The sequence below is a fragment of the Streptomyces sp. ADI96-02 genome, assembly GCF_003846185.1.
Taxonomy (GTDB): Bacteria; Actinomycetota; Actinomycetes; order Streptomycetales; family Streptomycetaceae; genus Streptomyces.
This window is the reverse complement of sequence record NZ_ML123034.1, coordinates 5,625,401-5,678,909: the sequence shown is the minus strand read 5'-3', so window position 1 is coordinate 5,678,909 and position 53,509 is coordinate 5,625,401. Positions and strand designations below refer to the sequence as shown.

64 protein-coding genes and 2 pseudogenes (1 of these 66 only partly in view) are annotated in these 53,509 nt (G+C 71.6%); 22 read left to right on the top strand and 44 right to left on the bottom strand.

Translation table 11 applies throughout. The annotated features are described in order from the left end of the window. Both EES43_RS24770 and EES43_RS24765 read left to right on the top strand, forming a co-directional pair. Positions 1-574, top strand: partial view of an NUDIX domain-containing protein gene (locus EES43_RS24770; protein ID WP_124272142.1) — the 3' portion only. It extends 104 nt beyond the left edge of the window; only the last 574 of its 678 coding nucleotides appear in the window; the start codon falls outside the window, past its left edge; it ends in the stop codon at positions 572-574. After that, complete coding sequence (locus EES43_RS24765) at positions 571-978, top strand: NUDIX hydrolase (protein WP_124270775.1); 408 nt, start codon at positions 571-573, stop codon at positions 976-978. The genes EES43_RS24770 and EES43_RS24765 overlap by 4 nt, the downstream gene beginning before the upstream one ends. 62 nt (positions 979-1,040) lie before the next feature. Here the strand turns inward: EES43_RS24765 and EES43_RS24760 are convergent, their stop codons facing one another. Beyond that, a complete protein-coding gene (locus EES43_RS24760) occupies positions 1,041-1,442 on the bottom strand; it encodes a helix-turn-helix domain-containing protein (protein ID WP_124270774.1) in 402 nt (133 codons plus the stop codon). A gap of 196 nt (positions 1,443-1,638) precedes the next feature. On the opposite strand from EES43_RS24760, the gene EES43_RS24755 reads away from it, so the two are divergent. From EES43_RS24755 to EES43_RS24725, 7 genes are all read left to right on the top strand, one after another. Further along, positions 1,639-2,013 carry a DUF6907 domain-containing protein gene (locus EES43_RS24755; RefSeq protein WP_124270773.1) on the top strand — a complete coding sequence of 125 codons (375 nt, stop codon included), beginning with the start codon at positions 1,639-1,641 and terminating at the stop codon, positions 2,011-2,013. Further along, the gene (locus EES43_RS24750) at positions 2,013-2,780 is read left to right on the top strand and encodes a BRO-N domain-containing protein (protein WP_124270772.1); all 768 of its coding nucleotides are present in this window, start codon (positions 2,013-2,015) and stop codon (positions 2,778-2,780) included. Before EES43_RS24755 ends, EES43_RS24750 begins: the two co-directional genes overlap by 1 nt. Before the next feature lie 130 nt (positions 2,781-2,910). Beyond that, on the top strand, positions 2,911-4,056 hold the full coding sequence (locus EES43_RS24745; RefSeq protein ID WP_124270771.1) for a hypothetical protein: 1,146 nt from the start codon (positions 2,911-2,913) through the stop codon (positions 4,054-4,056). 125 nt (positions 4,057-4,181) lie between these two features. Beyond that, the gene (locus EES43_RS24740) at positions 4,182-4,517 is read left to right on the top strand and encodes a hypothetical protein (protein WP_124270770.1); all 336 of its coding nucleotides are present in this window, start codon (positions 4,182-4,184) and stop codon (positions 4,515-4,517) included. A gap of 55 nt (positions 4,518-4,572) precedes the next feature. After that, positions 4,573-4,992 carry a helix-turn-helix domain-containing protein gene (locus tag EES43_RS24735; protein ID WP_124270769.1) on the top strand — a complete coding sequence of 140 codons (420 nt, stop codon included), beginning with the start codon at positions 4,573-4,575 and terminating at the stop codon, positions 4,990-4,992. Positions 4,993-5,316: 324 nt separating this feature from the next. Then, positions 5,317-5,775, top strand: a complete 459-nt coding sequence (locus EES43_RS24730; protein ID WP_124270768.1) for a Panacea domain-containing protein — start codon at positions 5,317-5,319, stop codon at positions 5,773-5,775. A gap of 80 nt (positions 5,776-5,855) precedes the next feature. Beyond that, positions 5,856-6,236: a hypothetical protein gene (locus EES43_RS24725; RefSeq protein ID WP_124270767.1), complete on the top strand. Its 381-nt coding sequence runs from the start codon at positions 5,856-5,858 to the stop codon at positions 6,234-6,236. Positions 6,237-6,279: 43 nt separating this feature from the next. On the opposite strand, the gene EES43_RS24720 is transcribed toward EES43_RS24725, so the two are convergent. The 11 genes from EES43_RS24720 to EES43_RS24670 all read right to left on the bottom strand — a co-directional run bounded on the left by EES43_RS24720 (position 6,280) and on the right by EES43_RS24670 (position 14,242). Continuing rightward, positions 6,280-6,531 (bottom strand): hypothetical protein, encoded by a 252-nt coding sequence (locus EES43_RS24720; RefSeq protein WP_124270766.1) that lies wholly within the window; start codon positions 6,529-6,531, stop codon positions 6,280-6,282. Positions 6,532-6,817: 286 nt separating this feature from the next. Further along, a complete protein-coding gene (locus EES43_RS24715) occupies positions 6,818-7,105 on the bottom strand; it encodes a hypothetical protein (RefSeq protein ID WP_124270765.1) in 288 nt (95 codons plus the stop codon). Continuing rightward, positions 7,102-8,250, bottom strand: coding sequence for a hypothetical protein (locus tag EES43_RS24710; RefSeq protein WP_124270764.1), 1,149 nt, complete (start codon positions 8,248-8,250; stop codon positions 7,102-7,104). The genes EES43_RS24715 and EES43_RS24710 overlap by 4 nt, the downstream gene beginning before the upstream one ends. A gap of 80 nt (positions 8,251-8,330) precedes the next feature. After that, positions 8,331-9,161, bottom strand: coding sequence for a phosphoadenosine phosphosulfate reductase (locus EES43_RS24705; RefSeq protein ID WP_124270763.1), 831 nt, complete (start codon positions 9,159-9,161; stop codon positions 8,331-8,333). A gap of 112 nt (positions 9,162-9,273) precedes the next feature. Continuing rightward, the gene (locus EES43_RS24700; RefSeq protein WP_124270762.1) at positions 9,274-9,633 is read right to left on the bottom strand and encodes a hypothetical protein; all 360 of its coding nucleotides are present in this window, start codon (positions 9,631-9,633) and stop codon (positions 9,274-9,276) included. Between the two features lie 250 nt (positions 9,634-9,883). Then, positions 9,884-10,204 carry a hypothetical protein gene (locus EES43_RS24695; protein ID WP_124270761.1) on the bottom strand — a complete coding sequence of 107 codons (321 nt, stop codon included), beginning with the start codon at positions 10,202-10,204 and terminating at the stop codon, positions 9,884-9,886. After that, a complete protein-coding gene (locus EES43_RS24690; RefSeq protein ID WP_124270760.1) occupies positions 10,201-10,521 on the bottom strand; it encodes a zinc finger domain-containing protein in 321 nt (106 codons plus the stop codon). The genes EES43_RS24695 and EES43_RS24690 overlap by 4 nt, the downstream gene beginning before the upstream one ends. A 15-nt stretch (positions 10,522-10,536) precedes the next feature. Continuing rightward, positions 10,537-10,818 (bottom strand): hypothetical protein, encoded by a 282-nt coding sequence (locus EES43_RS24685; protein ID WP_124270759.1) that lies wholly within the window; start codon positions 10,816-10,818, stop codon positions 10,537-10,539. Next, a complete protein-coding gene (locus EES43_RS24680; RefSeq protein ID WP_124270758.1) occupies positions 10,815-11,498 on the bottom strand; it encodes a zinc finger domain-containing protein in 684 nt (227 codons plus the stop codon). Before EES43_RS24680 ends, EES43_RS24685 begins: the two co-directional genes overlap by 4 nt. Next, entirely contained in the window at positions 11,495-12,445 is a 951-nt protein-coding gene (locus EES43_RS24675; RefSeq protein ID WP_124270757.1) for a mucin-2, read from the bottom strand. The genes EES43_RS24680 and EES43_RS24675 overlap by 4 nt, the downstream gene beginning before the upstream one ends. 93 nt (positions 12,446-12,538) lie before the next feature. Next, the gene (locus EES43_RS24670; RefSeq protein ID WP_124270756.1) at positions 12,539-14,242 is read right to left on the bottom strand and encodes a DNA cytosine methyltransferase; all 1,704 of its coding nucleotides are present in this window, start codon (positions 14,240-14,242) and stop codon (positions 12,539-12,541) included. Positions 14,243-14,427: 185 nt separating this feature from the next. On the opposite strand from EES43_RS24670, the gene EES43_RS24665 reads away from it, so the two are divergent. After that, on the top strand, positions 14,428-14,694 hold the full coding sequence (locus EES43_RS24665) for a type II toxin-antitoxin system Phd/YefM family antitoxin (protein WP_124270755.1): 267 nt from the start codon (positions 14,428-14,430) through the stop codon (positions 14,692-14,694). An 82-nt stretch (positions 14,695-14,776) separates the two neighbouring features. Here EES43_RS24665 and EES43_RS31060 read toward each other — a convergent pair whose 3' ends face one another. The 20 genes from EES43_RS31060 to EES43_RS24570 form a co-directional block, all read right to left on the bottom strand. Continuing rightward, positions 14,777-15,025 (bottom strand): WhiB family transcriptional regulator, encoded by a 249-nt coding sequence (locus EES43_RS31060; protein ID WP_206430118.1) that lies wholly within the window; start codon positions 15,023-15,025, stop codon positions 14,777-14,779. Next, positions 15,022-15,429 (bottom strand): helix-turn-helix domain-containing protein, encoded by a 408-nt coding sequence (locus tag EES43_RS31055; protein ID WP_206430117.1) that lies wholly within the window; start codon positions 15,427-15,429, stop codon positions 15,022-15,024. Before EES43_RS31055 ends, EES43_RS31060 begins: the two co-directional genes overlap by 4 nt. Further along, on the bottom strand, positions 15,426-16,283 hold the full coding sequence (locus tag EES43_RS24655) for a hypothetical protein (RefSeq protein ID WP_124270753.1): 858 nt from the start codon (positions 16,281-16,283) through the stop codon (positions 15,426-15,428). The genes EES43_RS31055 and EES43_RS24655 overlap by 4 nt, the downstream gene beginning before the upstream one ends. Continuing rightward, a complete protein-coding gene (locus EES43_RS24650) occupies positions 16,280-16,618 on the bottom strand; it encodes a hypothetical protein (protein WP_124270752.1) in 339 nt (112 codons plus the stop codon). The genes EES43_RS24655 and EES43_RS24650 overlap by 4 nt, the downstream gene beginning before the upstream one ends. Next, positions 16,615-16,947 carry a hypothetical protein gene (locus EES43_RS24645; RefSeq protein WP_124270751.1) on the bottom strand — a complete coding sequence of 111 codons (333 nt, stop codon included), beginning with the start codon at positions 16,945-16,947 and terminating at the stop codon, positions 16,615-16,617. The genes EES43_RS24650 and EES43_RS24645 overlap by 4 nt, the downstream gene beginning before the upstream one ends. A 71-nt stretch (positions 16,948-17,018) precedes the next feature. Then, entirely contained in the window at positions 17,019-17,420 is a 402-nt protein-coding gene (locus EES43_RS24640) for a hypothetical protein (protein ID WP_124270750.1), read from the bottom strand. Then, the gene (locus tag EES43_RS24635) at positions 17,417-18,121 is read right to left on the bottom strand and encodes an exonuclease domain-containing protein (RefSeq protein ID WP_124270749.1); all 705 of its coding nucleotides are present in this window, start codon (positions 18,119-18,121) and stop codon (positions 17,417-17,419) included. Before EES43_RS24635 ends, EES43_RS24640 begins: the two co-directional genes overlap by 4 nt. 71 nt (positions 18,122-18,192) lie before the next feature. Continuing rightward, positions 18,193-19,227, bottom strand: coding sequence for a recombination directionality factor (locus EES43_RS24630; protein WP_241192526.1), 1,035 nt, complete (start codon positions 19,225-19,227; stop codon positions 18,193-18,195). A 1-nt stretch (position 19,228) separates the two neighbouring features. Beyond that, on the bottom strand, positions 19,229-20,071 hold the full coding sequence (locus EES43_RS24625) for a hypothetical protein (RefSeq protein WP_124270747.1): 843 nt from the start codon (positions 20,069-20,071) through the stop codon (positions 19,229-19,231). A 110-nt stretch (positions 20,072-20,181) separates the two neighbouring features. Beyond that, complete coding sequence (locus EES43_RS24620) at positions 20,182-20,580, bottom strand: hypothetical protein (RefSeq protein WP_124270746.1); 399 nt, start codon at positions 20,578-20,580, stop codon at positions 20,182-20,184. Between the two features lie 74 nt (positions 20,581-20,654). Beyond that, entirely contained in the window at positions 20,655-20,990 is a 336-nt protein-coding gene (locus EES43_RS24615; protein WP_124270745.1) for a hypothetical protein, read from the bottom strand. A 66-nt stretch (positions 20,991-21,056) separates the two neighbouring features. Then, positions 21,057-21,506 carry a hypothetical protein gene (locus EES43_RS24610; protein ID WP_124270744.1) on the bottom strand — a complete coding sequence of 150 codons (450 nt, stop codon included), beginning with the start codon at positions 21,504-21,506 and terminating at the stop codon, positions 21,057-21,059. A gap of 226 nt (positions 21,507-21,732) precedes the next feature. Beyond that, positions 21,733-21,927, bottom strand: a complete 195-nt coding sequence (locus tag EES43_RS24605) for a hypothetical protein (protein ID WP_124270743.1) — start codon at positions 21,925-21,927, stop codon at positions 21,733-21,735. Next, entirely contained in the window at positions 21,924-22,190 is a 267-nt protein-coding gene (locus EES43_RS24600; protein ID WP_124270742.1) for a hypothetical protein, read from the bottom strand. Before EES43_RS24600 ends, EES43_RS24605 begins: the two co-directional genes overlap by 4 nt. Next, positions 22,187-22,522, bottom strand: a complete 336-nt coding sequence (locus EES43_RS24595; RefSeq protein ID WP_124270741.1) for a hypothetical protein — start codon at positions 22,520-22,522, stop codon at positions 22,187-22,189. The genes EES43_RS24600 and EES43_RS24595 overlap by 4 nt, the downstream gene beginning before the upstream one ends. After that, on the bottom strand, positions 22,519-22,785 hold the full coding sequence (locus tag EES43_RS24590) for a hypothetical protein (RefSeq protein ID WP_124270740.1): 267 nt from the start codon (positions 22,783-22,785) through the stop codon (positions 22,519-22,521). Before EES43_RS24590 ends, EES43_RS24595 begins: the two co-directional genes overlap by 4 nt. After that, entirely contained in the window at positions 22,782-23,327 is a 546-nt protein-coding gene (locus tag EES43_RS24585; RefSeq protein ID WP_124270739.1) for a hypothetical protein, read from the bottom strand. Before EES43_RS24585 ends, EES43_RS24590 begins: the two co-directional genes overlap by 4 nt. Continuing rightward, complete coding sequence (locus tag EES43_RS24580; RefSeq protein ID WP_124270738.1) at positions 23,324-23,902, bottom strand: hypothetical protein; 579 nt, start codon at positions 23,900-23,902, stop codon at positions 23,324-23,326. The genes EES43_RS24585 and EES43_RS24580 overlap by 4 nt, the downstream gene beginning before the upstream one ends. A 159-nt stretch (positions 23,903-24,061) precedes the next feature. Next, positions 24,062-24,316 carry a MerR family transcriptional regulator gene (locus EES43_RS24575; protein WP_124270737.1) on the bottom strand — a complete coding sequence of 85 codons (255 nt, stop codon included), beginning with the start codon at positions 24,314-24,316 and terminating at the stop codon, positions 24,062-24,064. Further along, positions 24,313-24,567 (bottom strand): helix-turn-helix domain-containing protein, encoded by a 255-nt coding sequence (locus EES43_RS24570; RefSeq protein ID WP_124270736.1) that lies wholly within the window; start codon positions 24,565-24,567, stop codon positions 24,313-24,315. Before EES43_RS24570 ends, EES43_RS24575 begins: the two co-directional genes overlap by 4 nt. Before the next feature lie 176 nt (positions 24,568-24,743). Between EES43_RS24570 and EES43_RS24565 the strand changes: the two genes are divergently transcribed. Next, the gene (locus EES43_RS24565) at positions 24,744-25,160 is read left to right on the top strand and encodes a hypothetical protein (RefSeq protein ID WP_124270735.1); all 417 of its coding nucleotides are present in this window, start codon (positions 24,744-24,746) and stop codon (positions 25,158-25,160) included. A gap of 447 nt (positions 25,161-25,607) precedes the next feature. Continuing rightward, the gene (locus tag EES43_RS24560; protein WP_124270734.1) at positions 25,608-26,894 is read left to right on the top strand and encodes a site-specific integrase; all 1,287 of its coding nucleotides are present in this window, start codon (positions 25,608-25,610) and stop codon (positions 26,892-26,894) included. Positions 26,895-26,923: 29 nt separating this feature from the next. Here the strand turns inward: EES43_RS24560 and EES43_RS24555 are convergent, their stop codons facing one another. Then, on the bottom strand, positions 26,924-27,736 hold the full coding sequence (locus tag EES43_RS24555; protein WP_241192525.1) for a carbohydrate ABC transporter permease: 813 nt from the start codon (positions 27,734-27,736) through the stop codon (positions 26,924-26,926). A 126-nt stretch (positions 27,737-27,862) separates the two neighbouring features. Between EES43_RS24555 and EES43_RS24550 the strand changes: the two genes are divergently transcribed. Continuing rightward, on the top strand, positions 27,863-28,729 hold the full coding sequence (locus EES43_RS24550) for a phosphotransferase enzyme family protein (RefSeq protein ID WP_124270733.1): 867 nt from the start codon (positions 27,863-27,865) through the stop codon (positions 28,727-28,729). A gap of 55 nt (positions 28,730-28,784) precedes the next feature. On the opposite strand, the gene EES43_RS24545 is transcribed toward EES43_RS24550, so the two are convergent. Together EES43_RS24545 and EES43_RS24540 are read right to left on the bottom strand one after the other, a co-directional pair. Further along, a complete protein-coding gene (locus EES43_RS24545) occupies positions 28,785-29,498 on the bottom strand; it encodes an exonuclease domain-containing protein (protein ID WP_124270732.1) in 714 nt (237 codons plus the stop codon). A gap of 169 nt (positions 29,499-29,667) precedes the next feature. Further along, positions 29,668-30,903, bottom strand: a complete 1,236-nt coding sequence (locus tag EES43_RS24540; RefSeq protein ID WP_124270731.1) for an SAV2148 family HEPN domain-containing protein — start codon at positions 30,901-30,903, stop codon at positions 29,668-29,670. Positions 30,904-31,287: 384 nt separating this feature from the next. On the opposite strand from EES43_RS24540, the gene glgX reads away from it, so the two are divergent. Beyond that, the gene (gene glgX, locus EES43_RS24535) at positions 31,288-33,417 is read left to right on the top strand and encodes a glycogen debranching protein GlgX (RefSeq protein ID WP_124270730.1); all 2,130 of its coding nucleotides are present in this window, start codon (positions 31,288-31,290) and stop codon (positions 33,415-33,417) included. A 91-nt stretch (positions 33,418-33,508) separates the two neighbouring features. Next, complete coding sequence (treY, locus tag EES43_RS24530) at positions 33,509-35,905, top strand: malto-oligosyltrehalose synthase (RefSeq protein WP_124270729.1); 2,397 nt, start codon at positions 33,509-33,511, stop codon at positions 35,903-35,905. Here treY and EES43_RS24525 read toward each other — a convergent pair. The 4 genes and pseudogenes from EES43_RS24525 to EES43_RS24505 all read right to left on the bottom strand — a co-directional run bounded on the left by EES43_RS24525 (position 35,865) and on the right by EES43_RS24505 (position 41,368). Further along, a pseudogene (locus EES43_RS24525) lies at positions 35,865-36,948 on the bottom strand (cytochrome P450). The gene treY and the pseudogene EES43_RS24525 overlap by 41 nt on opposite strands. 134 nt (positions 36,949-37,082) lie before the next feature. Continuing rightward, positions 37,083-37,940 carry a hypothetical protein gene (locus EES43_RS30785; protein ID WP_164493252.1) on the bottom strand — a complete coding sequence of 286 codons (858 nt, stop codon included), beginning with the start codon at positions 37,938-37,940 and terminating at the stop codon, positions 37,083-37,085. 164 nt (positions 37,941-38,104) lie between these two features. Further along, on the bottom strand, positions 38,105-40,030 hold the full coding sequence (locus EES43_RS24510) for a LamG domain-containing protein (protein WP_124270726.1): 1,926 nt from the start codon (positions 40,028-40,030) through the stop codon (positions 38,105-38,107). 771 nt (positions 40,031-40,801) lie between these two features. Continuing rightward, entirely contained in the window at positions 40,802-41,368 is a 567-nt protein-coding gene (locus EES43_RS24505; protein WP_124270725.1) for a DUF1707 and FHA domain-containing protein, read from the bottom strand. 348 nt (positions 41,369-41,716) lie between these two features. On the opposite strand from EES43_RS24505, the gene EES43_RS24500 reads away from it, so the two are divergent. Then, positions 41,717-42,628 (top strand): GNAT family N-acetyltransferase, encoded by a 912-nt coding sequence (locus EES43_RS24500; protein ID WP_124270724.1) that lies wholly within the window; start codon positions 41,717-41,719, stop codon positions 42,626-42,628. Here the strand turns inward: EES43_RS24500 and EES43_RS24495 are convergent. Both EES43_RS24495 and EES43_RS24490 read right to left on the bottom strand, forming a co-directional pair. Further along, a complete protein-coding gene (locus EES43_RS24495; RefSeq protein ID WP_124270723.1) occupies positions 42,600-43,730 on the bottom strand; it encodes an alpha-L-fucosidase in 1,131 nt (376 codons plus the stop codon). The genes EES43_RS24500 and EES43_RS24495 overlap by 29 nt on opposite strands. A gap of 104 nt (positions 43,731-43,834) precedes the next feature. Next, a pseudogene (locus tag EES43_RS24490) lies at positions 43,835-43,966 on the bottom strand (family 1 glycosylhydrolase); the annotation flags it as partial. Positions 43,967-44,136: 170 nt separating this feature from the next. Here EES43_RS24490 and treZ point away from each other — a divergent pair. Beyond that, positions 44,137-45,888, top strand: coding sequence for a malto-oligosyltrehalose trehalohydrolase (treZ, locus tag EES43_RS24485; protein WP_124270722.1), 1,752 nt, complete (start codon positions 44,137-44,139; stop codon positions 45,886-45,888). Between the two features lie 163 nt (positions 45,889-46,051). Here the strand turns inward: treZ and EES43_RS24480 are convergent, their stop codons facing one another. After that, a complete protein-coding gene (locus EES43_RS24480; RefSeq protein ID WP_124270721.1) occupies positions 46,052-47,203 on the bottom strand; it encodes an aminopeptidase P family protein in 1,152 nt (383 codons plus the stop codon). Positions 47,204-47,392: 189 nt separating this feature from the next. Beyond that, complete coding sequence (locus EES43_RS24475) at positions 47,393-48,088, bottom strand: nucleoside/nucleotide kinase family protein (protein WP_206430116.1); 696 nt, start codon at positions 48,086-48,088, stop codon at positions 47,393-47,395. Between the two features lie 117 nt (positions 48,089-48,205). On the opposite strand from EES43_RS24475, the gene EES43_RS24470 reads away from it, so the two are divergent. The 5 genes from EES43_RS24470 (at position 48,206) to EES43_RS24450 (ending at position 52,875) form a co-directional block, all read left to right on the top strand. Next, positions 48,206-48,595, top strand: a complete 390-nt coding sequence (locus EES43_RS24470; RefSeq protein WP_124270719.1) for a VOC family protein — start codon at positions 48,206-48,208, stop codon at positions 48,593-48,595. A 288-nt stretch (positions 48,596-48,883) separates the two neighbouring features. Then, on the top strand, positions 48,884-49,636 hold the full coding sequence (locus EES43_RS24465) for a (5-formylfuran-3-yl)methyl phosphate synthase (protein WP_124270718.1): 753 nt from the start codon (positions 48,884-48,886) through the stop codon (positions 49,634-49,636). 8 nt (positions 49,637-49,644) lie between these two features. Continuing rightward, positions 49,645-51,060, top strand: coding sequence for an aldehyde dehydrogenase family protein (locus tag EES43_RS24460; RefSeq protein WP_124270717.1), 1,416 nt, complete (start codon positions 49,645-49,647; stop codon positions 51,058-51,060). Beyond that, positions 51,057-52,145 (top strand): NAD(P)-dependent alcohol dehydrogenase, encoded by a 1,089-nt coding sequence (locus EES43_RS24455; protein ID WP_124270716.1) that lies wholly within the window; start codon positions 51,057-51,059, stop codon positions 52,143-52,145. Before EES43_RS24460 ends, EES43_RS24455 begins: the two co-directional genes overlap by 4 nt. A 103-nt stretch (positions 52,146-52,248) precedes the next feature. Beyond that, on the top strand, positions 52,249-52,875 hold the full coding sequence (locus EES43_RS24450; protein WP_124270715.1) for a TetR/AcrR family transcriptional regulator: 627 nt from the start codon (positions 52,249-52,251) through the stop codon (positions 52,873-52,875). A gap of 94 nt (positions 52,876-52,969) precedes the next feature. Here EES43_RS24450 and EES43_RS30780 read toward each other — a convergent pair. Continuing rightward, the coding region (locus EES43_RS30780) for a hypothetical protein (protein WP_164493250.1) at positions 52,970-53,509 on the bottom strand (540 nt) is incomplete at its 5' end.

The following is a 53,509-nucleotide window of genomic DNA, read 5'->3' as shown; positions in this document are numbered from 1 at the left end:
CGAGAGCTTCGCCGCGAAGCTCGGGGTTGCGGTTCGCACGGTCGCCGGCTGGCACAAAAACCCGGAGATCGTGCCGCGCACCGAGATGCAGCAGGCCCTCGACACCACCTACGAGAGGGCTACCGAGCACGTGAGACGCCGCTTCACCCTTCTGTCCCGCCCGCCCGAGGAGCCCGCCCAGGCTGAGGCGCAGGTGCTCCGGGTCGCTATCGCCGTGGTGCTGCGCGGGGCCGAGGTGCTCCTCGTGTGCCGCCGCGGCGATGACGCGCTCAGTTGGCAGTTCCCGGCCGGGATGTGCAAGCCGGGCGCCGCCGTGGCGTCGGTGGCGGTGCAGGAGACCCACGCGGAGACCGGGGTCCACGTTGCGGTCCGCGAGGAGCTCGGCACCCGGGTTCACCCGAAAACCGGGGTGCTGGCCAGCTACGTCCTCTGCGACTATCTCGCCGGCGAGGCCAGCAACCTGGACGCGGTCGAGAACATGGACGTCGCTTGGGTGCCCCTCGCCGCCCTGACCCGTTTCATCCCTGCCGAGAACATCTACCCGCCGATCTTGAGTGCCTTGGAGGCAGCGTGACCGAGCAGAGTGTCCAGCCCCCCGTCTCCACGGCGATCATCGTCGACAGAGGGAAGGTGCTGATGATCCGGCGGCAGCAGCGGGAGGGGAAGCTGCTGTGGGCGTTCCCCGGCGGCGGCATCGAGGCCGGCGAGTCCCCGGAGCAGGCCGCGGTGCGGGAGACCGCGGAGGAGGTCGGCCTGGAGGTCAAGGCCGTCCGAGTCCTCGGTGACCGGGTCCACCCGCAGACAGGGGTGCCAATGACGTATGTGGCGTGCGAGCTGATCTCCGGAGACGCCATCGTCGGGGACGCCGAAGAGATCGCCGCAGTGGAATGGATCAGGCACGAGGAGATCGCGAAGTACGTGCCGTGGGGGCTGTTTGGGCCCGTGCAGGAGTACCTGGATGAGGCGCTCCGCCGCTAGACCAGGACAATCGAAAGGCCCCGCCACTGGCGGGGCCTTCTTGCGCCCAGGATGCGGAGGACTCAGAGGATTCCGCGTTGCTTAAGATCCTCAACCATCCTCCGCGCGACCTCGCGGATTTCTGCGGCGGTTACAGTGTCGACCGTGGCGACCATGGCGCTGGTGACTGCCTGCGCAAGCTCCTCTTCGGAGAGGGTGACCGAGGAGGCCCCGACCGCTTCCGGCATCTCCTCTATCGGGCTGGGGGCGCCCCCTTCGAGGAGAGCTTGGACGGATCCTGGGGCCCACCCCAGCACCGACTCGATCTTCACTAGGTTGAGGCTCCGCAGCCTTCCGCCGCGCTCCAAATTTTGAAGCGTGGCTCGCGACACTCCAGCCACCTCGGCCAACTGGGTCTGCGTCATGCCTTGGCGGATCCGGGCCTCCCTTACGGCCCTCCCTAGCGCCTCGTAGTCCTCACTCATAGGCACATCATGCACAGGTAGAGCCGTGGGCGCCACCCCCGACGCACACCGAATGCCTAACTAGGCTTGCCTTCGGCTCAGAATGGGCTTAGCTTGAGACGAGAACGGCCGAGGCGCTCAAACGCCTCGGCCGGTTCGCACAGCGAGTTGCACCTCGCTGATCGGAGACCCTTCCCTGCGAAGAGAGGAAGTCCACGTGACTACTCTACTGCCCGGATCCGTAGATGCGCCTGAGGGTGACACCCACGCCGCGCACCCCACCCTCTGCCCGGCCTGGTGCCGCGAAAGCCACCAGGCGGCGGCATGCGCCACCATGCGCATGACCGTCCACCTCTCGGCAGAGCACAGCGTGGCAAACCCCGATCCGCTCGACGGCGATGTGGCTGACGCTCTCATCAAGGCTCAGCTCCTCAAGATCGACCGCACGCCGGACGATGACACGCTCGTCATGTACCTGAGCGGCGAGACCGACGCCGAGGTCGACAAGAATGGCGCCGACATCCTCATCGCACAGATGCAGGCGTTCGTCGACACCCTGCGCGTGCTTCGCCGGCAGATGGACGCCATCTGATGAGCGCAGTGCAGTTGTTCAACGTCTCGGGGTCGGACATCCGTTTCGGTGTCACCGAGCACGGCACCCCCTACGCCGTGGCATCGGACTACGCGAAGGCCATGGGGTACGGGCAGGCGAGCGACGCAACGCGCCTCCTGGGTGATGACGAAAAGGGTCAGCAAATCGTGCTGACCCCCGGCGGTCCGCAGCGCTTGAACGTCATCTACGAGGACGGCATGTGGGAGCTGATCTTCCGCAGCACCCTCCCTGGCGCGAAAGAGATCAAGAAGCGCGTCAAGGCAATCCTGCGCGAGATCCGGGAGACCGGGCGGTTCGAGGCGGAGCCGGTGCGGGAGGTCACTACGGCGGCTGGGCCCCTTCCGTACCGGGAGCAGGCCGAGGTGCTCGCGATCCTGCGGCACGTCCTGCCGGAGTCCTACGCGGCGGCGACCGGCAAGGTCATCATGGCGCGGGCGATGGGCGAGCGGCCCGAGCTCGACTCCGCGGAGACGCCTCTGTACGCGTCGACGTTCCTCGCGGAGAAGGGGCACAAGCCGGCGACCGTGGCGAAGTTCCAGTCGGGGTTCGGGGTCCGGGTTTCAAACCGGTACCTGAAGGTGCATGGGAAGCGCCCGGAGAAGATCCCGGGGCCTGCCGGTTCGCGGATCGACAAGGTCGTCGCATACGTCGAGGACGACCGCCCGCTGCTGGAGCAGGTGTACGCGGAGATCGCCGACGAGATCGGCATGTTCGAGTCGGGCGGCCAGGTCGCCCTTAGCGCCTGACCCCTGCGGTTCCTTACGGCCGGGCAGCACCAGCTGCCCGGCCGTTTCCAGATCGGCGGGCGGGTCCCGCGTTCCCTCAGGAGTGCTGTGTTTGTGCTGCTCGGCGTTGGTCGGTGCGGTGGAGGTTGTGATGAGTAGCGAGTTGCGCCGTGAGTTGCGTGAGGCGTTGGGGCCGGAGATCAAGGGTTTGCAGCGGGCGGTGGCGTTGGAGATCGCGGATGACGCCCGGTATGACGACGAGTGGCGGTTCGACGCGGCCCGGGGCAGGCGCAGCAAGGTGCGCTTGGCGGACTTGGTGCGGTGGACGGGTGCGAAGGATGAGCTGAGCGTCCGGGAGATGCTGCGTCGGCTTGCGGTGGCGGGCTGGGAGTTCCGGTTGCCGATCGGTACGGGCCGGGATGGCCGTCCGTTGTATGCGGTGCCGGGTGTGGCGATGCAGTTCCGGGTGCCGGATTTCGAAGCCCCAACCAGCGTTGGACCTTGTGAGCCGGAAGGGCCAACCACGGTTGGGCCTTTGACGCCTGAAGGCCCAACCGTGGTTGCGGAAGGCCCAACCACAGTGGGCGAAGGCCCAACCGTGGTGGGTGAAGGGCCAACCACCGTTGGGCCCCCTTCTCCTGTTCTTCTCCTTGCTTCTCCTCAAGACTCTCCCTCCTCCTCCGGCCCGCTGCCGTCTGCAGGTGATGAGCCGGCTGGGCAGGGAGGAGGCGGTGGCGATTTCCTTCATCAAGACGAAGACCGAGGTACCGCCACTGGTACGCCGGAACTGCACCCGCAGGCCGAGCCCTTCGTGTCCGCGCTGGACTTCCGTGGTCGCCCGCCGGGGTCGAAGCAGCGCGGACGGTTGGTCGGCCTTGTCGCTGCCGCCCTGGACGCCGGTTGGGTCGAGCAGGACTTGAAGACGTACCTCGACCTCGGTGGTGCCGCGGTGAACTCTGCTGCGGCAGTGTACGTGCACCGGCTGGCTGCGGATGAGCTGCCGGACCCGGTGGCGTTCCGTGAGGCTGCGAGACGGCCCCTGGAGGGCACGGATGCGGTCGTGGATGGGTGGATGCAGCTTGCCGGGCGTTCGGGCCCGCACAGGCCGTACCAGGACTCGTGGGGGCGCCTGGAGGAGGAAGGCCGGAACGGGTCGCGGCCTCAAGGGTGGGAGACGGTACCGCACTGCGGGGACCCGGACTGCGGCGAGGTGACCCGCCGGCGGGATGCGACCGGCCATGACGGGTTGCCGACGACCACCCTGTGCCAGCGGTGCCATCCGGCGATGCGTTTCTGAGCTGGGGTTTCTGATGGGTTCTCACTCTTCTGCGCGACACCCCTTGCGCTTCCTAAAACAGGAAGCTAATGTTGTCGTCATGAGGTCAGGGGAACAGCCCCAGACTCCACCGGAAGGACCCGGCCATGAACGTCACCACCAGCTACGGCACCTGGAACAACCACGGCGACAGCGGCAACCTGTCCGTCGAGGCCAGCATCGTGGACGCCATCAACGGCGGCCCCAGCGACTGGCAGGAGCGCATGGAGAGCAGCGGCGCCCTCGACCTCATCGCCTCCGACTACCGCGACGCCATCGAAGACGCCCTCCCCGCCGGCATCTCCATCGCGGGCAACGAGTTCATCGGCCTGCACCACACCGACCCCGACTACACCGACGAGATCGGCGACTTCGACATCCGCGAAGCGATCCAGGACGTCGACCTGTGGACGATCATCCAGAAGCACGACGTCGACAACTGACGGCCACCCCAGCCCCGGCGGATACCGCCGGGGCTTACGGCCTGGAGGCCCCAGCATGACTGAGCACACCGACCCTCCCGGGATGTCCGACGATGAGCGGATGACGGACGCCGAGTTCCGTGTGGTCCGGGACTGGCTCGGCCTGACCGGGGACTGGCTCGCCGCCCACCTCGGGGTGTCCCCCCGCACGGTGCGGCACTGGGAGCAGGGCAAGTACGCCGTCCCTGACGGGGTGCGTTTGGAGATGGAGAGCCTGGAGGCCCGTACCGGTGAGTTCGTGGCTGGCGCCGTCAGCAAGCTTCTTGACCTCCCAGGGCCTGGGGTGTTCACGTACCGGACGGATGCCGAGTACCACGCAGCGCACCCCGAGGTTCCGTTCCCGGCTTCCTGGCACCGGGCGGTTGTTGCCCGGATTGCGCAGGAGGTGCCGGGGCTCGCCATCGCCTACCCGCCGCAGGAGGGTGAGGCGTCGTGACCCTGTGCCCTCGTGGTCCCCGAAGGCGCACGTGCGCCGTGACCTCCACCGATTGATGGGGGTCGCGGCGTGTTCGGGCCCGTTCGTCACGCGGTTCCGTGGGGCTGGACGATTGGGCCTCTGGGTGGACTCCTCCCACCAGTTATTCGAACGTGCGATCGACACGTCATGGGTTGTCCAGACCTTCACCCTGCCTCTTACCGGTGCCAGCTCCAGTCGCTACGGTGGGCTGTCTGGGGGATGTGCCGTCCTGCCCGTAGACCCGCCGAGTCGCACCCGGAGAGGACTCATCTACGGTGAGGAACAGGCACCAGAGGGGACACCATGACAGCGAGCGTTCAGGACGTGGCCGCGTACATACTGCGCAAGGACAGTCCGATGTCCGCGATGAAGTTGCAGAAGCTCTGCTATTTCGCCTACGGGTACCACCTGGCCTGGGAGGACCGGCAGCTGTTCCCGGAGCGTTTCGAGGCGTGGGCGAACGGGCCGGTGGTGTACGAGTTGTACGCCGAGCACCGCGGCCAGTTCCGACTTGAGAGCGGCGATATTCACGGCGACCCGTCGAAGCTGGATGTGGGCGAGCGTGAGTCGATCGACGCCGTGCTGGAGAGTTTCAAGGCGTTTTCTGCCCATGAGCTGTCCGCGATGACGCATCGGCCCGGCCCTTGGCTGGATGCCCGGCGGCGGGCGGGCCTGGAGGACGACCTCCAGCGCAGCAACGAAGAGCTGCGGGATGAGGAGATCGCCGACTTCTTCGGTGCGTTGGCGGGCCGCGAAGACTGATGGGCAAAGGGGGGAAGGGGAAGAAGGTCAGCGTCCCGCCCGGGTCTATCTCGGACGAGAAGCGCACTGGGGATCCGGCCTTGCTCCTGCCGAGCAGCAGGACGTCTGAGGAGCGGGTGTGCTGGCGGTTCAGCCATTTGGACTTGGATGGCCCGTGGGGGCTCGTGTCGCTGGATCATGAGCGTTTGATGGCGTTGCTTCAGGATATGGCGAAGTTCGAGAGCCAGACGATGCACGAGCTGTTCCATCAGGGCGAATGGCCTGGGAAGCGTCACGATGTTCATACTTTGCCGAATAGGGTCGCGCTGGCCCGGCTTGACGCGTTGGGTTTATCCGACATGACGCAGATCTGGAAGTTGCGGATCGGGAGCGCTGGCCGGCTCTGGGGTTTTTTGGTCGGGAACGTCTTTCATGTGGTGTGGTGGGATGCTCGGCATGAAATCTGGCCCACGAAACGTTGAGATTGGCTGCGCCCCCCCCTTCCGGCGGGGGCCGCTGGTGTTGTTATAGCTGGGCGAGGATGCGGTCGGCCATTGCGAGGTAGTCGGCGCGGTGGCGTTTTCGGCTGGTGACCTTGTCCCATGCTGTGATCATTTGCAGGATGGGCCAGGTGTCGTCGAGGGTCGCCGGACTGTGACTGATGATCATCCCGGCGAGACCCAGGAAAGCGGCCTCGGTCCGTTCGTCTGCGCTGACGCGGGCGTCCCAGGCGCAGAGCGCGTACCCAACCAGTTCACGAGGCGGCAATGTCATCATTTCGACAGTGTTCCCCATGAATGTCGCACTAACGTCGCACCCGCCTCGGTACGCTCGCCCGGATCTGATCCGGGCGGGCGTACCGGGCTTTCATGCCTGGCGTGCGGCCTGACGGTCGCGGTGGGCTGCCGCACGTGCCTGGTGGACCCGGTTTTCCGTGAGCCGGCTGCCGCGGCTGTCGAGGCAGGGGGCACCGGGGACGCAGCGGCAGTGGGGGCAGGTGACGGTGAGGGCCGGGTTGTGGATGGTGGGTTCGCGTCGCATCGGGTTCTCCTCGTTGGTCGGGTCAGGTGGTGTGCTGCGTGGGGGGCTGCTGGTCGGTGGTGAGCCGGGCGACCTCGGTGGCGAGCCGGTCACGGTCGGCGGCCAGCTGTTCGATGGCGGGGACGAGTCGGGGCCAGTCGTCGCCGTGCGCACCTGGTGCTCCGGCGGACTCCAGGGCGTCGCGGGCCTCCTCCAGCAGCACGACCCGCTCGTCGCGGCCCGCTTCGAGGAGGTCAAGCCGCGCGTGCAGGGCGTCGAGGTGGTCGCTGGTGAGGTGATCGAGCGGGACACGCTCGGGCTGGGCGGTCACCGGGCCCCCTCGGTGGTGAGCGGCCCGAAGTGGGCTTCGACGTCGCGGCGGAGCATGGGGCCCATGTCTCCGGAGCAAGGCATCAGGACCGTGTCGCCGTCGTGGGTCTCGCTGGTGATGGCCCAGATGTCGCCGTCGCGGTCGGCCAGTTCGGGCCAGCCGGTGGGACGTCCGGTGTTGGTGGCCTCGCACAGTTCGATGACGAGGTCGTCGGGGAGCCAGGTGAACCCGGACGCCTCACAGATCGCCCGGCGGATGCGGTCCCGGGTGGCGGCCCGGTCGGAGGCGAGTTCCGTCGCACCCACCCAGGTGGTCTCCTCGGGCGCGGCAGGGACAGCGGGGGCCTCGGTGACGGTGGTCGTCGTCTCGATCAGCCGGTGCTCGAAGTCGGGCCACCGGTCTTGGGCTTCGGCCAGGCGCTGGTCGGCCTTCTCACGGGACCGCCAGGACCAGTTCGCGCCGATGCCGGGGGTGTTCGGTCGCCAGGTGGACTCTTCGGGGTGGCGGTGCTCCAGCCGGTACGAGCGGGTCGTGGTGGGGTGGTGTGCCCCGGCGGCAGCCTCACCGGCCAGACGGCGGAGCGAGGTCACGGCGGCCTGGTCCTCGTCGGTGAACCCGTCACGCGACCAGATGTGCTCCTGCGCCTCGTCGAGCGCGTAGGTGAGCATCGTCCGCTCGGCCTCGGTGAGCACGGCGGCCCGGTCGGCAGGCGCGGGCGGGGCGGCGGGCGGCTGGTGGGTCGAGCAGTGGTGCTTGCACCCGTAGCAGGGGCAGCGGCACAGGTTCGGCGACGCTTCATAGCCGGGGCAGGAGGCGTAGTCGTCGGCCAGATCGGTAGCACACTCGGCCCTGCAGAACGCGTGCTCGCCCTCGGCGTGGGCCTGCTCCCGCTCGTGGTTCGCGCACGGCTCGTCACCGCAGGAGTCCGGCACCGGGCCGCACGTCGTGGTGCCGAGGAGCTGCCGGGCCACCGCCAGGGCGGCCCCCGTCGGGCACTCCGGGACGCACCGGCAGCTGATGGCGTCCACCGCCACAGCCTCCAGCAGCGGGGCCAGGGCGGTGTGCAGCGGGTCGCCGGTCTCCCGGGCGCGGACGGCGGCGGCGCGCAGCTGGTCGGCGGGGCGGTCAGGGGTGGTGTCAGGCATCAGAGGCTCCTCGGTGGTCGGTACGGTGGTGGGGCGCCCGCCCCGGGTAACAGCCGGGGCGGGCGTCTGCTGGTTGGCGCTCACGTCATGCAGTAGCCGGAGTCACAGGCCCCGTCCCCGTCGTTGTCGAGGGGCAGGAGGTCGACCCCGTCTGGGATCGCCTGCCGCAGTGGCCGGCCGAGTGCGGTGAGATAGGCGGGGTCCTTGCCGAGGCGGGTCCGCCGATCGACGAGCTGGTCCTCCAGGCGGCACGCGTGGTCGAACAGGTCGGGCTGGGTGCGCCGGAGTTCGTGCCACTCGGAGGGGCGCTTCATGGGGCAGAACCAGCAGGCTGACTTCGGCGGAACGGGGAGTCCGGCGGTGCGGATGATGCGCTGGCAGTCCGTGCGGCGCAGGCCGAGGTCGAGCAGCGGGTAGACGACCTGCTCGTGAGGGATGCGGGTGCGGTTGTTCGCCCGGTGGATCTCGTCGAGGCTGATCCCGATCCCGACGATGGCCGGGTTCTCGGCGGTGGCGCCGCGGCGGGCGAGCTCGCCCGCGATGACCTTGATCTTGTGGCGGTCGGTGCACTGGCGGGTGCCGGGTCCGCCGCCATTCATGTGGACCGGGATGGGGATCGACTTGGAGTCGGGACGTTCGAGGTCGGCCAGCAGGGTGCGGGTCTCACCGCGGCGTGGGCCGGAGCGGCCGACGCGGTGTAGCTCGACGAGCTCCAGCCCGTGCCGTTCGGCGTAGGGGCGGGCGTGCTCCTCGATGTACCGGAGGGTTTCGGGCTGCTCGCTGTCGTCGCCGACGTTGGCGAAGAGGAATGTCTTCGCGGTGATGCGGCCGGTGGCGGCGAGGACGAGGAGGGCAGTGGACTGCTGACCACCACCGAAACTGATGTAGTCGACTGGGCGGGCCTGCTGCATCAGTAGCTCCCGGCGGGTGTGGGTGTGGTGTCGGGCATCAGGGGCTCCAGGTGATCGGTACGGTTGGTGGGCCGGCTGCCCCCGGTTGCGTCGGGGGCAGCCGGTACTGCGTTCACGGGGTGTCGAGGGCGAGTTGCCCGGCAGCCTCAACAGCGGCACGCCGGGTGGCTGCTGCGGTCTCGCGGTGGTGGTCGCGGTCGTAGTGCAGGTGGCAGCCCTGGCACATGGCCCGGAGGTTCGCGGGGTCGCAGTTCTCCGGGGTGTGGTCGAGGTGAGCGACGGTGAGGATCACGCGGCTGCCGGTCCCGTAGGCGAGGCCGCCGTGCTGGTTGGGGCAGCGGCCGGCGTGGGTGCCGCGCCCGCACTCCCCGGCGCACTCGCAGCGGCGGTCAGCGCGGCCGAAGCGGATGCTGGCGGAGATGTCCGGCCAGTCCTTCGGGTATCGGGCCCGGTTCTCGGGGCGGATCGGCATCACAAGCTCCAAAGGGTTACTTGCACGAATGTGAGCTCCAGGGCGGTTTGCCCGGGAATCTGTTCGCCTGCGGTCGCCGCGGCCCGCTGGGCGTCTCCCTGGCGTTCTCCGCCCCGCTGGGACTCCCGGGCGCCGGGAGCCTGTTCGGCCGCGAGAGGCCCCGTTCTGGCCCGCGACGAGGCCGCTGAGCCCTCGCGCCCGCGCTCCGCCCGACGACCGGTCCCCCTCACGTCGCGGTTCAACGTGCGCATCACGCCGCCCGCTTCTGCCGGTCGCGGGACCGCCACCGTTCGACGGTCCGCTTGTCGACGCCGACGATCCGGGCCACCTCCGCAGCCGGTACTTGGCGTTCGGTCAGTCCGCGTGCGACGAGCACTCGTTCGAGGCGGGTGAGCCCTTCGGCCGGCCGCTGCTCGGTGACGATGAGCTCGACGTCCATCTCGTCGGCGGTGCCCCACTGGGTGAAGTGCGGGTTGCCGTACCGGCTGACCCGGGCCCGGTGGCCGTGGCAGAGGCGCCTCTGGGGTCGGGCGTCCCGTGTGCAGCCGTCAACGCTGCACCGCCGACTCATGCCGCACTCCGGTCGGCCTCGGCGTGCCGGGCGGGGTGGACAGCCCCGCCGTCGAGGGCCCGCCCACCGGCGTGGCACGGAACGGTCGGGGTGACCTGGCACGCAGGGCAGCAGGCGACCATCTGGGCCCGTGCATCGATCCGCTGCTGGTGGACCTGGGCGAGCGGCACTCCGCGGGACGGGATCCGGCACGGCTTGTGGGCGGCAACCCCGCAGTGGAGGCACGGGAGGGCGCGGGCGGGGTGCTGGCCGGCGCGCATGAAGTGGCGGATGCTGTCGGGCATCGGGGCGGTCTGCCCGTAGCGGGTGGTGGTCATCGGGTGTCCTTTCGGCTAGCAGTTGCCGCAGTGGCAGGGGTCGTTGTCGTGGCCTTGGCCGGTCCGGTAGCGGTCGAGTTCTCGCTGCCAGTCGGCCGCGGTGTGCCGGATGGGCCTCGGGTCCGGGGGCCTTGATCCGGCCGGCCAGTGGCCGGGGCGGTGACCGGGTGGTTTCGGTGGCGGCGCGGGCGGGGTGGTCTTTTGGATGCGCCCGGCGCGGAGTTGGCCGCGGAGGAAGCCGCTGAGGTCGCCCTCCTTCCGCATCGCGGCGATGTCGGAGGCGTCGAAGTCCGTCACGACGCCTCCTCGCCCGGCGCCTCGTTGGCAGCAAGCCGCTCAAGGTGGGCCAGGGATGCCGCGCGGCGCTGCTCGATCAGCTGCGGGGACTCCAGCTCCGCCGGGCCACCCAGGGCGACGCGGGACCTCGCGGCGTGCGGGGTGCGGAGCTCGCGAGGCGGCCGGTTCCCTGGGACGCTCGCCCGGCATGGCCGCCCCATCGGGGCCTGGCAGGACGGGCATTCGACGCCAAGGGGTCCCGGCCGCCGCACTTCGGCGATCTCCTCGTCGGCGTCCTCGGCCGGGATGCGGCCGAAGCTGCCGGCGACTCCGGCGATGAGCTCTGCGACGGGGCGCCGCTTCATCTGCTCGCCATCGGCGGCCCGGGTCCTCTGGGTGCGGAGGGCGGCAAGGTAGGCCGGGATGTCGTCGGGGTCCGCGTCCGGGACTTCGGCGGGAAGGCCGGGCCCCTGGAAGCTGTCAGCCTTGGCGTCTCGCTGCTTGCGGATCTCGGCGATGATCTCGGCCGGACTGACGAACGGCTGCTGCTTGGCGACGGCTGCCGCGGCGGTTCGGGCTGTTGCGAGGGGCCAGTCACCAAGGACGTCGTGCCAGGCGTCGGGGGTGTACTCATCGAACTTCTGCTGGGGGCACAGGGCCCGCACATAGCGGGCAAGAATCACAGTCTCGTCGGGGGTCACTGGTCCTCCTGCATACGGGACTTGGCGCGGAGCATCGCGCGGTCGAAGAGGTCATTGGTCTCCTGCTGCTGACGGCTGGCGAGAGGTCCGCCGCCGACTACGGCGGGCAGGTAGCTGACACCGGGTTCATCTGGTGCAGCTTCGAGAGAGCGCCACCCCTGGACCCAGGCGGAGGCTCCTGCGGGAAGGCCTTTGAGTCGGGCCGAGTTGGCGGCGAAGGCGACCATCGCGGGAACGCCGACTCGGACCATCGCTTGCCGGGTGTACTCCCAGCCGGATTCGCGGAGGTCCCAGGCGACTCCGGTGAGGCCGGCTGCGGCGATGCCGCGCTTGAGTTCGGCGAGCTGGTCGGGGAGCCCGGAGCGCTCCTCGCCTGCAGCAGCACCAGTACTTCCGTAGGAAGTACTGGGGTTAGGAACAGGAGCGGCACCGGCATGGATACCCGTGACGTTTTCGTCACGGCGTGACAGGTGCCCCTGACCTGCGGTGGAGCCTGAGAACGGGGATTTTTCTGGGACACTTTCGCTTTTTTTCGCGGACGATTCGTCGGCGAATCGATTCGTTTTCGCAGAACTTTCGTCTCCGGAAGTACGCGATTCCCGGTGCTTGGCCTGCCGGTCGCGGGCCTTCTTCCGCTCGGATTCGTGCTTGGCCCGGGAGGTGTTGCGGCCGTCCTCAAGGAAGTCGTGGACGACGTAGTCGCCCTCCTGGGGCTGGGGGCAGCGGTCGCAGGAGTGGCCGTGCTCGTGCCACAGGCCGGCCTTGACGAGCTTGTTGGCCTGGGGGGTGGTGCCGTACAGCTGGGCTACGACTCCCGGCACGATGCCCTCGGTGAGGTGCTGTGCGGCGTAGGAGCCACAGCGCAGCCAAAGACCGAGCGCCGCGTTTCCTGCCCGCATGAACTTGGGGTGGGAATGCGCCTTGTCATCGATCTTGAACCAGGGCATCGGAACTTCCTTCTGGCGGTACGGATAGGTACGGGCTGTCAGCGGTGTGGGGCCCGCGGTTGGGTCAGGTGGGGGCGGGGTCCGGGCGGGGCGTCACGCGGCGGCTGCCAGCTGGGGTTCGGCGTACCGCTCCAGCTCTTCGCCGGTGACGGCTTCGACGAGGGCGCAGAGGATGATCTCGGCGGCGTTGGGGGTGACGGCGTTGCCGTACTGGCGGACCTTGTCGCGCTTGGAGCCGAGGACGATGTAGTCGTCGGCGAAGCTCATGGCCCGCCCGATCTCGTGGGGTTCGAGCATCCGGAAGCGGACGTCGTTGATGTCGACGTCGCCGCAGACGAGTGCGTACCGGTCGCGGGTGGAGAGAGCGCCGATGGGCTCGCGGACGGTGCGGGCGGTGCCGTTGGTGTAGTAGGGGACGAGGATGTCGTTCCAGGTGACGAGCGACTGGTGGCCAGCCGTGGTGAGCGCCCTCACGGGTTCGGTGACCGGGGTGCTCAGGTATCCGGCGTCACCGCGCACCGAGTTGTTCCGCATGACCATGGCGGGCAGTTCGGGCATGACGAGCCCGTGGTGGTTTCCGGAGGCGGTCACGGTGGCGAGGGCGTCGGTGACGGACCGGGCGACGGAGCCGCCGCCGCGGAGTTCGGCGATGAACGGGAGCCAGGCGAGCCCGGTCTCGTTGCGGGTGGTCATGGTGCGCAGCGGGTCGTTGACAGAACGGACTTCCTTGCCGTCTCGGCCTTCGACGGGAACGAGGAGTGGCGGCACCATGAGCCCGTCGTTCTCCCGGGTGGTGCGGGTGCCCATGGGTTCGCCGACGCTGACGGCCGTGTCTCTCCAGGTCCCGCCGGCCGGGACCATCATCGGGACGGGCTGGGAGAACTTCTTGAGCCCGGCCTGGATCCGGGCGAGCGTCTTGTCGGCGAGGGGCTTGGCCCGGTCGCCGATGCGCTGCCCCGGGATGGACCAGTCGATCGCCGCAGCGGCGGGGAGTGCTTCGGGTTCGACCATCTGGTTGCGGCAGGTGGTGGAGGGGCAGCGGTAGACGTACTGGGTGCGGTAGCGGCCCATGTCGCGGCCGGGGGTCTTGAAGACCTGCATGGCCTGCACCCAGGTGTCGCAGCCGGAGCACCAGGCGCGGGGGCGGAGCCACTTGTCCCAGTCGGGGGTGCGGCCCAGCGACTTGTGCCAGTAGCCGACGTAGAGCCGGTCGCGGGACTGGGGTGCGGCGTGCACGGACCGCGGGTTCGCGTGCATCGAGTTCAGGGCGATGATGCGGGTGAGGTAACCCATCTTGTGGAGTTCGCCGATCCACCGGTCCCACTGGTCCCAGGCCCGGACGTCGGTGACGTTCTCGACGACCCCGGCCTTGACGAGCCCGCCACGCTCCTGTACGCCGCGGAGGTACAGCGGCACCTCCTCCATCAGGGCCCGCGACTCCTCCTCTGCGTCGCCCTGCTCCTCCTCGTTCTGGTCGGCGAGGAGGTCGAGGAGGCTCCCCTGCATGGCGGTGTCGAAGTTGCGGCGCTTCCCCTTCGCCACGGACCAGTTGGTGCACTCCGGCGAAGCCCAGAAGATGTCGGTGACGGGCCAGTCCCAGACGGGGGCGGTGCGGATGTCGCCGCGGTAGTGGCTGGCTTCGGGGAAGTTCGCTTCGTGGGAGTCGATGGCCTTCGCCCAGTGGTTCGCGGCGCGGGTGACCTGGACGCCGGGGACGGAGTGTGCGCCTTGACTGCTGCCTCCGGCTCCGCAGAACCAGTCCATGACGGTGAGTGCGTTGCCGTCGCTTCGGTACATCAGAGCCCTCCCGTGGGCTGTATCTGCCGAATCCGGGCGCACGGAACCAGGCCCTGTCGGGCCGCGGTTTTCGTGATTCGCCGTCGGCAATGTCTGGCGTTCCTGGGGTCCACTCTGCCACACTTCTTTAAAGATTGGCCAGGATGAACAGGAAGGAAGTGTTGGTGATGGCTTACACTCTGGCCATGGCTACTGGAAAGGGCATCGAGATCGCGGAGGACGGCGTCGCGACCGTCGGCATGACCGAGGCGCGCGCGCTCCTGACGACGCTGATCCGCGACGTCCGCTACGGCGGGCAGGTTGGCGCATTCACCGAACGCGGGGCGCGTCAGGCCTACGTCGTGACGCCCGACTTCTACGAGCGGGCCGACCGCGAGCACGCCGCTGTCCAGCGCCTCCGTAAGCAGCAGCCGGAGCTCTACGCCGAGTTCTTCGGCGACCTCCCGGACTGACGTCACGTCCCCTCCTCCCTCCCCCGCCATGGCGGGGTTTTGTTGTGCGTGTGGGCGGGCCACGTGTGGTGGCCCGCCCTTGTCATGCGGCTGAGCGCGCGTTGATGAGCCGGCGGAGTTCTTTCTGGCCGAGGCCGCCCCAGATGCCCCACCGCTGCTGGCTGTCGACCGCGTAGTCGAGGCAGGCCCGGCGGACGGGGCAGGCCAGGCAGATGCGTTTCGCGGGGGCTGTGGTGCCGCCCTTCTCAGGCATGAACAGCTCCGGATCCGTCTGGCGGCAGAGGGCGTCGTCGCGCCAGGTGTCGTGGGCGATGCTGGTGGTGGGGTTCATGCCGCTGCCCTCTTCCTTGCCTTCGCGGCCTTGCTGGCGGCGTTCGCCCCGTCCCGACAGGTGCGGCACCGGCAGCCTTTGCTGTATCCGGACCGGCCGTGGGTGGCGTTGCCGATGTCGATGGGGTCGGGCTCTGCGGTTTCGACAGGGATTGCCCATCCGCTGTCCCGCCAGGCGGTAACGCTGTTCCTGGTGACTCCGACCCGACGTGCGATCTCGGCCGCATGAATGCCTCTGGCATCGAGTTGGCGTGCGGCTTCGATACGTTCGCTGCGGGTGAGCTGCACCGTCTCACCGTTCATGGCGTGCTCGATCGCGATGAGGTCGAGGTCACCATCGAACGTGGCGGTGGTGGACGCGTAGAAGCGGGCGGGGGTGGCGGCACCGGGCCGCGTGGCAATCACGCCGCAGCCTTGAGGTCGGCCTGGCTGAGAACCCGGTCGATGTACGACCGGTCCTTCCCGAGGCGCTCGGCGACCTCGCTGCGGGTGAGGCCGGCGGTGTGGATGAGCCACCGGGTTTCCTCGGCGAGGATGTCGGCCTTGGTGACCTTGTACTCGGGGGTGAAGTGAGGGTCGTCGATGGCGCCCGGGAACTGGTCCCAGTACTTCTGGGTGGGCCAACGGCGTTCCGCGGCCTGGGTGCGGGCGCGCCGGATGATGTGGGGCTTGATGCCGTGCCGGGATGGCTTCTGTCCGCGGAGGTTCTCGTACCCTTCGGCGACTCGGTCGGCAGTGTCGGCGCGGACCAGGAGGTCGTTTTCGGTGCGTCGGACGAGGTCGCCGATGTACTGGGCGGAGAGGCCGAGGTGGATGTCGAGGCGGCTGAAGGGCCATCCGGCTGCGGCGAGTGCCTGGATGCGGCGGCGGGTACCGGTGCCGTCGATGTCGTGGGCGCGGAGTGTCTCAGCGGTTACGGAGAGGATCTTCGCGGCGACGTCAGGGCGGGTCTGGTACCGGATGGGCCGCCGCTTGCCGGTTCCGGTGGGGGGCACGAACGCGCGCAGGGTGGCCTTGTCGAGGCCCGTTGCGGCGGCGACCCGGTTGGTGCTGATGCCGTGTTCGCGGAGGTTGAGTAGGTGGGCGCGGACGGGGGCGGCGTCGACGAAGGGCTGCCAGGCGCCTTCGCGCTGCTTCCTCCGGGACTCGGCCTGCCAGAGCCGCTTCCGTTCGACGCAGGCGGGGAGCCGGCAGCTGTACTCGGTGTAGCAGGTGAGGGTGTTGTGGTGCGGGGCTTCCCTGCGGATTGCGGTGGTCATCGGCCCTCCTCCGGGGCGAGGTCTGGGGTGGCGGCGAGCTTGTTGTCGAGGTAGCGGTTGAGGTCGTCGGCGGGGATGGCCGTGACGGCGTCGGTGTTGTCGGCGACGCGGCAGAGCCGGAACGCGCGGGCGGTGTACTCGCGTCGGTCGGCCTGGTGCTGGAGCCACTGGTCGTAGCGGCGGACCGCCCACTGCCCGGTGCGCCAGGCGGTGTACGCCGCGGCGGCGAGGAGAGCACCGGGCCCGTAGCAGAGGGCGGCGTTGATGGCCTGGTCGACGGCGCCGTGGACTGCGCCGAGGGCCTGGCCGGCGACGAGGATCGTGTCGAGACTCATGCGACTGCTTCCCGTCGTGCCGCCGCGGTGCCTTTCCAGGTGCGGACCCCGCTGTGGTGGGTGGTGGGCCGGTCGGAGCACGCCCACCCGGCGGTGCGGATGTAGCCCTCGTCGCGGAGGAGGGTCATGAGGCGTCCCCAGTGCGCCTGCGGGCTGGGCGGGTTGGGGAGCTTGGCGGCGTCGGCCACCGAGTAGCAGGTGAAGGTGCGGCCGGTTGCCGCGGCGGCTATGAAGGCGGGCCAGACTGCGGCCAGCCAGGTCTCGTAGTCGGCGGACTGGGTGGGGGCGGGGATGCTGCCATCAAGGGCGGGCTGGATCGGTGTCGTCATGCTCTTCATGCTCAGCACACCGCCGACAGTCGACGTCGCGTCAGATGTTTCACGCGGTTTCACGATCTTGTTCACGAGGCATTCCCTTCAGCGTCGGGAGGTGCTGCCTCGACGTGAAGGCCGGGCAGTTCGGGGTTGACAATGTGGCGTCGCCCGTCGGGGGTGGTGACCACGAAGTGGATGTGCTTGACCCCGTCCATGCCGGTGGAGAGCCAGGCTTCGGACACCTCGGCCTCGTAGGTCACGCGGACCCGCTGCTTCTTCCGGGCGAGGTTCCGGAGGCGAGCCTCTTCGTCGGAGAGTGCGTGGAGGGGGCGCGGCTTCGGCTGGTGGACCTGCGTGACCCGGGTGGGCCGCATGCCGCGGACCGGGTTCGTGCACTTGCAGGCGGTCTCGGAGCGGGGCTGGGTCTTGCAGGACTTCTTGCAGGACTGGCAGTACCAGACGAGGTACGTCGACTCGGCCGTGGTCACGAGGTCATCTCCTTCTGCCTGGGGATGAGCGGCCAGGCGCCTTCGACGACGGCGTCGGGCCGGGTCTTGCGGAAGTGCTCCTGGAGCGAAGCGACCTGTTCGGCGGCCCACCCGACCTGCGCGGTGTGCAGCTCGTCGAGGGTCATGGCGGCGAGCTGCGGGTACCGGGTTGCCTGCCGCCATGCGACCCGGCATGCGGCGACCGCGTCGGCGTCGGCACTGTGGGCGGCGTCGAGACGGACGTCGTAGTGCTCGCACAGGGCGGTCAGGGTCCGCTTCCCGGGCCGGTAGGTATCGACCTGCTTGTCGATGACGTAGGGGTCGATCACGACGGCTTCAGTGAGAGGCTGGAAGCCGTATCGCTGCGCTTCCCGGTCCAGGAGGGTCAGGTCGTAGCGGGCGTTCATCGCGACGACCGGGATCCCGGACAGGATCACCTGGGTAAGGGCGCCGAGGATCTCCTCCACGGCCAGTCGCAGATCGACACCCTCGGCGTGGGCCTTCTCGGTGCTGATCCCGTGGACCGCGGCGGCCCCGGCGGGGATCTCTTCGCCGTCAACGTCGGTCAGCCAGTTCGCCGTGGTGGTGGGCTGCTGGCCGCCGACCTGGACGATGCAGGCGGTAACGATGCGGGCGGTCTCGACGTCGATGCCCGTCGATTCGATATCGAAGCCGGCCATGCGGCTGAGGTGCCAGGTCATGTTCTGTGTTCTCCTGGGTTCGGCGGGGCTGTCCGCATTACGGGTGCGGACAGCCCCGCGAGTCGTTTGATCTAGGTGGCGGATCCGGCCTGTGCGACGGCCGGCCAGGTGCTGGATGGCGGCTCTTCGACGACTTCAGCGGGGTAGGCGCCGTCCTCGTCTGGCTCCGGGTCAGGCTTCGGGTTGGGCTTCGGGGCCGGGTTCTTCAGCTCCTCGGCCTTCCGCTTCAGCGCGGCCACGAGGTCGTCGTTCAGGTGGCCCGCAGCATTGGCGTTGCGGTACACGTCCTGCACGTCGTCGACCGTGAGCGCGCCCTCGGCCAGCGCCAGGTAGTCCGGGCGTGGCGCCTCGATCGCAGCGACCGCGCGGGCCCCGGTCGGGTCCAAAGCAACCGCGGTCGGCAGCGGACCGGTAAGGGCCTGCCGGGTAGTGACGCCGCGCACCTCCACGACGACCACGGGAAAGTGCTTCGTCTTCCCCCCAGCAACGCGCGTCCTTGGTTCGATGCGGAGGAGGACCGGGACCAAGCCCTTGCCGCCGGAGCCGGACAGCACCATGTCGACAGTGCCCGCGAGTTCGTTGGCTGCGTAGAACGAGTGCGTCTCGACTCGCCAGACACCGACGTCCGGCATGTCCGGCAGCACGACGTTGAGGCGGGAGGTAGGCGCGCAGACCTTGTCCTTGGTGCGCAGTTCCTGCCGCAGGAGGTGCCACTCGGGGCCGTGCTCGGCGAGGCAGAGGCAGGGGTGGCGGCTGATCTGTTCCGTCATCCCGTCGCAGCGGCGGGCGCAGCCGCCCTTGTTCCACATTTCGTTGGCCTGCGACAGCGGGTCACCCGGGGGAAGGATCGCGTCGAGCTGCTCGGCCTTGGTGATGACACGAAACTGGGGGGCGCCATTGCCCTGCGGCTGCCAGCGCTCCACCTCCCCGCCCCATGCCTCGGCGGCGGCGGCCACGTAGTGCTCGGCGTGGCTGCTGAGCACCCACGTCTTCGACTTCACGGGGCGGTCGCGCTTCTTCGGGTCGTCGCTCGGGACGCTGTAGCCGGTACGGAGACGGCCCAGTTCGCGGGCCTGCTTCTGCATGGTTCGGATGCGGCTACCCATGTCAGGTTGCCTTTCGGGTTGTGCGCCTACGAGCCGGGGCGGTCTGGCCCGGGGCGAGGAGTGCGGGGTAGGTGGACGGTGCGTCGTGCAGCCACCGGGCGCCCTGGAGGAGGCCACGGAACGCGGCGTGCGCGTCCCGGCCGGCGGGCATCTCGACGAGGGCGTGAGACTTGGCCCTGAGGTTGAGGACGCCGGTGCGCTGGATGGCAGGCATGGGGGCGTCGGTGTCGTCGGGGAGGAGAACGGTCTCCGCGTACCGAAGGGCGGCGAGCTGGAGAGTGTTCTCCGGGTAGACGCTCTTTGCGCTGCGGGTGGCGGACGTCTTGAAGTCGATGAGCCACAGCTCCATCGACCGGTCCGGCCCTGTGGGCAGCCAGATCAGAAGGTCAGCGGTTCCGGCATAGCCCAGCCGGCGGTGGAACACGGTGATCTCGGTGGCTTCGATGTGCTCGTTGAGGTCGACGCCCCACATGGCCAGCCAGAGGACGAGTTGGGCCAGGTACGGGGCGACCTCGGGGTCGTCCGCGACGGGCGAGCCGAGGAGGTGGTGTTCGGCCGCGGTGTGGATGCGGTCGCCGAGGTCGCCAGCGGTTTCCTTGACCTGGCGGTGGACGGCCTTGATCTCCCGGGTGAGGGCGGGCCGGTCGTCGTCGATGCGGTCGTTGACCTCGGTGAGGTTGTCGAGGATGTGTTCGGTGGTGAGCTTGACGGCCCACGGGATGAGGGCGTGTTTGGCGACGGCGGTGGCGAGGACGTTGGTGACGGAGATGAGTGCGGGGCCGCCGGCGGGGTCGGTGTAGTACCGGCCGTTGTCGGTGTCGGTGGCGAGGCGTGGGTTGGTCACGTGGTGTCCGTTCGTGGTGGTTCGGTTCGGGGTTGCTGCGGGCCGCCAGGAGGGTTGGCGGCCCGCAGCGGGCAGACGGAGCCGGGCTCAGACGCCTGCCGGTCGGTGGGTCAGGTGCGGCGGATTGCGTCAGCGACGAGGTCGATTACTTTGTTGCGGGTCGCCTTGTCCATGTCGGGGGCGAACGCGAAGTGGAGCCGGACGCGGTGCTCGCCGACGGAGTCGTTGATGTTGAGGATGAGGCCGACCGGCTCTAGCCCGTCCGCGCCGAGGTTGACCGCCCACTTGGATACGTCGGCTGCACCGCTGATCAGGCCGTGGATGCTGCGCTGCGCCGCTTCGTGGGTCTCGTCGCTGAAGTCGTTCCATGCGACCCCGCCGTCGGGAACGACATCTCGCCCCTCCATCTGCTCGCCGACGCCCATGAAGTCCGGGTCCTTGGTGAGGGCTGCGTGCTGGCGGGTGGCTTCGGCGCGGAGGTCTTCGTTGGTGTACGGCTTCTCGGTCATGGGGTCCTCCTGGGATGATGGGGTTGGGTGCCCCCGCCGAATTCGCCTCGGCGGGGGCGTTCGCATGAGGCGGACTAGCTGGCTTGGTCGGTAATGAACAGGCAGGGGAACTCGCCCAGCGCGTCGAAGACGTCCTCGGGGTCGACGTCGGACCGGATGCCGGCGGCCGGACGGGTCCAGTCGGCGACCCGGCCCAGGGCGCGGGCGGCGTCCTCCGCTTGGGTCCGCTGCTCGAACTTCGCGATGACGTGGCCAGAGTGGTGGCCGAGCCGCCAGACGTAGGTGTCGCCGGGGTCGGCGATCTCGTCGGGGGTCGGGTAGACGTGCAGGCCGGGGTGCGGCTCGGTGGCCTGTACGAGTACGGGCCGGGCGTAGGTGGGGACGTGCAGTTCGTGGGTGGACGCGTTCACGAGGGGGCTCCTCAAGGTGTTGGGCGCCGGGCCGGGGGCCGGTGTCATCCGCGCGGCCCGGCGGGTTCAGGCGGCGGGCAGGTGCGCCGGGTTGGTGCTGCCCTCGGTGCGGACCAACGGGCCGATCGCCTCCCACAGGGGGCGGACGTCGATCGGGGCGGTCGCCTGGTCCTCGAACTTCGCGGTGTCGCGAATGGAGGCCGGGACGGTGATTGCGTTGGCGTTCGCCTCCGCCGCCAGGAACGGGGCGAGGAGGGCCTGCAGCCGGTCGACCTCAGCGAGAGCCCGGTCGCGCTCCTCGGTCCGCTCCCCCAGATCGGCGTCGAGGCACACGACAACCTGCTCGGCCTCAGCCCGCATGGCCCGGACGTCGGCCAACTGGTGCTCCAGGGTGGCGATGGCGTCACCGGCACCCACGACCTGGGTGAGAAGCCGGCGGTTTTCGTCCCGCAGCTGGGCGACGGCGTCAGCAGCCCGGTGCTTGCGGGGGCGGCGTATGCCAAGGTGGAGACTCATCGGATTCCCTCAGGGGTGATGGTGGCGAGATACCTGGAGGCCGCTTCGGCGGCTCGTGCGCGACGCTCCGACACGATCCGGATGCGGCAGGGGCTGCACTTGCAGCCGGACGGGTGGCGGCGGGCCTGGTTCGCCCTGAACCGGCCGAGGTTCACGATCAGTCGGGCTTCCTCTGCGGCGGACAGGTATCGGCCGGCTGCCTCGTGGTCGTCCCAAGCAGTCCGCATCAGGCACCGCCCCTGCTGATGCGGATGGCGAACTCTTCGAGCGTTTCGACGTAGCCGGCGCCGACCGTGTCCTGGTAGTCGGGGTCGACGAGTCGCAGCGACCGAACAAGGGACTCCGCGACCGCGCCGGTGATGACGGGCGGGGTGTCGCACAGGTAGTGGGAGACGGTCACGGTCTCCGTGCGCGGCGTCACGCTGCTGCCTGCCGCTGGTAGGGGACACCGACGAACCGGTACCCGTCCTCGGCGGCGACCTCGTCGGCGACCTGGGTGGCCCGGATCCGGTCTCGCCTGACGTCCGCCAGGTCCGCTGCGACCTGGGCTAGCCGGTTGAGCTGGTCCAGGGAGGTGTCCGTCACGTCGACCCGCAGCTCAGCACCGAGACGGAGGAACGTGTGGCCGTTCTCGTTCTCCAGCTGGATCGGACGGTCGCCCCAGGAGAGGTTGAAGGTCTTCATGCCGTCGCCTCCGTCTCGCGCAGCTCCATGCCCTGCTCGTCGGCCCACTTGCGGGCCCTGCGCTCGTCCATCTCCGCCGTGTGCTGGGCGAAGTCGACGTAGCCGTAGGCGTAGTACGTGATCGGCCCGAACTGCATCTGAGCCGACTTGTTGCCCTCGTCGTCCATGACCACGGGCAGGCTGTGCTCCGCCGCGAACTCCTCGACCGCCGTGTTCGTGTGCAGAGGAACGAGGAACCGTTCGTCGCTGCTGACCCGGACGGACGGGTTCTCCTCCAGCCAGGTCGCGAGCTGCCGGAGTCCGGCGATGTACTCGGTGCGGTCGGCGTTCATCGGGTCCTCCGGGCTGCGGTGTTGAGGTTCTGCTGCTGGGTGATCCAGGCGTCGAAGCCCGGGTAGTCGGCTGCGGTGGAGCACGCCTCGGGGTGCGGGCACGGAAGCAGGGCGAAGCGGCTGTCGTCGGAGTCGCACTGGTGGCGTTCCTCGGCGGCCATGCCGACCGCGAACCGGGCCCGCTTCAGAGCGGTCAGCTCGTCGATACGGCGGATCCGCTCCTCGGTGGACACGTCCACACGGGACAGGTCGGCGGCGGTCACGACGTCACCTCGATCGGGTCCAGGTGCGTGAGCTTGATGTGGCCGGAGTAGTTCTCGACCAGCGCGACGGGGGTGTGGCCGTGGGCCGTCCACGCTCGGCTCGTCGTCCAGGTCACGAACCCGTCCTCGCCGTGCACCCCCGGGTACGCCTTCACCCGCGTACCGACCGGGTGCTTGGCGTTCCACTCGGCGGCCGTCAGCTCGCCGGTCGGCTCCTGCGTGGGGCGGACCGAGTGCTTGCCGCCGTAGTGGCGGACGATCGTGTTGCCGAACTTCGCGACGACCCGGCTCGCGCCGTGGCCGATCCGGAGGCCGGTGACGATGTTTTCGCCGTCGATGTACTCCCAGAACTGCTTGGCGAAGACGCCGGCGTTGTCGAGCCAGGTGTCGACGCTGTACAGGTTCGACGGGGTCAGCACCCAGCAGCGAACGCAGGTCTTGTCGTCGCAGCCGTCAGCGTGAAGCTCGGGGATGTACGGGGCGGCGGCCAGCGCTGCCAGGTGCTCGGTGGTCTCCCGGTCGATGCGGGCTGCGGCGCTCACAGCGCACCTGCCTCACGCTGCGACGGGGCGGAGGCCGCCTTGCGGGATGCGTCGTACTGCCGGATCCCCCAGATGACCGCGTGGCAGGCGAACAGGAACTCCCACGAGAAGTCCTGGAATGACAGCTCCCACTCCGCCGGAATCCGCAGGCGGAAGTCACCGAAGCTGAACGAGGCCACCGCGTACTTCGCCGTGCCCTGGTACTCCAGGTTGTGGTCGTCGCTGTTCAGGATCTGTGCTGCGACCGCCTCAACCGCCCCCGGGAAGCGGGCCTCGTGCGCAGCCGCCTCTCCTGCCAGCCAGGCGCGGAACAAGTCCTCGGACCAGGACTTCACGTCGCCCCGACCAGCAGTGACCTTCTCCTGCCAGTAGCCCGGGTTGATGCTGTTGTGGCTCGACCCCTTGAACAGGTCGAACATGTCCTCCGTCGGGTAGACGGAGAACGCGAAGCTGAACCCGTCGCCGCGCACCATCAGGTTGTGCGGCCAGGTGATCAGGTCGAAGCGGTAGAACCCGCCCTTCGGGTCCGCGAAGACGAGGTGCCGGTACAGGCCGTCCTCGTGCAGGACCGTCATGGTGTGGTTCGAAGTCTCGGAGGCGAAGCGGTCTGCCGCAGCAGCCTCAGGGGATGATTGGATGTCGGACACGGGGCCCGCCTTTCGTCATGAACGGTGAGGGTGGGTCTCAGAGGTCGTCCCCGGACTTGGTCGTTACGGGGGCGGCCTCACAGCTGCTCAGGCAGCGGCGGCGAGACGGTGACGCTTCTGCGGCGTCTCGCGGGAGGCGTTGTGGATGTCAAGCCGGTCCTGCTTGCTTGTCTTGATGCGACGGCCAACTGCCGCCTTGATGCCGAGGGCCTTCAGCCGGCGGCGCACGGTGGGGACGCTGCAACCGAGGACGTATGCCGTCTCCTGCACGGTCATGAACTCCTGGTTCACGTCGGCAGGCTTCTCCGGTCGGCCGTACAGCTCGTACTTGCTGCCGGTCATGTGCGTATCTCCTTCGGGGGTGGGACCTCCGGTGGGGTCAAGAGGTCGTCTTCGGCCACGCCCAGGGCTAGGCGGAGCCGTGTATACGGGCCGGGCTTCATGTGCTGGCGGGTGCCGTTTTCCAAGTGACTGAGGTAGCGCCGGCTGATCCCCGCGCGTTCTGCCAGCTCGGAGGTCTCCAGACCTGCGGCCTTCCGTCGTTCACGGATGGCCGACGCGTTCACCTGGAAGGTGGTAGGGGGTCGGTGCATAGGTTTAAGTTAGCTGTAGTTAGTGGCCGTGTCCAGTACTAGTTAGCCATGGAGTGTGTTCTAGTTACTCAACCAGTTAGCTACTGTTAGGTAGGTGGCATTGCTGCAGGTCACAGAACCGGCCTTAATGGGCTCTGGCCCTGGCTGGCCCTGGCGGGCCCTGCGAAGATGAGCGCATGGCCACTGACGACCACCCCCGCCTCGCGAAGTACGTGACCGCCCGACGCCTGCTACTCGGGCTGGCCGTGAAGCGAGCAGCCGAACTGGCTGGAGTAGCGAATGACACCTGGAAGCGCATCGAGAGCGGCGGCAAAGTCCGGCGCATGAACATCGCCAAGGTCGACGCCGTGCTGGGCTGGGCACCCGGCAGCGCGATCGGCGTCCTCGAAGGCCGCGAACCCATCCTCATTCGGGAGGCCAAAGAGGCCCCCGGGGCCGACATCTCACGGCGGCCGGTTGCAGACATTGACCGGGCGGTCCGCGATGTGATTCAGCTCGCCACCATCGCGACCGCGAGCGGCCTGACGGCAGACGAGATCCGCGAACTCAGCGACCGGGCAGTGCGGGACCTGAAGGACGCCGGACTGATCTAGTTGAAGTTCCACCCATCCGCCGTACAACCTTTTGCTTTTACCTACTTGTTACCGCGAAATCTTCCACCACTTTGGCCCCAGACGGTCCCAACTAGCCCTCAACATGGCAGAGTCGAAGCACGCCCTTGGAGGCTCCCGCAGTACCGGAAACAAGGGGGAGCCATGCAGTACAGCGAGCCGCTCATAGTCGACTACGGGCCGAAGTTCCTTGGCCATAGCTTTCTGGTCGACAACGGGATCGTGTGTGTGATCCCCCGCCAACTCACCGCCCAGAACTCAGGATCTGAAGCGATGAGGGCAGCAGTGAGGGACCTCGGAGGAGAATGTGGTGAATGCCGGAACTGCCCGCTAGGGGCAGCCGGCTGACACCGTGGAGCACGCGGGGTAGACCTGGCGGTAGGGGTACCTGCCAGGCACCCGCGTTCCACCTTGCACAGAGGGGATCCAATGGCGAAGGCTCATCAACACATCCACGTCGAGTGGCGCGGCGGCACCTGCCGGGTGAAGTGGTGGAGTGGCGAATACCTGGACAACGGCCGCAAGCGCTACGAGTCCAAAGGCGGCTTCACCGATGAGGAGTCAGCCTACGAACACGGTCGGGACAAGCTGTACGAGATCCGGCACGGCACCCATGTCAAGAACCGTGACGGCGCCACCCTCATGTCCGACTGGCTTGATGACTGGCTTGGCGCGATGGACCACAGGCACCTGACGGAGCGCGGATACCGATCAGTGATCGAGAACCACATTCGCCCCTACTTCAAAAAGCAGAACGCGTCCGTGGCCGACATCGACATCCTCGCCTACCGGGCCTTCAAAAAGCGCATGCACTCAAAGATGAAGGCCAGTTCGGCAAAGACCGTCATGATGGTCTTCGGCATGGTCCTCGACGACGCCGTGCCCCGGCTGATCAAGGTGTCGCCGGTGGAGCGGACGCGCAGACGCGGGAAGTTCGTGAAGAAGGCCAAAGAGCGCAAGCGGGACATGACGCCAGAGGCCGTCGAACAGCTGGCTCGGAACGCGCAGACCGTCTTCGGCGAGGCTGGCAACACGTTCATCTGGACGATGGCCATGACGGGGATGCGGCCGGCCGAACTGTTCGGGCTGACAAGGGAGTACTGCTATCCGAACTGGCCTGGTACCGACCCGCGGTCCGACCCGGAGGAATACGAACGGTACGAGGAAGACGCCCTTCGGTACGGACCAGGTGCGGATCTGATGCCTGCGATTCGAGTCGAGCGCCAAGTTCAGTACGCTGACAGCACGCTTCAGTTCTTCTCGCCGAAGTACGACAGTCATCGGACACTGGTAGTGCCGCCGTTCCTAGCGGAGATGCTGAAGTCACTCCTTGCCTCTCATGATCGCGACTGGGTTTTCCCTGCAATCCTGGGTGGGTCGCTAGGCGCCGTAAACTTCGATTACCGGTACTGGCGGGCCATCGCGGATGGTGCCGAGGAGCGCAGCGGACCCCGAACGCGGGGTGCCCGGCCTGCCATTCCGGCGGTCCCATCGTTCGTCGGCAAGCGCCTGTACTTGATGCGGCATGGACATAAGGCATGGCTGGACGAAGATGGGCACAGCAAGTTCGCCACCGAGTCTCGGATGGGGCACGAGGTGCCAGGCGTCGAGGGCGTATACAGCAGTGTGACGGTGCCGATGGAGCGTGCCATCATGAAGACGTTGCAGGAGCGCTGGGAAGGGTTGCAGGAGCGGTTGCCCAGCAAGGATCTCTAGATCATCTCCCAGTCGTTTCCCATCACTCGTCAGTGGATCAAGGGAACGGCAGGTGAGGGCCCTGCCAGGCTCCCATCGTTCGATTTCCAGATGAAGTTGAGCGCGGTGATGGAGAGGGCGACGGGCTTGAGCGCGGGCCAGGTGACCGTGCGGAAGCGGCGCCAGGCGCCCGCACCGTCGAGCGCCGCCGCCTCGTGGAGTTCGCCCGGGGTGTTCTGGAGTCCGGCGAGCAGGGCCACGGTCGTCTGCGGCATGCCCGCCCAGACGCCGACCAGGATCACGGCGGGCAGCGCGGTCGCCAGGCCGGTCAGCCAGTCGCGGCCGTCGCCGAGTCCGAGATCGCGGATCGTCTCGTTGAGGACGCCCGCGTCCGGGTGGTAGACCAGCCGCCACATGATGCCGACGACGACCTCGGGCATCGCCCACGGGATGATCGCCAGCGCTCGGGCCAGCGGGCGCAGCCGCAGCTTCTCGTTGAGCAGCAGGGCGAGGCCGAGCGCGAGGAGGAACTGCGGGACGGTGACGCCGACGGCCCAGAGCAGGCCGATCCGGAACGACTCCCAGAACAGGCCGTCGTGCAGCAGGTCCTGGAAGTTGAGGACGCCGATCCACTGGGTGGAGCGGGTGCGGCCGGACTGCGCGTCGGTGAAGGCGAGCGCGATGCCGTAGAGCAGCGGCCCCACGCTGAGGAGCAGGATCGGGATGAGGGCGGGCAGGACCAGGAACCAGGCCGCCCGGTCTCCGGCCGCCGCTCCGGTCCGCCGGGGCCGGCCGGCCGGTCCGCCGCGTGCGTCGGGTGCGCCGCCGGGCCTGGACCGCTTCGTCACGGTCACCGATGTCACGAAGTGAACCTCCGCATTCCTCGGGGGGCGCTTTATCCCGTTTCGACTGCGCGGGAGGCCCCCGTCATCGTGCTGAGGGGCCGTCCGTTCGTCAAGGTGGCCTGCGCGGATGCGAAAATCGCACCCATGGACGAGATGCGTGCGCGTGAGGTGCTGACCGCCGCCGGACTGCCCGGCACGGCGGAGCTGCTGGCGCTGGGCGAGAACGCGGTGTTCGCCGCCGACGGCCTGGTGGTCAAGGTCGGCCGGGACGCCACCGGCCACCCGGAGCTGCGGGAACGGGCGGAGCGGGAGGTGGCCGTCGCCGACTGGCTCGCCGCCGCGGGCGTGCCCGCCGTCCGGGCGGCGGAGGACCGGGTGCGGATGGCCGAGGGCCACCCGGTGACGCTGTGGCACCGGCTGCCCGCGGCCGTGCGCCCGGCGCGGCCGAGCGATCTCGCCCCCCTGCTCCGCCGGATCCACGCCCTGTCCGCCCCGGAGGGCTTCACGCTGCCGCGCCGTGAACTCCTCGGCGGGGTGGAGCGGTGGCTGACCCTGGCCGGCGACACGATCGACCCGGCCGACGCCGACTACCTCCGCCGACGCCGTGACGGCTTCGCGGCGGCGGCCTCCGCCCTGGTCCCGCACCTGCCTCCGGGGCCGATCCACGGCGACGCGCTGCCCCGCAACGTGCACGTCGGCCCCGACGGTCCGGTCGTGGTGGACCTGGAGACGTTCTCCGCCGACCTCAGGGAGCACGACCTGGTCGTCCTCGCCCTCTCCCGGGACCGCTACGGGCTGCCGGCCGCTGACTACGACGCCTTCACCGCGGCGTACGGCTGGGACGTACGGGAGTGGGACGGCTGCGCGGTCCTGCGCGGGGCCCGCGAGACGGCCAGCTGCGCCTGGGTCGCCCAGCACGCCCCCGGCAACCCGAAGGCGCTCGCCGAGTTCCGCCGCCGGGTGGCCTCGCTGCGCGACGGCGACCCGGAGGTGCGGTGGTACCCGTTCTGACGGGGCGGCGGATCGCCGCCCCGCGCGGCCGGCCCGGCGGTCCCGGCCCTGCCGCTCACCGGCTGCGCGGGATCACCGGCCAGGCGGCCTCCACCACCGCGGCGGGGTCGGCGGTGCGGCGGAGGTAGGACTGGAGCGAGGCGGACTGCTCGGCGGCGGCGCGGACCTGGAGGGCGTGCAGCTCGGCCGGCGGCAGCGCGCCGACGGGCCGGTGCCGCTCGCCCATCCGCCGCACCACCCGGACGGCGGCCACCGCGTCCGCCGACGCGTCGTGGGCGTCGTCGAGCGTGACGCCGTAGTGCTCGCAGAGCGCCTGGAGAGCCCGCTTGCCCTTGCGGTACTTGTCGACGTGCTTGTCGATGACCAGCGGATCGAGGACGGGCGCGGGCACGCCGCCGATCCGCTCGTCCACCGACGCCCGTCCGTACCTGCGGCATTCGCGGTCCAGGAGCGAGAGGTCGTAGCGCGCGTTCATCACGACCAGCGGCACGCCGGAGGCCAGCACCTCGGCGACCGCCGCGGCGATCTCCTCCACGGCCGAGGCGGCGCGGACGCCGTGCCGCCGGGCGTGGTCGGTGCCGATGCCGTGGATGGCGGCGGCCTGCTCGGGTATGGCCACGCCGGGGTCGAGCAGCCAGGTCCGCTGCTCGCGCACGGCCCCGTCCGGCTCCAGCCGGACCAGCGCGGCCGTGACGATCCGGTCGGTCTCGACGTCGGTGCCCGTCGTCTCCAGGTCGAAGCCGACCAGTGTTCCCCGGTGCCAGCTCATCCCGATGCCTCCTTCGTGGTGCTCTCCCCCAGATGGTGAACACCTTCCCACGGGCCACTGACAGAACCGTCCCGGTTCGGAGCGGACCACGGCCCGTCAGGAGGCGGGAGGGCGCGGTCGCTCAGGAGGCGGGACCGGCGCTGTCCGCTCCCGGGACCGGACCCGCCGCTCAGGAGACCGGGCGGGAGTCCGTCCAGACGGACTCGAACTCCTCGCGGTAGGTCTCGAACAGACCGTGCTCGCTGTCCTGGCCCGCCCGCACCACCGTGCGCCGCCCGCCGCCGCGCAGCACCAGCACCGGCGCCTCCATGCCCCGGGCGCGCCGCAGATAGGGCTGGACGACGCCCACCGCGTCCGGCCCGTCGCCGTCGACCAGGTAGGCGGTGAACCGCGGGGTCTCGTCGAAGACCTGGATCTCGAAGGCGCCCGGGTCGCGGAGCTTGGAGCGGACCCGGCGCATGTGGAGGATGTTCATCTCCACCGACCGGCTCAGCTCGCCCTTCTTCAGGCCCAGTTCGCGCTCCCGCCGCCGGACCGCGCTGCTGGCCGGGTTGATGAACAGCAGCCGGACCCGGCAGCCCGACTCGGCGAGCCGCACCAGCCGCCGGCCGGAGAAGTTCTGCACGAGCAGGTTGAGCCCTATGCCGATGGCGTCCAGTCGCCGGGCCCCGCCGAACAGGTCCTCGGCGGGCAGCTGGCGCTGGAGCCGGACCCGGTCGGGGTGGACGGAGACCACGTCGGCGTACCGGTCGCCGACCAGCTCCTCCACGGCGTCCACCGGCAGCCGGTCGGCGGAGGGCGCCGAGGCCCCGCTGCCGAGGATGTCCAGCAGGCGTGCCGAGGCGCGCTCGGCCTGGGCGAGGACCGCCTCGTTCAGCGCGCGGTTGCGGGAGACGACGTTGCGGGCGACCTCCAGCTCGTCGAGGGCCAGCTCGACGTCGCGGCGGTCGTCGAAGTAGGGCTCGAAGCAGGGCCAGTGCTGGACCATCAGCTCGCGCAGCTGCGGCAGCGTGAGGAAGCTGAGGACGTTGTCGTCCGCCGGGTCGAGCAGATAGCCCTTGCGGCGCGAGACCTCGCGCACGGCGACGGCGCGCTGCACCCATTCCTGTCCGGCGGGTCCGGCGGCGGCCACTACCCACTCCTCGCCGTGCACCGGCGCGTAGATGGGCCGGAGCACCGCGGCGACGACGGCGCGCAACCGCTGTTCGACGAGATTCAGCCAGATGTAGGCGCGTCCGGCCCGCTGGGCGCGGGTGCGCACCTCGTTCCAGGCGTCCGCTCCCCACTCCAGCTCGGCGCCGATCTCCAGGGGCTGCGCGAGGGAGACCGCCCCGGGCGGGGCATCGGTCGATTCCCCCTCGTGACCTGCGTCACCCGGAGGCAGCTCGAACCCTCCCGAGCTCACCTGCGTACCGCCTTCCACTCCCCCACCCAACGATCAAGGAAGGGTACTCCGCGAGCGCGACCCGGTGCAGCCGGATGCGCAGGCTGCTTTCTCAACTCCCGTTTTGCGTCGGCCTGTTCCCGGCGGCGAGATCGGGTGGAGTGAGCGGATTCATAGCGATTGGGGCCCTTGTTCCCGGTCGGGATCCGGACTGCGGGCGGGTGGCGGCCCCCGGATGCGCGTCCGGGGCGGAAGCGGGGTGTCCGAAGTTGACCGGTGGGCGGCGCGGCCGGGCGGCCGGACTCGACCGCACCGCCCGACGTCCTAGGTGCGCGCCCCACTTTCGGGGAGGATCGGGCCGAGGAAAGCCCCCGCACCCGGATCAGAAGTGGAAGAGTCTGAGCTATGCAGGTCTGGCCGGGACACGCGTATCCGCTCGGCGCCACCTACGACGGCGCCGGCACCAACTTTGCGGTCTTCTCCGAGGCCGCCCACCGAATCGAGTTGTGCCTGCTGCACGACGACGGTTCAGAGACGGCGGTGGAGCTCCGCGAATCCGACGCCTTCGTGCGCCACGCCTATCTGCCCGGGGTGATGCCGGGCCAGCGGTACGGCTTCCGGGTGCACGGCCCCTACGAGCCGCAGAACGGGCAGCGGTGCAACTCCGCGAAGCTGCTGCTCGACCCGTACGCCCGCGCGGTGGCCGGGCGGATCGCGTGGGGCGAGGCGGTGTACGGCTATCCGTTCGGCAGGCCGGACGCCCGCAACGACCTCGACTCCGCGCCGCACACGATGACCTCCGTCGTGGTCAACCCGTACTTCGACTGGGGCGACGACCGCCTGCCCCGTACGGACTACCACCGCACGGTGATCTACGAGGCCCATGTGAAGGGCCTGACGATGCTCCATCCGGGTCTGCCGCCCGAACTGCGCGGTACGTACGCGGGGCTGGCGCACCCGGAGGTGATCGCGCACCTGACGGAGCTGGGCGTGACCGCGATCGAGCTGATGCCCGTACACCAGTTCGTGCAGGACCACCGGCTGGCGGACATGGGGCTCGCCAACTACTGGGGCTACAACACCATCGGCTTCTTCGCCCCGCACAACGCGTACGCCTCCTGGGGCGACCGCGGCGAGCAGGTGCTGGAGTTCAAGCAGGCGGTGAAGGCGCTGCACCAGGCGGGCATCGAGGTCATCCTGGACGTGGTCTACAACCACACCGCCGAGGGCAACCATCTCGGGCCGACGCTCTCCTTCCGCGGGCTCGACAACGCCTCCTACTACCGTCTGACCGACGACCAGCGGTACTACATGGACACCACCGGCACCGGGAACTCCCTGCTGATGCGGTCCCCGCACGTCCTCCAGATGATCATGGACTCGCTGCGGTACTGGGTGACCGAGATGCACGTGGACGGCTTCCGCTTCGACCTGGCGGCGACGCTCGCCCGCCAGTTCCACGAGGTGGACCGGCTGTCGTCGTTCTTCGACCTGGTGCAGCAGGACCCGGTGGTCAGCCAGGTGAAGCTGATCGCCGAGCCGTGGGACGTCGGCGAGGGCGGCTACCAGGTGGGCAACTTCCCGCCGCTGTGGACCGAGTGGAACGGCATGTACCGCGACACGGTCCGCGATCTGTGGCGGGGCGAGCCGCGCACCCTGGCGGAGTTCGCCGGACGGCTCACCGGCTCCTCCGACCTCTACCAGGACGACGGGCGGCGACCGCTCGCCTCGATCAACTTCGCCACCTGCCACGACGGCTTCACGCTGCACGACCTCGTCTCGTACAACGACAAGCGCAACGAGGCCAACGGCGAGGGCAACCGGGACGGCGAGAGCCACAACCGGTCCTGGAACTGCGGCGCGGAGGGCGAGAGCGACGATCCGGAGGTCCTGGCGCTGCGGGGCCGGCAGATGCGCAACTTCATCGCCACGCTGATGCTGTCCCAGGGCGTGCCGATGCTCAGCCACGGCGACGAGTTCGCCCGCACCCAGCAGGGCAACAACAACGCCTACTGCCAGGACAACGAGCTGTCCTGGATCCACTGGCCCGACCCGGCCGACCCCGGCGACGACACCGCCCGGAGCCTGCTGGAGTTCACCCGGGCCATGGTGTGGCTGCGCCGCGACCATCCCGTCTTCCGCCGCCGCCGCTTCTTCCACGGGCGGCCGGTGGAGGGGACCCACGACGAGCTGTCCGACATCGCGTGGTTCACCCCGGAGGGCGAGGAGATGACCCAGCGGGACTGGCAGGCCGCGCACGCCAAGGCGCTGACGGTCTTCCTGAACGGCCAGGCGATCTCGGAGCCGGGGCCGCGCGGCGAGCGGATCGGCGACGACTCGTTCCTGCTGATGTTCAACGCGGGGGCCGAGACGCTGGAGTTCGCCGTGCCCGTCGCGCACGGCGAGCAGTGGCAGGTGGTGGTGGACACGGCACGGGCCGACGGGGTGCCGCCGGGGACCGGGCCGAAGGTGGCCGAGGGCGAACGGGTGACGCTGATCGGGCGCAGTCTGACCGTGCTGAAGCGGCCCGCCTGAGGCGGGACGGCGGCGCGGGGCGTGCGGGGCCCGGGGTGAGGGCGCGGCCCGGGGTGACACGGAGGGCCCCGGGCTGGGTACGTAGGTGGACATGACGCCCACCGCCACGTACCGGCTTCAGCTCCAGCCCGACTTCCCCTTCGCCGCCGCCGAGAAGGCCGTGCCGTACCTCGCCGCGCTCGGCGTCTCCCATCTGCACCTGTCCCCCGTCCTGGAGGCTGTGCCCGGTTCCCGGCACGGGTACGACGTGGTCGACCACGGCCGGGTGCGCGCCGAACTCGGCGGCGAGGAGGGGCTGCGGAGCCTGGCCGCCGCCGCCCGGGAACACGGGCTCGGCCTGGTCCTCGACATCGTGCCCAACCACATGGCCGCCGTGCCCCGGCACAACCGGGCGCTGTGGGAGGTGCTGCGCGAGGGCCCCGCCTCCGGCTACGCCCGCTGGTTCGACGTCGACTGGGCGGCGGGCGGCGGCAAGGTGCTGCTGCCGGTGCTCGCGGGGCCGCTCGGGGACGAGCTGGAGCGGCTGGCGGTCGACGGGGAGGTGCTGCGCTACGGCGAGCAGGAGTTCCCGCTGCGCGCCGGCACGGCCCGGCTGCCGCTGCCGGAGCTGCTGGAGGCCCAGCACTACCGGCTCGCCTGGTGGCGGCTCGCCCGGACCGAGCTGAACTACCGGCGGTTCTTCACGGTCTCCGAGCTGATCGCGGTCCGCGTCGAGCATCCCGAGGTCTTCGACGCCACCCACGCCAAGGTCCTCGAACTGCTGCGCGACGGCGTCCTGGACGGGCTGCGCGTCGACCATCCGGACGGCCTGGCGGACCCGGCGGCGTATCTGCGGCAGCTCGACGAGGCCACCGGCGGGCGGTGGACGGTGGTGGAGAAGATCCTCACCGGTGACGAGCGCCTGCCGGACGGCTGGGCGGTCGCCGGGACGACGGGGTACGACGCGCTGCACCGGATCGACGGCCTGTTCACCGACGCGTCGGGGGCCGCGGAGCTGCTGGGCCGCTACCGGACGTTCGCGGAGCCGCCCGAGGACGGCGGCGGCGACTGGGCGGCGACCGTCCGCCGGGCGGCGTACCGGGTGATCACCCACGAACTGGCCGCCGAGACGGCGTGGCTGACCCGGCAGGCCGCCGAGGTCTGCGCCGGGGAACCGGCGCTGCGCGACCACGCCCCCTGGGCCCTGCGGACGGCGATCCAGGAGCTGCTGGTGCGGATCCCCGTCTACCGGCCCTACGTCACGGCGGGCGGGCCGGTGACCCGGATCGCGCGGGAGGCGCTGCCGGAGGAGGCGGTACGGGACGCGCGGGCGGTGTTCGCGGTGCCGGAGGAGGCCGCGGCCGTCGACGTGGTGCGCGATCTCGCGCTCGGCCTGCTGGGCGGCGGGGAGGCGCGGGCCGCGTTCTGCGCCCGGTTCGCGCAGACGGCTTCGGCGCTGCACGCCAAGTCGGTGGAGGACACGGCCTTCTACCGGTACGTGCCGCTCGTCTCCGCCGCGGAGGTGGGCGGCGACCCGGGCCGTCCTGCGGTGGGTCCGGAGGAGTTCCACGCGTTCGCCGCCCGGATCGCCCGGGACTGGCCGGCCACCGGCACCGTGCTGACGACGCACGACACCAAGCGCAGCGGCGACGTGCGGGCCCGGGTCGCCGTGCTGTCCCAGTGCCCGGGGCGGTGGGCCGAGCTGGTGGAGCGGGCGACGGCGCTGGCCGGGGCCGCCGCCCCGGACCCGCAGCTGGCGTGGCACGCCTGGCAGACCTCGTACGGGTGCGCGGGGATGCCCGCCGGGGAGCTGGCGGCGCGGCTGGAGCCGGCCCTGCTGAAGGCGGTGCGCGAGGCGGGCCTGTTCACCGGCTGGACGGAGCCCGACCCGGTCTACGAGCGGGCCGTGACCGACTTCGTCGCGGCCGGTCCGGGCAGCGCGGAGGGCCCGGTGCGGGAGCTGGTGGCCGGGTTCGCGCGGGCCCTCGGACCGCACGCGCGGGCCAACGTGCTGGGGGCGGCCCTGGTGCAGCTGACCATGCCGGGCGTGCCGGATCTGTACCAGGGCACGGAGGGCGAGTACCTGGCGCTGGTCGACCCGGACAACCGGCGTCCGTTCCGGCGGCCCGAGGAGCGGGGCGGGCCCGGTGAGAAGGAGGCGCTGACGGCGGCGGCGCTGAGGCTGCGCCGGGAGCTGCCCGAGGTGTTCGGCCCGTCGGGGACGTACGCGCCGCTCGCGGCCCGCGGTCCGGCCGCCGACCGCCTGGTGGCGTTCGCCCGGTCGGGCGAGGTGGTCACGGCGGTGACCCGGCTGTCGCTGCGGCTGGCGGAGGACGGCGGGTGGCGGGACACGGTGCTGGAGCTGCCGGACGCCGGTCCGTGGCAGGACGTGCTCGCGCCGGACCGGGAGTTCGGCGGAGGCACGGTGGCGGCGGACGAGCTGTTCGCGTCGCGGCCGGTGGCGCTGCTCAGGCGGGCCGGACGAGCAGGCTACGCGGAGCGCGGGTGAGCACGCCGCTCGCCGACGGGCGGAAGCCGTCGGCCCAGCGGATGCCCGGCATCGCGTCCAGCAGGGCGCGCAGCCCGTGTTCGGCCTCCAGCCTGCCGAGCACGGCGGCCGGGCAGCCGGCGGGGCCGCACAGCAGAGGATCGGCGTCGGCGCGCAGCGGGTCGAAGCGGTCGGGCGCCGTGAACCGTGCCGGGTCGCGTCCGGCCGCGCCGAGCAGACAGGCGACCGGAGCCCCGGCGGGCAGCGCGCCGCCGCTGACGCGGACGGCGGTGCGGGTGCGGCGCAGGACGATCTGGACGGGCGGATCGCGGCGCAGCGTCTCCGTCCAGGCCCGCTCGAACAGCGACCGCGAGCCCGTTCCGGCGGGCGGGGCGGCGGGCGGCTCCCCTCCGCCGGGCGGGGGCCCGCTCCGTACGGCGGCGAGCAGGTCGGGGTGGTCCAGCATGTTCGCGAGGAACGCGGCGAGGGCGCGTTCGCGTACCGCGGTATGCGTGGCGCAGGCGGCGGGGCGGGCGGGCAGGTGGCGCGGGGCGGGGCGGGAGAGGGCCCTGAGGTCGGGGTAGGAGAGCCGGTCCGAGGCGGCGGCGGCTCCGGCGGGCAGCCAGTCGCAGAACTCGCTGACCAGGTCCGCCCGCTCGCGCCGGGAGATGCGGCGGGCCAGGACGTACGCGGTGCGTTCCACGGCGCGGCGGCGGGCGGCGGGCGCGGGCGGCGGGTCGCCCGGCAGCGGCGCGCAGACGACACTGCCCCGGCAGAGCCCGAGTGGGGCGGGGGCCGGGCCGGGCTGCGCGCCGTCGTGCGGGAAGCCGGTGAACCGGGGATCCGTCAGGGCCAGGGCGACGTCCGCGTACCGGCTCAGCAGATAGCCGCCGAGCGCCGGGTCGTAGCCGAGCGGGAAGTCGGTGCGCAGCACCCGGTAGAGGCGCAGCCGGTACGGGTCCGTCGAGGCGCCCGGTTCCAGCAGTCCCGGGAGCCCGCCGGCCAGCCGGTACGGGCGGCGGGCGGCGGGCGGCGGGCAGGGCGTCGGGGCGGTCGACCGGCATCCTCGCCCCTCGGGAGTCGTTGCGTCGCCCGCCGACGCGGCTGCCTCCAGCGGACCACCGCCCCGGCCGCACCGCAGGCGGCGCACAGCCGTTCGGGTGACGGGCGCGCGCCGACCGCCGTCCTCCGTACGGCGTCAGACGACGATGTCGACGTCCGCGCCCAGCTCCGCCACCGGGGAGAACGAGCCCAGGGGTGTGTCCTTGGCTCCGCGCAGCTCCACGCTGGTCAGCGTCCACGTCCTGCCGAGGTCGCCGTCCGACAGCCTGGTCGAGGCGCGCCAGACATCGCTGCCGTCCCTGGTCCCCGCCCGTTCCAGCTGCACCGACTTGGACGGCTCGCCCGGGGACTGGAGGTAGGCGTGGATCCGTGTCACCCCGAGGTGTGAGGGGACCGACAGTTCGGTGATGACGCCCACGATCTTTCCCGGCTCGGACTGGTAGCCGAGACTCGCGGAGGTGAGCTTGTTCCCGCCCCTGCCCGGGACTCCGCCGGTCAGTTCGGCGGTGGGCGTGTATCCCAGGGTGGTGCGGGGGTCGATGGCCTTGAACAGGTCGCCGCTCGTGTGGCTTGCCTGGAGCTGGTTCACTGCCCATGTCCCCGCGGGCGTGCTCCGGCCGGGTGTGATCTGGGCGGTGAAGGTGTCCTGGCCGTTCTGGGAGCTGGAGGACTTCTTCATGTCGAAGCCGAACCAGGCGCCGCGTTCGTCGCTCAGGTATCCATGGAGGGTGCCGACGCCCTGGCCGGCCGGGACGGTCGCGGTGACCGTGACGACCGCCTTGCCGTCGGACACGTCGGCCGAGGCCGGCGTCACGGAGAGGGAGCTGACCGGCGTCTCCCGCTCGATCGCCGCCGCCTCCGCGCCGGGTTCTGCCGAGGCGTGCACGGCGAGGGACGCGGACGCGGCGAGCGCGGAGGGTGCGGCCCCCGCCGTCACTCCGGCGACGGCGAGGCCGAGGGAGAGGGTGAGGCATCGGAGGGAACGCGTGCGCATAGGGGCTCCTTGACGGGAGGGCGGAGATCGCCTGCGGGTACGGAGTGCGGCCCGCCCGGCCGGGGACCCGTGGACGAAGCTGCCCTTCCACCCTCGGCCGACCGTGCGCCGGGGCGTACCGGGGAACCTCCCTAGCGTCCGGGCGACGCGGGTCGGAGGCCGGGTCAGGCGTTGGGGCCGGCGGCGGCCAGCGCCGCGATCTCCGACGGGCTCATGGCCCTCCGGTAGGCGCGGACGTCGTCCACGTATCCCCGGAAGCGGTCCGCCTGATCGCCCTCCCACAGGCCGCGGCCGATGGTGAAGGAGCCGTTGGCGTTCCAGGTGGAGGAGTGCGCGGCGGTGTCCTGGAGCCGCCCGTCGACGTACAGGCGCAGTTGCCGGCTCCCGGCGTCGAAAACGCCCGTGAGGTGCTGCCAGGTGTCCCGGGCGGGCGGGGCGGAGGACTCCGCCTCGTCCTCCTCGGCCTCCGGCGAGTCCGCGTGCCCCATGGCCAGGCGCCAGCGGTCGTCGTCCTCGGCGTACTGGAGGAAGAACCCGCTGATGTTGTTCCCGTCCTGGGCCGCGACCGTGTAGAACTCCGCGTCGGACGTCAGCCGGGCCCAGGCGGAGACGGTGAAGCTGCGGGAGGTGTCGACCACGGCGCTCTGCGTCTCGACGTAGCTCTCGCCGTTCAGCCACACCGAGCCCCGGCGCTGGTCGCTCCACTCCACGCGGCCTTGGTAGCTGCCGGGCAGCCCGGCCGCCGAGGTGTCCACCGGGCGCGCGCCGGGCTGCTCGAAGTCCCATCGCAGCCGGGAGCCGGTGAGCGGTCCGGGTTCGGCCGCCGGAGGCTTCTTCGACGGCGGGGGCGGATCGGCCCGCGGCTTCGGTGACGGGCTCGTGGCGGGCTTCGGGGACGCGGACCGCGAGGGCTTGGGCGACTTCTGGTCCCCTCCCTCGTGCGGCGTGGGCCGTCCGCTCCACCGGTCGACTCCGCCGTAGGAACCGCTGGGCGTGGTGGCGGACGCGGCGGGCGGCGGGGCGGGCGCCTGCGGGCGCAGCAGAACCACGCACAGGGCGACCCCGGCGACGGCCGAGGCGAGGAGGAACCGGCCGGAGGAGGTCCGCACGGCGCGCAGGAGCAGCGGCGTCGGCGGTGGGGCCGGGGCGGGCGGCTGCACGGCGGGCGGGCGCTTCCCGGCCCGTGCGACCGCGCGGGCCGCGCAGTAGCGCCGCCCGCCCCACGGCAGCAGGCTGTCGGCCAGCAGCGGGCCCCACTCCTCCTCCGGCCGGTGCAGCAGCGACAGCTCCCGGAAAGCCCGGCCGCACTCCCGGCACGCGGCGAGGTGTCCGCCGAGGCCGTCGGCGCCCTTCGTGGCGACCGTCCGGGCGAGTCCGGTTCCCGCCGTGGCGATGACCAGGCGGCTGAAGGGACGGCACTGCGGGGCCGCCGCCTCCTCGTAGAGGCGGCCGTACGACGTGCGGAACCTGTCCGCCGTCGTGGGCCAGGAGGGGAGGGAGTCGGGGCCGGCGCCGACGCAGCGCGCGATCCGTGCGGGGTCCTCGCCCTCCACGGTCCGGTGCCAGAGGACGATCTGGAGGCGTTCGGGGAGCTGGTGGAAGGCCCGCGCGAGCAGCGGGGCGTCGGCGGTGTCCTCGCCCGGGACCGGGGCCGCGATCTGGTGGCCGGTCTCGGCCAGCCGGACGAGCAGATCGGGGTCGAGGCAGCCGCGCCGCTCGCCGGCGGCCCAGGCGGCGGCGGTGCGCACGATCGTGTTCAGCAGGTGGAGCCGCCAGGCCGTCGCCCCGGCGTCGACGGGGAAGGACCGCGCCGCAGCCGTCCGCGCGGTGGCGAGCAGCAGGTCCGCGTCGGCCGGATCGGTGGTGCACTGCCCGGCGTAGGCGGAGGACGCCGCGGCGTGCCGGTCGGCCAGCTCCCGGGCGGCGTCGATCCCGTTCCCGTCCTCCTCCCCGGTGGGCGCGCCGAGCACTCTGCGTACCAGTTCGCGGTCGCTCAGCCCCTCGGCGTCCGGACCGGATGGTTCGGGTGTTTCGGACGGAGCGGTGGGCCGGCCGTGGGAGGGGGGCGGTGTGCGCCCGAACTGCGGCACGTCGGATCTCCTGGAGCTGTCGGCGTTCGTCGAGAAGCCCCCGCTGCCTTCGCGCGCCAGAACGACCGGCCGGGCGAACCGGGTCGGGGCCGTCCGGATCAGGAACCGGCAGCGTGTCGCGTGCACACGGGGCGCAGAACGGCGCGTTGCCGATCACTGGAGCCGACGGCGGACCGTGAACAGGGCTGCGCTCCGGCCGCCGCACCGGTCGTCCCGGGTCGGCCGCCGAGGGGCGCGGTCCTGCTCCCGTTACGCCGGGAGACGTTCGTGCGCCTCTCCCCCGCGGTACGTCGTGGGCCGGGAGCGTCGAGGCGACCCGGTCGTCAAGCCTGCTGTGGGGGAAGAGGCCTGGCCCGCCACGGGGATTGTGGACCAAGCACACGATCACCGTGCCACACGGGCGGTGGTTTCCCCAGGGTCCGGAAGGGGCGGGCGTCCCTTGCCTCTTCGGACATTGATCTTCCTCGGGTCCGTGCGGTAGGGCGCGCCGTCGCGGAGCCGGACACGGTGCGGGCCGCCGGTTCCCGACGCCGTGCGGGCGGCGCGGAGGCCGTGTGCGGGGCGCGTCCGGCGGCCTGTCGACGGAGCCGGGTCCGGTGCCGCCGGGCGGACGGGACCGGCGGCGCGGCCCGGCCGAAGCGGTCGGGAGGCGGTTCGAACGGGGCGATGGCAGCTGTCCCGCGCCCGCCGATTGCGCGCCCGGCGTGAGTACTTGCGGCGCCCACCCCCGTCGGGACCGCCGGGCGGGGAGGGTCGGTCGAGCGGAGAGGGTCAGGCGGACGGGCGGAGTCCGGGGGTGGTGAGGCGGAAGCTCATGCGGCCGAAGCTCACCTGGTCGCCGTCGCGCACCGGAATCGAGCCGACGAGCCGCTGGCCGTTGACGCACGTGCCGTTGGTCGAGCCGAGGTCGCGCAGCACCCACCGGCCGCTGCGCACGCTGAGTTCGGCGTGCAGCCGGGACACCGTCTCGTGGTTGAGGCGCAGTCCGTTCGCCGGATCGCGGCCTATCAGGAGCGGGTGCGACCCCGGCGCGGGGAGGAGCAGTCCGGGCAGCCGCTCGGTCTGCCAGGCCCGGCGCAGCCGGCCCGGGAAGGCGGAGAGCCCGCCCACCGCCCGGACCAGCCCCTGGGACCAGCGGCCACCGGTGTCGAGGTCCGAGGTGAGCGCCGCCAGCTCGTCGGGACGCCGGGCGACGAGGGCCAGCTCCATGCGGCGCAGGAAGGTGTCGTGCGACAGCCTGCCCTGTGCCGCGCCCTCTCTGAGCACGCCGAGGACACGGTCGCGCTGGGCGTCCGACAGCCGCGCGGGATACGTGTGGAACTCGGAGGAGGACGTCACACGCACGATTGTCGGTCCGAGGGGCCCGGGGTGTCCAGATGAGGCCCCCGCTCCTCTTCGCTGACCTGCGCCGCGGTCCGTCGCGGCCCCGGGCGCACGGAGGCTGACGGCCCGTCGGCCGCCGTCCCGTCACCCGCTGGACCCGTTATCCCGTGGACGCGCCGGCGCGCGCCCGGTTACGGTCTCCCCGGACGTCGGCCCGGTCGTGGAAGGAGGCGAGAGGCATGGTCACGCGCACCGCACGCAGCACCGCCGGTAATTCCCTCCCGCGCTCCCGCCCCGCCCGCCGGGCGGTGTCGGACCCCGTCTGACCGGGTGCGCGGCATTCCGTCCCCGGAGGACACCTTCATGACCGATCCGGTCTTCCGCGCGCTCACTCCCGGCGACGCGGCCCTTTTCGACACGCTTCAGGACCCGTCCCTCGTCGGCCGTGCCGCCTTCGGCCACCGCTACACCCCGGTGGCGGAGGGCGGCGACTACCACCCCGAGTGGACCTGGGTCGCCCTGCGCGGCGGCATCGTGGTGGCCAGGGCCGCCTGGTGGGGCGGCCCCCACGACACCGCGCCCGGCCTGCTCAACTGGTTCGACTTCGCGGACGGTGAGGCGGAGGCGGGCGCCGAACTCCTGCGCCGCGCGCCCTTCCGTACGGAGTACGAGCTGATCGTGCCCGCCGACTGGCGGGAGGTCCCTGCCGTGCGGGCCGCCGCCGAGGCGCGGATCGCGGCGGCGACGGCGGCCGGCCTGGAGCCGCTGGTCGAGCGCTACCGCTATCTGTGGACCCCGGACTGCCCGCTGCCCGCGCGGCCGGGGCGGCTGCTCTTCCGCCCGGAACCGGACGACGCCGTCATCCTCGACGTCCTGCGCCGGGTCCACTCCGACACGCTGGACGCCCACGCCCGCAGGGCGATCGAGGGGCCGGGCGGTCTGGAGGCGGCGGCCCGGGAGGAGTTGGACTTCTTCCACTGGTTCCTCTCGCCCCGCGCGTGGTGGCGGCTGGCGTACACGCCCGACGGCGAGGTGGCGGGCCTCCACGTGCCCGCGCGCAATCCGTCGGGGCCGTGCGTCGGGTTCATCGGCGTGGTGCCCGAGGCGCGCGGCCACGGGTACGGCTACGACCTGCTGGTGGAGTGCACGCGCTTCCTCGTCGAGCGGGGCGCGGAGTCCGTCGCGGGGGCCACGGACCGGGGGAACACGCCGATGGCCGCCGCGTTCGCCCGTGCCGGGCACCGCGTCACCCAGGAGCGCATCCATCTGCTGTGAGCGCGTCCGCCTCCTCGGCGAGCCAGTCCAGGCGGCGCTGCTGCTCGGCGGGGATCGTGGCGTCCTCGCCGCGCGGCCCGACGTTGAGCAGCAGGTTGCCGCCGTCGGCCGCCGTGTCGCGGACGAGTGAGGTCAGGTCGGCGCGGCCGATGAAGGCGTCCGGGCCGGAGTTGCGGTTGTAGCCGAAGCTGTGGTCGATGCCCCGGGTGATCTCGTACGGGTCGCTGCCCGTGTAGCGGGCGTACTCCGGGGTGCGGAAGTCGTAGACGGGCGGTGTGCGCGGGACGAAGCCTTCGCCCTGCGCCACCGTCCGGCGGTCCCACCAGTTGTACAGCGCCCCGGCGCCGGGCAGGGACAGGGCCCGCCAGTGGGGCGCGTACGGCAGCAGGCGGTCGTTGACGACGCCGTGCGGGACGGTGAAGCGGTAGAAGTCGACCAGGGAGCGGATCGCGGGCGCGGAGGCGGGCCACGCGATGTCGTTCCAGAGGATGTCGGGCCGGTAGCGGCGGATCAGCTCCCGCAGCTGCGCGTCGGCGTAGGCCGGGTAGCGTCCGCGCGGGACGGCCGAGAACATGTCGGCGGCGGTGCCGATCGGCCGGTCGTCGAAGGTCCAGTCGAGTCCGCCGGAGTAGTAGACGCCGAAGCGCAGGCCCTCCGCCCGTACCGCTTCGGCGAACTCGCCGACCACGTCGCGGGTGGTGTGCCAGCCCGTGCGGTGCGGGTTCTCGGTGGTGGAGGGCCAGAGGCAGAAGCCGTCGTGGTGCTTGGTGACCAGCACCGCGTATCCCGCGCCCGCCGCGCGGAAGGCGCGGGCCCAGGCGGCCGGGTCCCAGCCGGCGAGCCCGTCCTCGAAGTCCCGGCCGAAGGCGGTGTACGGGCGGTCGCCGTGGACGGCGCGGTGGTGGGCGGCGACCGGGCTGCCGGGGAAGCGCAGCGCGTTCTCGTACCACTCGGCGTACGAGGTCCAGGCGAGCGGCGCCCGGCGGCCGGCGGCCGGGAGGGCCTCCGGCGCGACGTAGGGCGGGGCCCAGCCGGGGACGGAGGCGGGCGTCCAGTGAACGAAGATCCCCAGTCGGGCCCGGGACCACCATGAAGCGACCATGGCGGGAAGTATCGATCACTCGGGCGGCGTCGCGTAAGCCCCTTCGGCCTGCCGGTCGCCCGCCGGCCGCTGTTTCCGCGCCCGGATCATGTCGCGGCACCGATGAAGGCGTCCCGGTCGGAGGGACCCTTGCCGTCGGCGTCCGCCGCGCCCTCGGTCCGGAAGGTGGAAGCGGAGGCGGAGGCGGAAGCGGAAGCTCCCCACAGGAAACCGGGCGGAAACGGCGGTACGGTCATTTCGGCCTCCAGCAGCCGTACGTATGAGCAGAACCCGGTAGGGAAATGATCAGGACCAGACCTTAATCGCCAGTAACGGGCCCGCTCCAGAGGTCCGGGCCCGTGAGCGCGACTTCCGCCGATCATGGAGCCCACGCGCGGGCGACCTGTTCACGGACGAGGAGTGGTGGATGCAGTTCGAGGTGTGGGCCCCCGAGGCGGACTCGGTCGCCCTGGAGGCGGCCGAGGTCCGGTGCCCGATGGAACGCGATCCGCTGCGGGAGGGCTGGTGGATCGCCGAGGCGGAGGCGGGGCACGGTGATCACTACGGGTTCCGCGTGGACGACGGGCCGCTGCTGCCCGACCCGCGCTCGCGGCGGCAGCCGAGCGGGCCGGACGGGCCGAGCGCCGTGGTCGACCAGGGCGCGTACGCCTGGCACAACGCCTGGACGGGACGCCCGCTGAACCGGGCGGTGCTCTACGAGCTGCACGTGGGGACGTACACGCGCGAGGGCACCTTCGACGCGGCGGCCGGGCGGTTGGGCCATCTGGCCGAGCTGGGCGTCACCCATGTGTCGCTGATGCCGGTCTGCCCGTTCCCGGGCGTCAACGGCTGGGGGTACGAGGGCGTCTCGCTCTGGGCCGTGCACGAGCCGTACGGCGGTCCGGAGGGGCTGAAGCGCTTCGTCGACGCGGCGCACGGGCTGGGGCTCGGAGTGGTCCTGGACGTCGTGCACAACCATCTGGGGCCCTCCGGCAACTACCTGCCCGCCTTCGGCCCGTACTTCACCGAGACCCACCACACCCCGTGGGGCGCGGCCGTCAATCTGGACGCCCCCGGGTCGGACGAGGTGCGGGCGTTCCTGCTGGGCAGCGCGCTGGCGTGGCTGCGGGACTACCGCCTGGACGGGCTGCGGCTGGACGCGGTGCACGCGCTCGCCGACAGCCGGGCGCTCACCTTCCTGGAGGAACTGGCCGCTGCGGTCGACGCGCTGGCGGCCGAGGTGGGCAGACCGCTGGGCCTGATCGCCGAGTCCGACCTGTGCGACCCGCGCACCACGACGCCGCGCGAGGCGGGCGGGCTCGGGCTGCACGCCCAGTGGAACGACGACTTCCACCACTGCCTGCACACCGCGCTCACCGGCGAGTCCCAGGGCTACTACGCCGATTTCGCCGGCGCGCCGCTGGCGGCCCTGGCCAAGACGCTCACGGCCGTGTTCTTCCACGACGGGACCTACTCCAGCTTCCGGGGCCGCACCCACGGCCGCCCGGTCGACGTCCACCGCAGCCCCGCGCACCGCTTCGTCGGCTACGCGCAGACCCACGACCAGATCGGCAACCGGGCCCTGGGCGAAAGGCTGGCCGCCTCCCTCCCGCTCGGCCTCCAGGCCTGCGCCGCGGCGCTCGTGCTGACCGGCCCCTTCACCCCGATGCTCTTCATGGGCGAGGAGTGGGGGGCGCGCACGCCGTGGCAGTTCTTCACCGACCACACCGATCCGGAGCTGGCCGAGGCGGTACGCACCGGCAGGCGGCGGGAGTTCGGCGCGCACGGCTGGGCGGAGGAGGAGATCCCCGATCCGCAGGACCCCGCCACCCGGGACCGCTCGTGCCTCGACTGGTCGGAACCGGAGCGCGAACCGCACGCGCGGCTGCTGGCCTGGTACCGCGAACTCATCGCCCTGCGCCGCGCCGTGCCCGACCTGCACGACCCGGACCTCGCCTCGGTGAGGACGGCGTTCGACGAGGAGGCCCGCTGGCTGGCGTACCGCAGGGGCGATGTGCGCGTGGCGGTCAACCTGGCCGACGTTCCGGCCGCGATCCCGCTCGGCTCCGGAGTGCACGGCGCGGGGCGGGTGCTGGCCGCCTGGGAGCCGGTGGAGCCGCCGGCGGACGGGGTGCTGCGGCTGCCGCCGCGGTCGTGCGTGGTGCTGGCCGACGACTGAACCGCGCCCGCTCGCACCGCCGCCTCCCGCCCCCGCGTACGCCCGGACTCCGCGGGGGCGGCGGGACGGCGAGGGGACGGCGGGAGCTACGGGACGGCGGGAGCGACGGGACGACAAGGGCGGCGGGGGCGGCCGTGGGGATTGCCGGACACGCCCCTCCGCGTCACTCCACGACGGCCAGTTCGCGTGCGGTGGTGTTCAGCCGCCGCCCGCCGTCCTCGGTGACGGTCACGATGTCCTCGATCCGGACGCCGAAGCGGCCGGGGAGGTAGATGCCCGGCTCGACGGAGAAGCACATGCCGGGGACGAGCGGCTGCTCCTCGCCCTCGATCATGTACGGCGGTTCGTGGGTGGTGACGCCGATGCCGTGCCCGGTGCGGTGGATGAACCGCTCGCCGTAGCCGGCCTCCTCGATCACCGCGCGGGCGGCCCGGTCGATCTCCTGGCAGGCGACGCCGGGCCGGACGGCGGCGCAGCCCGCCCGCTGCGCCTCGCGGACGATGTCGTGGACCCGCTGCTCCTCGGCGGTCGGTTCGCCGACGTGGACCGTACGGGAGGTGTCGGAGCCGTAACCGTGCTTGAGGCCGCCGAAGTCGAGGACGACCATGTCGCCGCGCTCGATGGTGCGATCCCCGGCCTCGTGGTGCGGGTTGGCGCCGTTGGGGCCGGAGCCGACGACGGTGAAGTCGACCTGGGAGTGCCCGAACTCCCGGAGCAGGGCGGCGAGATCGGCGGCCAGGTCGGTCTCCCGGCGGCCGGAGAAGCGCACCCTGAGGATCTCCTCGTACGTGGCGTCGGCGGCGGCCCCGGCGGCGGCGAGCCGGTCGAGTTCGGCGGCGTCCTTGACGGCCCGGAGCATCGGCAGGGCCTCGGTGAGGGCGGTCCATGAGGTGCCGGGCAGCGCGCGCTGGAGGCCGAGCAGATGCAGGGCCCAGGCGTTGTCGCTGACCCCGAAGCGGCCCCGGGCGTCCAGCAGCGGCGCGGTCACGGCGTACGGATCGGCGCCGTCGGTCCAGTCGCGCAGCGTCAGGACGGGCGCTCCGGGGGCTTCCGCGGCGTCGGGCGCCTCCAGCGTCGGGACGACCAGCACCGGGTCCTGGCCGGGCCGGAGCACGAGGAGCGTGAGGCGTTCGGTGCCGACGGGGCGGTAGCCGGTGAGGTGGACGAGGTCGGGGCCGGGCGCGACGACCAGCCCGGCCAGCCCGGCCGCGGCGGCGGACTCGGCGGCCCGTGCCATCCGCGCCCGGTAGTCCTCGGCGGTGAAGGGGACGGGCGGTCCGGCGGGCTGCGGGGCGGGCTGGATCGGGGCGGACATCGGGGCCTCCTTGCGGCACGGCGTGGCGGAACGGGGCGGAACAGGGCGGAACAGGGCGGAAGAGGGAGCGGGGGCGGAACACGGAACGGCATCCAGCATCCTCCCGGGCCGTTCGCGCCCGCGCGAGCGGTTCGCGGGGCCGTCAGCCCACCGGGTCCGCCGGGCCGTCCTCCCCGGGCCACCGGGCCGTCAAACCACCGCCGGGCCGCCGCCCTCCCCCGCGCCGCCGGGCAGTCCGTCGCGGGCGGGCAGGCGCACGATCAGGTCGGCCCGGTCGCGGGCGCGTGCGACCAGCCGGGCGTTCGCCTCGTCGGACCGCTCCACCCACGCGCGGGCCTGCGCGCGGGAGCGGCCGAACCGCTCGTGCCGCTCGACGAGCCGGCGCACCCGGACCTCGGGATCGAGGTCCAGGAACCACACCTCGTCGAGCAGTCCGCGCACCGGCGCCCAGGGCCCCTCGTCGAGGAGCAGGTAGTTGCCCTCGGTGATCACGAGCGGCAGGCCGGGCGGCACGGGCAGGGAGCCGGCGACCGGCTCCTCCAGGGACCGGTCGAAGGCCGGTGCGTACACCGGGTGCCGGGGGTCCGGGTCGCGCAGCCGCCGCAGCAGTGCCGCGTACCCGGCCGCGTCGAACGTGTCCGGCGCGCCCTTGCGGTCCGCGCGGCCGAGGCGGCGCAGCTCGGCGGCGGCCAGGTGGAAGCCGTCCATCGGGACGACGACGGCGCGCCCCTCCAGGGCGCGGGCCAGCGTCTCGGCCAGGGTGGACTTCCCCGCGCCGGGCGGGCCCGTGATGCCCAGGAGGCGGCGTCCGGCGGACGCGAGGCGGCGGGCCCGGTCCGTCAGCGCGACGGGCCCGCCGGGCTCGGAGGCGTCCAGGATGTCCATGCGGGGCATTGTGCGGGGCCGGAGGACGAAACCGGTAGTGTTACGTATAACTGCCCCGGTGGCCGATGCCCGGTCGCCTGCCCCGCCTGCTTGCCGATCCCTGCGGAAGGACCCGCCATGTCCCACCTCGCCCTGGTCACGCTGGTCGTCCGCGACTACGACGAGGCCATCGCCTTCTACCGCGACGCGCTGGGCTTCGAGCTGGTGGAGGACGCCGACCGCGGCAACGGCACGCGCTGGGTGGTGGTGCGCCCGCGCGGTACGGCCCCGGGGACGGGTCTGCTGCTGGCCCGCGCGAAGAACGACGAACAGCGCGAGCGGGTCGGAGCGCAGACCGGCGGTCGGGTCGGCTTCTTCCTGTACACCGACGACTTCGCGGGCGAGCAGGCCCGCATGGCGGCGGCCGGGGTGCGTTTCGTGGAGGAGCCCCGGCACGAGGCGTACGGCTCGGTCGCGGTCTTCGAGGACCTGTACGGCAACCGCTGGGACCTGCTCCAGCCGGCCTGAGGGCTGCCCCTGAGGGCTGCCCCTGAGGGCGCGTCCGGAAGGCGAGGCCCCTCCGGCGGGCGCGTCCGGGTGGCCGGGTCCCTCCAGGGGGGGCGCGTCCGGGTGGCCGGATCCGGACCGGCGCGGGCGGCGCACGGCACGGGGGCGGGGCACCGCGGCAGCGCCCCCTTCCGACTTCGCGCGCCCTACCGGCGTTCGCGGGGCGCGGCGAGGATGGGCGGGCCGCGGGCGGTCCGGACGACGCCGCGCGGCTCCTCGGCGGGCGGGCATGCGGTGGAAGGGGTTCACTTGTTGCTTCTCATCTCTCCGGACGGCGTCGAGGAGGCGCTGGACTGCGCGAAGGCGTCGGAGCACCTGGACATCGTGGATGTCAAAAGACCCGACGAGGGTTCGCTGGGCGCCAACTTCCCGTGGGTCATCCGGGAGATCCGGGACGCGGTCCCGGCGGACAAGCCGGTGTCCGCCACCGTGGGGGACGTGCCGTACAAACCCGGCACAGTGGCCCAGGCGGCGCTCGGCGCGGCCGTGTCCGGGGCCACGTACATCAAGGTCGGCCTCTACGGCTGCACGACGCCCGACCAGGCCGTCGAGGTCATGAGCGCGGCGGTGCGGGCGGTGAAGGACTTCCGGCCGGACGCGCTCGTCGTCGCCTCGGGCTATGCCGACGCCCATCGGATCGGCTGCGTCAACCCGCTCGCCCTGCCCGACATCGCCCGGCGTTCCGGCTGCGACGCGGCCATGCTCGACACCGCGATCAAGGACGGGACGCGGCTGTTCGACCACCTTCCGCCGGACGTCTGCGCCGAGTTCGTCCGGCGGGCTCACGACGCCGGGCTCCTCGCCGCCCTCGCCGGGAGCGTCGGGGTGGACGACCTCGGCGAGCTGACCCGGATCGGCACGGACATCGTGGGGGTGCGCGACGCGGTCTGCGCGGGCGGCGACCGCAGGGCCGGGAGGATTCAGCCGCGTCTGGTGGCCGCGTTCCGGGCCGAGATGGACCGGTGCGCCCGGGAGTTCGCCGTCGTCGACGCGGCGGGCTGAGGGCCGGCATGGCCGGCCGTCGGCCGCCCGGCGGCGGGCCCAGTGCCCCCGGCGGGCGGTTCGCCGTCGTCGATCCGGCGACGGGCGACGCCTTCGACACGGCTCCCGACCAGCAGCCGCACGAGCTGGACGCCGCCGTCGACCGGGCCCGCGCCGCCTGGCCCGGCTGGCGCGCCGACCCGTCCGCCCGCGCCGCCGCGCTGCTCGCCGCCGCGGACGCCGTGGAGGCGGCGGGCCCCGATCTCGCGCCGCTGCTCACCCGTGAGCAGGGCAAGCCGCTGGCCGAGGCGTCCGCGGAGGTGGCCCGTACGGCAGCGCGCCTGCGCTACTTCGCCGATTTCGACCTCTCCCCCCGGCCGATCACCGACGGCCGCCCCGTGCGCAGCGAGGTGCGCTGGCGATCGCTCGGGCCCGTCGCCGCGGTCGTCCCGTGGAACTTCCCCCTCCAGCTCGCGTCGGCGAAGGTGGCGCCCGCGCTCGCCGCGGGCAACACGGTGGTGCTCAAGCCGTCTCCGTTCACACCTCTCGCCACCCGGCTGCTGGGCTCGGTCCTCTCCTCCGTCCTGCCCCCGGGCGTGCTGACGGTCGTCACCGGTCGCGAACCCCTCGGCGCGCGCCTGGTCTCCCATCCGGGCATCCGGCACGTGACGTTCACGGGATCGGTGGCCACCGGCCGGGCCGTGGCCGGGAGCGCGGCGGCCTCGCTCGCCCGGGTCACCCTGGAGCTGGGCGGCAACGACGCCGCCGTCCTGCTGGACGACGTGGAGGTCGAGCGGATCGCGGACCGGCTGTTCTGGGCGGCCTTCCGCAACTGCGGGCAGGTCTGCATGGCCGTCAAGCGGGTCTACGCCCCGGCCCGGCTCTGTTCCCGGGTGGTCGAGGCGCTGGCGGAGCGCGCGAAGGCCGTCGTCGTCGGAGCCGGGCTCGATCCGCGCTCACGGCTCGGGCCGGTCAGCAACGCGGCCCAGCTGGCCCGGGTCGAGGACCGCACGGCACGGGCCCTGGCGGCCGGAGCCCGCGCGGCGGCGGGCGGTCACCGGCTGGATCGGCCGGGCTTCTTCTTCGCGCCGACGATCCTGGCCGACGTCCCGCCGGACAGCCCGGTGGTGACGGAGGAGCAGTTCGGTCCGGTGCTGCCGGTGCTGCCGTACGGAAGTCTCGACGAGGCCGTGGCCCGCGCCAACGGCACCGCCTACGGGCTGGGCGGCTCGGTGTGGGGGACCGACCTCGACCGGGCGGCGGCGGTGGCCGACCGGCTGGAGTGCGGCACGGCGTGGATCAACCACCACGCCGAGCTGTCGCTCGCGCAGCCTTTCGCGGGGATCAAGGAGAGCGGCGTCGGCGTGGCGGGCGGGCCGTGGGGGCTCTACGGGAACCTCAGACCGTTCGTCGTACACCGTCCGCAGGAGGAGGCCCGGCCATGAGGTTCGACGCGGCGGTCCTGCGTTCGTACGGGAGCCCGTTCGGCGTCGAGGAGGTCGTCCTCGGCGGCGAGCCGGCCGAGGGCGAGATCCTGGTCGACATCGCGGGCTGCGGCATGTGCCGGACCGATCTCGCGGTCCGTCGCTCGGCGGGGCGCTCCCCGCTGCCCGCGGTGCTGGGCCACGAAGGGGCCGGGACGGTGGTGGCGACGGGCGGCCCGGACACCGGCCTGCGCGTGGGCGATCCCGTCGTGCTGAGCTACGACTCCTGCGGACGCTGCCGGAGCTGCCTGGGTGGCGCGCCCGCCTACTGCGACTCCTTCGCCTCGCTCAACCTCTTCGGAGGACGGGCGGAGAACGCGGCGCGGTTCACCGACGCGTCCGGCGGCCGGCTCGCGCCCAGGTGGTTCGGCCAGTCCTCGTTCGCCGAGTACGCCGTGGTCCCCGCCCGCAACGCCGTCCGGGTCGATCCCGCGCTGCCGCTCGAACTGCTGGGGCCACTGGGCTGCGGCTTCCTCACCGGCGCGGGAGCCGTCCTGAACACCTTCGGCGCGGGCCCCGGCGACACCGTCGTGGTCCTCGGCGCGGGAGCGGTGGGCCTGGCGGCGGTGATGGCGGCTCGTGCGGCGGGCGCGACGGTCCTGGCCGTCGACCGGCGCCCCGAACGGCTGGCGCTCGCCGAGCGGTTCCACGCGGTGCCGCTGCACGCCGCGTCGGCGGGCCTGCCCGAGCGCATCCGGCGGATGACCGACGGCGGGGCCGGGTACGCGCTGGACACCACGGCCTGCGCACAGCTGATCAACGACGCGCTCCATTCCCTGCGCCCGACCGGGCGGCTCGGCCTGGTGGCACGGCTTCCCACCGTTCTGCCGCTCGAACCCGGGGCGTTGGACCGGGGCCGGAGCATTGCTCACATCTGCGAGGGCGACGCGGTGCCGGGGCTCATGATTCCGCGGCTGATCGGCATGTGGCGGGCCGGGCGGTTCCCCTTCGACCAGTTGATCCGCACCTACCCGCTCGCCGAGGTCAACGAGGCCGAGCGCGACTGCGAGGCGGGGCGTGTGGTCAAACCCGTCCTGGTTCCATGACGGAGCAGATGCCCGGCCACGAGGGCGAGGGCGGCCCCGACCGCATGAACGCCGCCGCGCGACCGCAAGCGCCCAACTAAAAGCGGTGATGTACGCTTTAGAGATGAGTGCAGAGCCCCCCGTTCCCCGCCCCGGCGGTCGTTCCGCCCGCGTCCGTGCGGCGGTTCACCAGGCCGTGATAGAGCTGCTGTCCGAACCGGGAGCAGGGGAACTGACACTTCCGGCGGTCGCGGCCCGTGCCGGTGTCAATCCCAGCAGCGTCTACCGCCGATGGGGCAGCAAGGAAGCACTCCTGGCCGACGTCGCGGTCACCCTGCTCGAATCCACCTGGCCCCTTCCCGACACCGGCAGCCTGCGCGGGGACCTGACGGAGTGGATCACCCCGGCGTTCGCGGATTTCGCGAGCCCCAGCAGCCAACTGATCCTGCGCGCCCTCCTGATGTCCACCACCGACGTAGCGGAGATCGGAGCCGAGCGCCGGACGCACCTGGAACGCCGCGGCCGGGAGATCGACCAGATGCTGGCCCGTGCGGCGGCGCGCGGCGAGCCGTCGTTCAACCGCGAGCAGGTTCTCGACCTCATCCTCGGACCGCTCTACATGCGGGCGCTCTTCGGCAGCGTCCCCTCCTCCCCCAGCTACGTCACGGGCCTGGTCGACCGCCTCTTCGACCGTCGCCCGGCCCAGGCACCGGACTCCGCGAGCACGGCCGATTCGGAGTCCGGCAGCTGAGCACGCGCATCGAGGGGAGCGGTTCGGCCGGGGCAGACCACGGACCCCGTCCGGGAGGACGGGGTCCGTGGTCCGTCGGGGCCGGTGATGACGGTCATGTCGCCAGGCTGGGCAGGTTGACGTGGGTGCCGACGCCGTTCACCAGGTGCGTCTGCACGTAGGAGCTCGGGTCGAACGACTCGGGCTGGTTCAGCTTCGCCGAGGCCCCGTTGTTCTGCACGGCGAGGTGGCCGCCGTAGGGATTCTTGAGGGGCAGCGAGGAGAGTGCGGCGACGGCCGGGTAGCGCGTGATCAGGGACGCTTCCGGCTTGTCTCCGTTGTAGTGGTGGAAGGCCCCGTCAGCGGGGTCGACGATGCCCTTGGTCAGGGAGACGCCCGAACCCGCGCCGCCCTGGGCCGTGTCGACCGCGTCGGAACGCTCCACCCGGGCCTCCGGGGACTGCCGCGTCCTGGAGACGTTCAGCTCCGCCCTGACGATGGTCGGGGTCGCCTTCGTGGTGGAGACGTAGGCCCGGTTGTTCCCGGCGGACGACTGCCGCATGCCGCCCAGCTCGTTCACGTACGCGCCCTTCACGTCCGAGACGGCGCTGTAGCCGCCGGCGGCGGGCCCTTCGTACATGCCCGTGATCAGCTC

Bases quoted from the DNA above. Each gene is read 5' to 3' on its own strand.
- EES43_RS24760 (WP_124270774.1), bottom strand. From the start codon at position 1,442: ATGAGTGAGGACTACGAGGCGCTAGGGAGGGCCGTAAGGGAGGCCCGG.
- EES43_RS24750 (WP_124270772.1), top strand. From the start codon at position 2,013: ATGAGCGCAGTGCAGTTGTTCAACGTCTCGGGGTCGGACATCCGTTTC.
- EES43_RS24745 (WP_124270771.1), top strand. From the start codon at position 2,911: ATGAGTAGCGAGTTGCGCCGTGAGTTGCGTGAGGCGTTGGGGCCGGAG.
- EES43_RS24740 (WP_124270770.1), top strand. From the start codon at position 4,182: ATGAACGTCACCACCAGCTACGGCACCTGGAACAACCACGGCGACAGC.
- EES43_RS24735 (WP_124270769.1), top strand. From the start codon at position 4,573: ATGACTGAGCACACCGACCCTCCCGGGATGTCCGACGATGAGCGGATG.
- EES43_RS24730 (WP_124270768.1), top strand. From the start codon at position 5,317: ATGACAGCGAGCGTTCAGGACGTGGCCGCGTACATACTGCGCAAGGAC.
- EES43_RS24720 (WP_124270766.1), bottom strand. From the start codon at position 6,531: ATGATGACATTGCCGCCTCGTGAACTGGTTGGGTACGCGCTCTGCGCC.
- EES43_RS24710 (WP_124270764.1), bottom strand. From the start codon at position 8,250: ATGCCTGACACCACCCCTGACCGCCCCGCCGACCAGCTGCGCGCCGCC.
- EES43_RS24705 (WP_124270763.1), bottom strand. From the start codon at position 9,161: ATGCAGCAGGCCCGCCCAGTCGACTACATCAGTTTCGGTGGTGGTCAG.
- EES43_RS24700 (WP_124270762.1), bottom strand. From the start codon at position 9,633: ATGCCGATCCGCCCCGAGAACCGGGCCCGATACCCGAAGGACTGGCCG.
- EES43_RS24695 (WP_124270761.1), bottom strand. From the start codon at position 10,204: ATGAGTCGGCGGTGCAGCGTTGACGGCTGCACACGGGACGCCCGACCC.
- EES43_RS24690 (WP_124270760.1), bottom strand. From the start codon at position 10,521: ATGACCACCACCCGCTACGGGCAGACCGCCCCGATGCCCGACAGCATC.
- EES43_RS24675 (WP_124270757.1), bottom strand. From the start codon at position 12,445: ATGCCCTGGTTCAAGATCGATGACAAGGCGCATTCCCACCCCAAGTTC.
- EES43_RS24670 (WP_124270756.1), bottom strand. From the start codon at position 14,242: ATGTACCGAAGCGACGGCAACGCACTCACCGTCATGGACTGGTTCTGC.
- EES43_RS24665 (WP_124270755.1), top strand. From the start codon at position 14,428: ATGGCTACTGGAAAGGGCATCGAGATCGCGGAGGACGGCGTCGCGACC.
- EES43_RS31060 (WP_206430118.1), bottom strand. From the start codon at position 15,025: ATGAACCCCACCACCAGCATCGCCCACGACACCTGGCGCGACGACGCC.
- EES43_RS24655 (WP_124270753.1), bottom strand. From the start codon at position 16,283: ATGACCACCGCAATCCGCAGGGAAGCCCCGCACCACAACACCCTCACC.
- EES43_RS24650 (WP_124270752.1), bottom strand. From the start codon at position 16,618: ATGAGTCTCGACACGATCCTCGTCGCCGGCCAGGCCCTCGGCGCAGTC.
- EES43_RS24645 (WP_124270751.1), bottom strand. From the start codon at position 16,947: ATGACGACACCGATCCAGCCCGCCCTTGATGGCAGCATCCCCGCCCCC.
- EES43_RS24635 (WP_124270749.1), bottom strand. From the start codon at position 18,121: ATGACCTGGCACCTCAGCCGCATGGCCGGCTTCGATATCGAATCGACG.
- EES43_RS24630 (WP_241192526.1), bottom strand. From the start codon at position 19,227: ATGGGTAGCCGCATCCGAACCATGCAGAAGCAGGCCCGCGAACTGGGC.
- EES43_RS24620 (WP_124270746.1), bottom strand. From the start codon at position 20,580: ATGACCGAGAAGCCGTACACCAACGAAGACCTCCGCGCCGAAGCCACC.
- EES43_RS24610 (WP_124270744.1), bottom strand. From the start codon at position 21,506: ATGAGTCTCCACCTTGGCATACGCCGCCCCCGCAAGCACCGGGCTGCT.
- EES43_RS24600 (WP_124270742.1), bottom strand. From the start codon at position 22,190: ATGAAGACCTTCAACCTCTCCTGGGGCGACCGTCCGATCCAGCTGGAG.
- EES43_RS24595 (WP_124270741.1), bottom strand. From the start codon at position 22,522: ATGAACGCCGACCGCACCGAGTACATCGCCGGACTCCGGCAGCTCGCG.
- EES43_RS24580 (WP_124270738.1), bottom strand. From the start codon at position 23,902: ATGACGGTCCTGCACGAGGACGGCCTGTACCGGCACCTCGTCTTCGCG.
- EES43_RS24575 (WP_124270737.1), bottom strand. From the start codon at position 24,316: ATGACCGGCAGCAAGTACGAGCTGTACGGCCGACCGGAGAAGCCTGCC.
- EES43_RS24570 (WP_124270736.1), bottom strand. From the start codon at position 24,567: ATGCACCGACCCCCTACCACCTTCCAGGTGAACGCGTCGGCCATCCGT.
- EES43_RS24565 (WP_124270735.1), top strand. From the start codon at position 24,744: ATGGCCACTGACGACCACCCCCGCCTCGCGAAGTACGTGACCGCCCGA.
- EES43_RS24560 (WP_124270734.1), top strand. From the start codon at position 25,608: ATGGCGAAGGCTCATCAACACATCCACGTCGAGTGGCGCGGCGGCACC.
- EES43_RS24550 (WP_124270733.1), top strand. From the start codon at position 27,863: ATGGACGAGATGCGTGCGCGTGAGGTGCTGACCGCCGCCGGACTGCCC.
- EES43_RS24545 (WP_124270732.1), bottom strand. From the start codon at position 29,498: ATGAGCTGGCACCGGGGAACACTGGTCGGCTTCGACCTGGAGACGACG.
- glgX (WP_124270730.1), top strand. From the start codon at position 31,288: ATGCAGGTCTGGCCGGGACACGCGTATCCGCTCGGCGCCACCTACGAC.
- treY (WP_124270729.1), top strand. From the start codon at position 33,509: ATGACGCCCACCGCCACGTACCGGCTTCAGCTCCAGCCCGACTTCCCC.
- EES43_RS30785 (WP_164493252.1), bottom strand. From the start codon at position 37,940: ATGCGCACGCGTTCCCTCCGATGCCTCACCCTCTCCCTCGGCCTCGCC.
- EES43_RS24500 (WP_124270724.1), top strand. From the start codon at position 41,717: ATGACCGATCCGGTCTTCCGCGCGCTCACTCCCGGCGACGCGGCCCTT.
- EES43_RS24495 (WP_124270723.1), bottom strand. From the start codon at position 43,730: ATGGTCGCTTCATGGTGGTCCCGGGCCCGACTGGGGATCTTCGTTCAC.
- treZ (WP_124270722.1), top strand. From the start codon at position 44,137: ATGCAGTTCGAGGTGTGGGCCCCCGAGGCGGACTCGGTCGCCCTGGAG.
- EES43_RS24480 (WP_124270721.1), bottom strand. From the start codon at position 47,203: ATGTCCGCCCCGATCCAGCCCGCCCCGCAGCCCGCCGGACCGCCCGTC.
- EES43_RS24475 (WP_206430116.1), bottom strand. From the start codon at position 48,088: ATGGACATCCTGGACGCCTCCGAGCCCGGCGGGCCCGTCGCGCTGACG.
- EES43_RS24470 (WP_124270719.1), top strand. From the start codon at position 48,206: ATGTCCCACCTCGCCCTGGTCACGCTGGTCGTCCGCGACTACGACGAG.
- EES43_RS24460 (WP_124270717.1), top strand. From the start codon at position 49,645: ATGGCCGGCCGTCGGCCGCCCGGCGGCGGGCCCAGTGCCCCCGGCGGG.
- EES43_RS24455 (WP_124270716.1), top strand. From the start codon at position 51,057: ATGAGGTTCGACGCGGCGGTCCTGCGTTCGTACGGGAGCCCGTTCGGC.
- EES43_RS24450 (WP_124270715.1), top strand. From the start codon at position 52,249: ATGAGTGCAGAGCCCCCCGTTCCCCGCCCCGGCGGTCGTTCCGCCCGC.